Source organism: Streptomyces sp. A 4/2 (genome assembly GCF_940670765.1).
GTDB lineage: Bacteria > Actinomycetota > Actinomycetes > Streptomycetales > Streptomycetaceae > Streptomyces.
In genome coordinates, this window is the sequence record NZ_CALNVW010000037.1 from 1 (window position 1) to 56,422 (window position 56,422).

Consider the following 56,422-nt stretch of genomic DNA (forward strand, 5'->3'; position numbering starts at 1 on the left):
CACAGGCCCTAATACCCGTGCAAGGCCCTTGCGTACCGGGGGTAGCACTCATAAGACTGCACAGAGAACTAGAACGCGTATCAGTTCTTTCGTGCGGGCGCCGGGACGCCCGCACGGACGTGGAGGAGAGGACGAGCTCATGGCCGCGGAACCCGTCATCGTCGAAGCCGTACGTACCCCGATCGGCAGGCGCGGAGGCGCGCTCGCCAATCTCCACCCCGCCTATCTGCTGGGCGAGACCTACCGCGAACTCCTCGGCCGCACCGGCATCCACGCCGACTGCGTCGAGCAGATCGTCGGCGGTACGGTCACCCACGCCGGCGAGCAGTCCATGAACCCGGCGCGCAACGCCTGGCTGGCCATGGGGCTGCCGTACGAGACCGCCGCGACCACCGTGGACTGCCAGTGCGGATCCTCGCAGCAGGCCAGCCACATGGTCGCCAACATGATCGCGGGCGGGGTCGTGGACATCGGCATCAGCTGCGGTGTCGAGGCGATGTCACGCGTGCCGCTGGGCAGCGGATCCAAGCACGGTCCGGGCAAGCCGTTCCCCGACGAGTGGAACGTCGACCTGCCGAACCAGTTCGAGGCGGCCGAGCGCATCGCCCGCAACCGGGGGCTGACCCGGGAGAACGTCGACTCGCTCGGGCTGATCTCGCAGGAGCGGGCGGCCACCGCCTGGGCCGAGGAGCGCTTCAAACGGGAGACGTTCGCCGTCCAGGTGCCCACCACGGAGGAGGAGCAGTCCGCCGGGCAGGGCATGTGGCGGCTCGTCGACCGGGACGAGGGGCTGCGCGACACCACGATGGAGGGCCTCGCCCGGCTCAAGCCGGTCATGCCGGTGGCCGTGCACACGGCGGGCAACTCCTCGCAGATCTCCGACGGCGCCTGCGCGATCATGTGGGCGTCCAAGCGGATGGCGCGGGCGCTCAAGCTCAGGCCGCGCGCCCGGATCGTCGCCCAGGCGCTGGTCGGCTCGGACCCGAAGTTCCACCTGGACGGACCGATCGACGCGACGCGTGCGGTGCTGGGGAAGGCCGGCATGTCGCTCAAGGACATCGACCTCGTCGAGATCAACGAGGCCTTCGCCTCGGTGGTGCTGAGCTGGTCCCAGGTGTTCGAGCAGGACCTGGAGAAGGTCAACGTGAACGGCGGGGCGATCGCGCTGGGGCACCCGGTGGGGGCGACCGGGGCGCGGCTGATCACCACCGCGTTGCACGAACTGGAGCGCCGGGACAAGGAATTCGCCCTGATCACCATGTGCGCGGGCGGGGCGCTGGCCACCGGGACGATCATCCAGCGGCTGTGACCCGGCGCCGCCGCCCGCGCGCTCGGGGCGGCGGTCCGTGGTCAGCCGGTTCCACCGGGCGGTACGTCGGAGGGGACGCCCGGACCGGGGACACCTGGACCGGGGACGCCTGGACCGGGGACGCCTGGACCGGGGACGCCTGGACCGGGGACACCTGGACCGGGGACACCTGGACCGGGGACGCCCGGACCGGGAGCAGCCGCCGTACCGGTGACGGTACCGGTACCGGAAGCGGCCACCGGGCCGACGGCGGCCCCGGCGGCCTCAGGGGCGAAGGCGGCCTCCGCGTCGAAGGCGGCCCGCCGGGTCGCCCGGCGCAGTGCCTTGAGGACGGTGGACCCGACGGTGAGGGTCAGCGCCACCGTGACGACCGCTCGCCCCAGGTCCCAGCCGAGCGAGGTCGCCGCGCAGTACGCGAAGAAGCGGGCCAGGTTGTCGCCGACCGCGTCCCCCGGGCGGAAGGAGATCCCGGTGGAGAGCCCGCCGATGTACGTCCAGCCCTGGAGGTTCATCACCGTGCCGTACGCGAAGGCCGCCAGGCATCCGTAACCGGCGAGCATCAGCAGTTCGGCCCGCCCGCGCAGCCTCCGGGCGCCGGGCAGCAGCCCCGCGCCCATCGTGAACCAGCCCATCGCGAGCATCTGGAACGGCATCCAGGGCCCGACCCCGCCGGTCAGCAGCGCCGAGGCGAACATCGTCACCGAGCCCAGGACGAAACCGAAGCCGGGACCGAGCACCCGCCCGCTCAGCACCATCAGGAAGAACATCGGCTCCAGGCCCGCCGTGCCCGCGCCGAGCGGGCGCAGCGCGGCGCCCACCGCAGCCAGCACACCCAGCATCGCCACCGCCTTGGCGTCCAGACCGGCGTCCGCGATCGTCGCCACCACGACGGCCACCAGCAGCGGGAGCAGCGCGGCGAACAGCCACGGCGCGTCCTGCGAGTGGGCCAGCCCGGACGCCGGGTCCGCGAGCAGCGGCCAGCCGAAGGCGAACACCCCGAGCACGCTGATCAGGACCAGCGCGGCCACCGAGCGCGGGCCGAGGCCGATGGCCCTCACAGCGCCTCCCGTACCTGGGTCACGGTCAGCCAGTCCTGCGGCGCGAGGATCTTCGAGACCTGCGGGGCGAACGCGGGCGACGAGACCACCACATCGGGTGTCGGCCCGTCCGCGACGATCTCGCCGTCGGCCAGGACGACGACCCGGTGGGCGAGTTCGGCGGCCAGCTCGACGTCATGGGTGGCGAGCACCAGGGCGTGCCCCTCCCGGGCGAGGCCGCGCAACACCGTGACCAGACGGCTCTTCGCCGCGTAGTCGAGACCGCGGGTCGGCTCGTCGAGCAGCAGCAGCGGAGGCCGCCCGGTCAGGACGACCGCCAGCGCCAGGGCGAGCCGCTGGCCCTCCGAGAGATCGCGCGGATGGGTGGCGTCCGGGACGCCGGGAAGCAGCTCGGAGACCAGCGCCCGGCAACTGCCCGGCGCCGCGCCCGCGTCCGCGTCGGCCGCCGCGCACTCGGCGGCCACCGTGTCCGCGTACAGCAGATCGCGCGGCTCCTGCGGTACCAGCCCGACCCGGCGGATCATCTCGCGCGGCGAGGTCCGGTGCGGGGTCTTCCCGCCGACGCGCACCGACCCCGACGTCGGTTCGTGCATCCCGACGAGCGCGCCGAGCAGGGTGGACTTCCCGGCGCCGTTGCGGCCCATCAGGGCGACCGTCTCGCCGGGGCGCACCGACAGCGAGACCTCCCGCAGCGCCTCCACCCGCCCGCGCCGCAGCCCCAGCTTCGCGGTGACGGCGACCGGCTCCGCGGGCGGCGGCGGTGCCGGGGCCACCGGGGTACGGTCCGCCAGCCGCTCGCGCAGCGCGGCGGCCCGGCGGCGCGCGTCCCGTACGGACAGCGGCAGCGGGTCCCAGCCCGCCAGCCTGCCCAGCGCCACCACGGGCGGGAAGACCGGGGAGCGCGACATCACCGCGGCGGGCGCGCCCATCACCGGCGGCTCACCGGGACCGGGCAGCAGGATCACCTGGTCCGCGTACTGCACCACCCGCTCCAGCCGGTGCTCGGCCATCAGCACGGTCGTGCCGAGATCGTGCACCAGCCGCTGGAGCACGGCCAGCACCTCCTCGGCGGCGGCCGGGTCCAGCGCCGACGTCGGCTCGTCGAGCACCAGCACCTTGGGGTGCGGAGTCAGCACGGAGCCGATCGCGACGCGCTGCTGCTGACCGCCGGAGAGCGTCGCGATCGGCCGGTCGCGCAGCTCGGTGAGGCCCAGCAGGTCAAGGGTCTCCTCCACCCGCCTGCGCATCACGTCGGGCGCCACCCCCAGCGACTCCATGCCGTAGGCCAGTTCGTCCTCGACGGTGTCCGTCACGAAGTGGGCGAGCGGATCCTGCCCCACCGTCCCCACCAGGTCGGCGAGTTCACGCGGCTTGTGGGTACGGGTGTCGCGGCCGTCCACGGTGACCCGGCCGCCCAGCACCCCGCCGGTGAAGTGCGGGACCAGCCCGCAGACGGCACCGAGCAGCGTCGACTTGCCGACCCCCGAAGGGCCGACCAGCAGGACCAACTCGCCCTCGGGGACGGTCAGATCGACCCCGCGCAGGGTGGGTTCCGGCGCGTCGGCATAGGTCACCGACACCCGCTCGAACCGGATCACTTACACCGTCTCCTTCGGTACGGGAGCCACGAAGGCGGGAAGCAGCCCGATCAGCACGGAGGCCGCGGGCCAGAGCGGCAGCTGCGGCGCGACCAGCGGGACGACACCCGGGTGCAGGGCCTCGGCGTCGTAGCTGCCCGCCCAGATCATCAGCGCGGCGACGGCGATCCCCGAACCCGCGACGAGCCAGGCGCGCGGGCCCCAGCGGTCGGGCCGGTAGCGGGTACGGACCGAGCGCCGGCCACCCAGCCGCAGCCCGGCGAGCGCCGCCAGCAGCCCCACGGCCAGCACCGGGAGGCCGTACGAGGCGCCCTCGGCGGCGAGCAGCCCGTAGGTCCCCGCGCAGACACCGAGCAGCCCGCCGAGTGTCAGCACGGTCGTGGTGTGCCGGACGGCGGCCGGGACCCGGGCCGTACGGCCGTAGCCCCGCGCGTCCATCGACGCGGCGACCGCGACCGAGCGCTCCAGCGCCCCCTCCAGGACCGGCAGCCCGATCTGCAGGACGGCCCGGAACCCGCCGGTCGGACGGCCACGCAGCCTGCGGGCGGTGCGCAGCCGCACCACGTCGGCGACCATGTTCGGCGCGAAGGTCATCGCGACGACGACCGCCACGCCGACCTCGTACAGCGCGCCCGGCAGGGACTTGAGCAGCCGCGCCGGGTTGGCGAGCGCGTTCGCCGCGCCCACACAGATCAGCAGGGTGGCCAGCTTGGCACCGTCGTACAGCGCGAAGACCAGCTGCTCCGCGGTGACCCGGCCGCCGATCCGCACCCCCTGCGCCCAGTGCGGCAACGGGAGTTCGGGCAGCGTGAACAGCACGTGGGAGCCCGGGATCGGGGAGCCGAGCACGACGGAGAAGACCAGCCGGACGGCGACGACGAACAGCCCGAGCCGGACGAAGGTGCCGTACGAGCGGGCCCACGGCGCGTCGGTGTGCCGGACCGCCACCACGTAGCCCGCGACCCCGACGAGCAGTCCGAGCAGCAGCGGGTTGGTGGTGCGGGACGCGGCGGTGGCGAGCCCGAGGGCCCACAGCCACCACGCCCCGGCGTGCAGGGCGTTGCTGCGGCCGACAGCGGGGGCGCGGAGCTGGACAGTCATCCGCTGTTACGCCGGCGGCGCGCCTGCCACACACCTGCGGCGCCGAGCACGACCACCGCGGCCAGCCCGCCGACGAGCCCGGCGGAAGGACCGCCGCTGTCACTGCCGCCACCGTCGGCGGACGGCTTCTTCTGCGGATCCTGGTGGGCCGTCGAGACCTGTTCGCCGCACCCGGTCCTCGGATACCCGGCGATCGAGCAGAGCAGCGCCTCGCTGTTGTAACGCAGCGGCTTGGCCACCGCGGCCAGTGCTTCCGCGCTGGTCGCGTCGGTGCCGACCCGGGCGCACGCGGTGCGCACCACGGGCGGCTTCTCACCGCCGGGGGCGTCGGCCGCCGTACCGAAGTCGATGACCAGCGCGACCCGCTTGGCGCCGTCCTCGGCCGGGGTCTTCCCGCAGATGGTGTCGAAGCGGGCGGGGCCGCGCGGCTTGCTCGCGTCCTGCGAGTCCTCGCTCACCGCGAACCGGAAGCCCTGGACGTCGCCGTCGGAGGGCCGGGCGGTGGACGGGCCCTGGGTGGCGTACGTCCAGGAGCTGCCCGTACGGTCCCAGAACGACCAGTACCGGTACCCCGCGGCCTGCGCGCGCACGGCGCCGAGCAGCGCGAGGGCGAGAGCTGCCACGACGGTCAGCACGGCGGCCGGGGCAGCCGTACGGTGCCGGGCGGCGGACCGGTGGATCGGGCGCCGCATCAGGACGTTCGCTTCCTGCCGCGCATGCTGATCAGGAACCCGATGCCGATCCCGGCGACCAGACCGATGCCGACGATCCACCAGACGCTGACGCCGGAGCTGTCGCTGTCCTTCTTCTCCGCGTTCTCGGCGGACTTCGCCGCGACGGGCGCGGGGCCGGTCGCGTTGAGCTGCTCGACCAGGTCGAGGGAGCCGAAGGCGCGCGGGTCGGCGCCGTTGGCGTGCGCGGCGAAGATCAGCTGGGCGTACGCGGCGGGTCCGGCCTGCGCGGCCCACGGGCCCGCGTTCTGCTCCAGCCAGGCGAGGGACTGCTTGGCCTGCGCGGGGAGACCGTCGGCGCCGAGCGCGGTCACCGCGTCGGCGGTGTTGCCGAAGTCGGGCTGGTCCTCGGCGCCGGGCATCGCGGACTTCAGGTAGGCCTTGCCCGCGGTCGCTCCGGCGAGGTAGGTGGCGCCGTTGTGCGCGGCCTGCGTGGGCGTCGACGCGTTCAGACAGCCGGTGCCCCCGGCGTCCTTGCCCCCGGGGTCCGGGGCCAGTCCGAGGCCCAGCGCACCCAGGACGGCGGCCCCCGACGCGTCGGCGTTGGCGTACAGCTTCCCGGACTTCTTGTCGGGCTGGTACGCGAAGGCACCGCCCCCGTCCTTGGCGTCGCACGGGATCGACAGCGAGACCAGCATCTTCCTGGCCGCGGCCGTCGGCTCACCGGCGGCGGCGAGCGCGCCGATCACCACGGAGGTGGAGTTCGCGTCACTGGCCCCGCCCGGGTTGTAGCTCCAGCCGCCGTCCTTGCCCGCCACGGACTTCAGCCAGCCGGCACCCTTCTTCACCGCGTCGTCGTGACCGCCGAGCGCGGACAGCGCCTGGACGGCCGCCGCGGTGGCGTTGGTGTCCAGCAGCACCTTGCCGTCGCAGGGCTTCGTCACATCGGCGCGGAAGGAGGCGAACCCGCCGTCGGCGCACTGCTGCCCGGTGAGCCAGTCGACGGCCTTCGCCGCGGGCCGCACGCCGACCGTGTGCTGCGCGAGCAGCGCCAGCGACTGCCGCCAGACGCCGTCGTACGTGGGGTCCGTCTTGCCGTACAGCCCCGACGGGATCACCACGGACGGCGAGGCGGACGGCGAGGCGTCATCGGCGAATGCCGTCGGAGCAGCGACCGCGCAGAGTACGGCGGACGCGGCGAGCGCGGTGGCGCTGCGGCGAAAAGTCATGACGGGCGGGGGCCTCTCCTGCGGGGAAGCCGGGGCACGGTCCCGCTCAGGCACCGGGGCTCCGGCTCCGTGTACCTCGACGGTGCCGGCCACCGGAGGTTTCCGGTGACGCGAGCCGGTCACATCCGCGTACCGGGCGTTCCGGCTCGCCGCCGGGGACGGTTCGGATGCGCTCCGTGCCGGGCCTGCGCGGGTGTGATGACGACCTGCCCACTGTACCGGCCGTCGAACAGACGTCCCCGGGCGCGGGGGGCCCGCGGGAACGTGACAGCGGCCCGCCCCGTTCCACCGGGCGGGCCGCTGTCACGTTCCCGCCGCGCAGCGTTCCCGCGCCGGGTCCGTCACCTGCTCACTTGCCTACTTGATGTCGATCGGACCGTTGTCGCTGTCGTCACCGGGCTTCGCCGTGCTGCTCAGATAGCGCTGGATCTCCGCACCCCGGCCGCCCTGGTGGTGCCCCTCGCCGTCCTGCGCGCCCAGGTTCTTCCGTACCGAGTCGAGGATCGTCAGACCCTGGCCCACCAGACCGGCGGCGATCTCGCCCAGGCCGTCGGCGCCGTTGAGCACGTTGACATTGGCGCCCGCGAGGCCGGACGCGGCCTCCTTGACGATCTGCGGGAGCTGGTCGATCAGCATCCGGTCCAGCGCGACCCGGTCGTACGAGGCGGCAGCCGCGGCCTGGATCTTCATCCGCTCGGCCTCCGCGACCGCCAGGACCCGGATCCGCTCGGCGTCCGCCTCGGCGGGCTTCACGATCTCGGCGACCAGCTGCTGCTGGCGCAACTGGGCCGCGCGCTCGGCCAGTTCGGTCTGCGCGGCGAGCACCTCCTGCTGGGCGTGCGCCTGCGCGAGCGGACCCGCCTGCGCGGCCTGGGCCTGCGCGCGGTCCACCTCGGCCGAGTACTGCGCCTGCACGACGGCGGTCTGCCGCGCGTACTCGGCCTGGTTACGGGTGGCTTCCTGCTGCGCCTCGACGGACGCCTGGGTGGCCTGCGCCTGGGCGATCTGCGCCTGCCGCTGGATGGCCGCCGTGTGCGGGGCCGACATCGCCGCGATGTAGCCCGTCTCGCCGTCGTCGATCGACTGGATCTGGAGCGAGTCCACGATCAGGCCGATCTTCGCCATCTCGGTCTTCGAGGTCTCCAGGACCTCGGTGGCGAGCTTCTGCCGCTCGGTGACGATCTCCTCGACGGTCATCGAGCCGATGATCGAGCGCAGGTGACCGGAGAAGATCCGGCCGGTCAGCACCGACATCTGGTCCTGGTCGGAGAGGAAGCGCTGGCCCGCGTTGACGATGCTCTCGGTGTCGTTCCCGACCTTGAACGCGATCACGGCACGCACGGTCAGCACGATGCCCTGCCGCGTCACACAGGTCTCGGCGACCTCCGCCTCGCACATCGCCAGCGTCAGGAAGCGGGTCTTGCGGAATATCGGCAGTACGAACTTGCCGTGTCCGGTCACCACCCGGAAGGGCGCACCTCCCAGGCCGCGCCGTCCTCCCGAGATGAGCATGGCCTCGTCCGGCGCCGGAACGCGATAACCCAACATCCTTGGTCTCCTTAGTCGGTGTCGCCGGGGTCCTGGGTCAGCGCATCCAGCGGATCCACGGGATCGGTCCACTCGATGACGTCCACCTGGCGCGTACCGCGGGATTCGATCACGAGCACTGTCGCCCCGTACGACAACGGCTCGTCGGACCAGGCGAGAAAGGCTTCCCAGCCGCCCCTGACCTGGACCAGGACTTCACCGGGACCGGCGGACCCGCGCGTGGCCACGATCAGCTTCCCCGTGCAGCCGACCACAGCCTCGTCCGGCGCCATCGGTAGCCGCCCCCCTCGTGATGTGCGGTACTGGATCACGACCATAACGCTACTCCGACCTGCGGACTATCCTCCGCCGGTGCTGAGTTCACCGGCCCTCCGTGCGCCGCTCGGTGGGCGGATCAGGGCTTGTCACGCGGGGGTTGGCCGCAGCCGGGCGCACGCTCCGGGTCATACCGCCGTATAGGTGACCGGATCGCTTCCGGTGACGGTTTCCACCTGACCCAGTTTCATCAGGCGGCGCAGATGTGCCTCGGCCTCCGAGACCGCGATGTTGCGCGATCCGTACGGAATCCGCTCCCAGGGGCGGTTCCACTCCATCCGTTCGGCGATCTGCCAGAGGGTGAGCGGCCGGGCCAGCAGGGTGCGCAGGTCCCGCAGCCGGTCCTCGTGGTGGGCCAGCAACTCACGGACGCGCCCCGGCGCGTCGGTGAAGGCGTGCTGATGCGCGGGGAGCACCTCGGCGGGGGCCAGCCGGCCGATCCGTTCCAGGGAGTCGAGGTAGTCGCCGAGGGGGTCGGTGACCGTGGCGTCGTCGGGGTCCTCGTACAGCCCGATGTGCGGGGTGATGCCGGGCAGCAGGTGGTCACCGGAGAAGAGCCTGCCGTTGCCCGCGAGTTGTGCGGGGTGCTCCTCGTCCAGGTGCAGGCAGACATGGCCGGGGGTGTGTCCCGGTGTCCAGACGGCGCGCAGCCTGCGCCCGGCCAGCGGGAGCAGGTCGCCGGGGACGATCTCGCGGTCGGGGACGGCCGCCCGTACGCCGGGCAGGGTGGAGGTCCGGCCCGAGGCGCGGGCCTGGCGCAGCGGTGCGATGTGGTCCTCCGGCGCCCCCGCGGCGGCGAGCTTCCTGGTGAGGTAGTCGAGCCAGACACCGGGTTCGGAGCTGCGGGAGCGTTTGACGATCTCGGTGTCCGCGGCGTGCATCGCCAGCCAGGCGCCGGAGGCCTCGCGCACCTGGCCGGACAGGCCGTGGTGGTCGGGGTGGTGGTGGGTGATGAGCACCCCGTGGATGTCCGTGACCGCGAGGGAGAGGGCTTCCAGGCCCGAGGTCAGCGCGTCCCAGGAGGCGGGGTCGTCCCAGCCGGTGTCGATGAGCACCGGGCCGCGGTCGGTGTCGACGACATGGACCAGGGTGTGGCCCAGGGGATTGTCCGGAATGGGGACCTTCAGGGACCAGACGCCTCCACCGTGCTCGGTCACCTGCGTCATGGCGTCCTCAACTTTCGTCCGTGGAGCGGCCCTTGCCCAGCGCTCACTATAACTAGAACCGGTTTCAACGGGAGGTCGGGCGCGAACCCGCGCCGATCGCCGGAGGGATCGGGGGATCCGGGGGTGACCGGGGCTTCCGGATGCGAAGTAGAACTGGTATCAGTTTCTGATACAGCGATGTCTGATACAGCGTCAGGTAGCGTCCCCCGGGAGGCAGTCAGTCATGACCGAGCTTGTGGAACACGGACAGCTCTTCATCGGTGGGGAGTGGGTGGAACCTCTCGGTACCGAAGTCATCGAAGTCGTCTCGCCCCACACCGAGCAGGTCATCGGGCGCGTGCCGCACGCCTGCGAGGCCGATGTGGACCGCGCGGTCGCCGTGGCGCGGCAGGCGTTCGACGAGGGGCCCTGGCCCCGGATGTCGCTGGACGAGCGGATCGAGGTGATCACCCGGATCAAGGACGCGTTCGCCGTGCGGTACGAGGAGATCGCCCGGGTCATCAGCTCCCAGAACGGCACCCCGTACACCTCCAGCGTGATGGTGCAGGCGCTCGCCTCGATGATGGTGTGGGACGCGGCGATCACGACCGCGCGCGCCTTCCCGTACGAGGAGCAGCGGGACGGCGTCCTCGGCAAACTGCTCGTCCGGCGCGAGCCGGTCGGGGTGGTGGCCGCGGTCGTCCCCTGGAACGTCCCGCAGTTCACGGCGGCGGCCAAACTCGCGCCCGCGCTCCTCGCGGGCTGCCCGGCCATCCTCAAGGTCTCGCCGGAGACGCCCCTGGACGCGTACGTCCTGGCCGACATCGTCCGCGAGGCCGGGCTGCCGCAGGGGGTGCTGTCGATCCTCCCGGCCGACCGCGAGGTGAGCGAGTACCTGGTGGGGCACCCCGGTATCGACAAGGTGTCGTTCACCGGGTCGGTCGCCGCGGGCAAGCGCGTGATGGAGGTCGCCGCCCGCAATCTGACCCGGGTGACGCTGGAACTGGGTGGCAAGTCGGCGGCGATCATCCTCCCGGACGCGGACCTGGAGTCGACCGTCGCGGGCATCGTGCCGTTCGCCTGGATGATCAACGGGCAGGCGTGCGTGGCGCAGACCCGGATCCTGGTGCCGCGCAGCCGGTACGACGAGATCGCCGAGGCGTTCGCGGCGGCGGCGGGTGCGCTGAAGGTCGGCGACCCGATGGACCCGGCGACCGAGCTCGGCCCGCTGGTCGCCCAGCGGCAGCAGCAGCGCTCGCTGGACTACATCCGGATCGGCCAGGAGGAAGGCGCCAAGATCCTCACCGGCGGCGGCCGTCCGGCCGGTATGGAGCAGGGGTGGTACGTCGAGGCGACGCTCTTCGGGGACGTCGACAACTCGATGCGCATCGCCCGCGAGGAGATCTTCGGCCCGGTGATCTGCCTGCTGCCGTACGGCGACGAGGACGAGGCGGTGAAGATCGCCAACGACTCGGAGTACGGCCTCAGCGGCAGCGTCTGGACCGCGGACGTCGAGCACGGCATCGAGATCGCCCGCCGGGTCAGGACGGGCACCTACAGCCTGAACACCTTCAGCCTCGACATGCTCGGGCCGTTCGGCGGCTACAAGAACTCCGGTGTGGGACGGGAGTTCGGCCCCGAGGGCTACGGCGAGTACTTCGAGCACAAGATGATCCACCTCCCGGCCGGGTACGAACCGGCGGCGGGCGGGGCCGGGTGATGGGCGACCGCTGGCACGTGGAGGTCGACCGGTCCGTCTGCATCGGCTCGGGGATGTGCGTGAACCACGCCCCCGACGGGTTCGCGCTCGACTCGGCGCGGCAGTCCCATCCGCGGTCACCGGACACCGACGCGCACGAGAAGGTGCTGGCCGCGGCCGAGGGCTGTCCGGTCGAGGCCATCACGATCACGCTGCTCGGCAGCGGGGAGGCGGTCTTCCCGCCCGACGAGTGACCCGACGAGTGCTCGTCGAGTGACCCGTCGAGTGATCCGTTGAGTGACCCGGCGAGTGAGGCGGGCGCGTGGCACGTGCGCCGTACGACCGCGTGCGCCGTACGACCGCGCGCCGCGTGCCCGCCCCACCCGTGCGCCGTACGACCGCGTGCCCGACCCACCCCTGCCCGGCACGGTTCAGCGCGAACCGCTGTCCGGGGCGGTCAGGTCGATCAACCGGCAGACCGTCTCGATGTCGATCTTCACCTGGGCGATCGAGGCCCGCCCCGACAGCCAGGTGATCAGCGCGGAGTGCCAGGTGTGCTCGATGACCCGGACCGCCGAGAGCTGCTCGGGCGTCGGGCGCTCCAGGCCCATCGCGTCCAGGATGATCGCCGTCGTCTGGCGGGACACCGTGTCCACCTCGGGGCTGACGCTCCGGTCGGCGAAGGTCAGCGCCCGGACCATCGCGTCCGCCAGATGCGGCTCCCGCTGGAGCGCGCGGAAGGCGCCCATCAGGGTCGACGCCACACGCTCGGCGGGGGTTTCCCCCGTGGGGGGCCGTTTGCGGAGGGCGGTGTGCAGGTGCTGGAGCTGGTCCTGCATGGTGGCGACCAGCAGATGGATCTTGGAGGGGAAGTACCGGTAGAGCGTGCCGAGCGCGACCGACGAGTCCTCGGCGACCTCGCGCATCTGTACCGCGTCGAAGCCGCCCCGGATGGCCAGCTGGGCGCTCGCGTGCAGAATCCGGCGGCGGCGGGCCTCCTGGCGTTCCGTCAGGGGCGGCGACGCCGGCTTGGCTTCCACTGTCATCTGTCCCATCCGCTCCCGCCGTGGCGCGAATCACCTGATCCGGCTGTTACGACGGTGCTACCTGCCGGTAGATTCGAAGCTCGTCGATCGATCAAGACTGGCCGAGTTCTCCCGGAGCGCGCCTTCGGAGCTCAGGCCTGCGAGAACTTGTTCTAGATTAGCGTGAGCGGCTACGCTCCGCCGAGAGTGCTGTGAGAAGGGGGCCGAGTGTGACCGCTGAGGCCATAGAGTCGGGCCCCCTCGCCGGAGGCTCCAGCTCCGGTACGGAGGGCCCGCTGCGCATCGCGTTCCTCACGTACAAGGGAAATCCTTTCTGCGGAGGCCAGGGCGTCTACGCCCGGCACCTCTCGCGGGAGCTCGCCCGGCTCGGGCACAGTGTCGAGGTGATCGGCGCCCAGCCCTTCCCGGTCCTCGACGAGGGCGTACCGCTCACCGAGTTGCCCAGCCTCGACCTCTACCGCAGCCCCGACCCCTTCCGCACCCCCGCCCGTGACGAGTACCGCGACTGGATCGACGCCGTCGAGGTCGGAACCATGTGGACCGGCGGTTTCCCCGAACCGCTGACCTTCTCGCTGCGCGCCAGGCGTCATCTCACCGCCAGGCGCGGCGAGTTCGACGTCATCCACGACAACCAGACCCTCGGTTACGGGCTTCTCGGCGACCTCGGCGCGCCCCTCGTCACCACGGTCCACCACCCCATCACCGTCGACCGCAGACTCGACCTGGCAGCGGCCGGGGACTGGCGCCGCCGGGCCTCCGTACGCCGCTGGTACGGCTTCACCCGGATGCAGAAGCGGGTCGCCCGCCGGCTGCCCTCCGTCCTCACCGTCTCCGGCTCCTCCCAGCAGGAGATCATCGACGACCTCGGGGTGCGCCGGGACCGGATCCACGTCGTGCACATAGGCGCCGACACCGGACTGTGGTCGCCCGACCCCGCCGTCGCGGAGGTGCCCGGCCGGATCGTGACGACCTCCAGCGCCGACGTACCGCTCAAGGGGCTCGTCCATCTCGTCGAGGCCCTCGCGAAGATCCGCACCGAGCACCCGGACGCCCACCTCGTCGTCGTCGGCAAGCGTGCCGAGGACGGACCGGTCGCGCAGGCCATCGAGCGGTACGGGCTCGACGGAGCCGTCAGGTTCGTCAAGGGCATCAGCGACGAGGAACTCGTCGACCTGGTGCGCGGCGCGCAGGTCGCCTGCGTGCCCTCGCTGTACGAGGGGTTCTCGCTGCCCGCCGCCGAGGCGATGGCCACCGGCACCCCGCTGGTGGCGACCACCGGCGGAGCGATCCCCGAAGTCGCCGGACCCGACGGCGAGACCTGCCTGGCGGTGCCGCCCGCGGACGCGGGCGCGCTGGCCGCCGCACTGTCCCGGCTGCTCGCCGACCCCGTGCTCCGTACCCGGCTGGGCGCGGCGGGCCGGGAGCGCGTCCTGGCCCGCTTCACCTGGAAACAGGCCGCCATCGGCACCGTGGAGCGCTACCGCGAGGCCATCGCGGCCCGGCGCCCGAGCGCCTGACACCAGCCAGCCCGTACCCCCACCCTCCCAGCGAAGAAGGCAGACCCGTGCTGACCGTGGACTTCTCCCGCTTCCCGCTCGCTCCGGGCGACCGTGTGCTCGACCTCGGCTGCGGCGCCGGCCGGCACGCCTTCGAGTGCTACCGGCGCGGCGCACAGGTCGTGGCCCTCGACCAGAACGGTGACGAGATCCGCGAGGTGGCCAAGTGGTTCGCCGCCATGCGGCAGGAGGGGGAGGCCCCGGCGGGCGCCACCGCCACCGCCATGCAGGGCGACGCGCTCAACCTGCCGTTCCCCGACGCCTCGTTCGACGTCGTGATCATCTCCGAGGTCATGGAGCACATCCCGGACGACAAGGGGGTGCTCGCCGAGATGGTGCGCGTACTGAAACCCGGCGGCCGGATCGCGATCACGGTGCCGCGCTACGGGCCCGAGAAGGTCTGCTGGGCGCTGTCGGACGCGTACCACGAGGTCGAGGGCGGCCACATCCGCATCTACAAGGCGGACGAACTGCTGGGCAAGATCCGCGAGGCGGGTCTGCGCCCGTACGGCAGCCACCACGCGCACGCCCTGCACTCCCCGTACTGGTGGCTCAAGTGCGCCTTCGGCGTGGACAACGACCAGGCCCTGCCGGTCCGCGCCTACCACCAGCTGCTGGTCTGGGACATCATGAAGAAGCCGCTGGCCACCCGGCTCGCCGAGCGGGCGCTGAACCCGGTCGTCGGCAAGAGCTTCGTGGCGTACGCGACCAAGCCGCACACCCCCCGGGTGGGCGCGTGACCTCACCGGGCCGCACCGAACACCTCGTTCTGCCCGGAGTGCTCACCGCCGAGCAGGCCGACCTGACCGTCGCCGGAATCCTCGCCGAACAGCGGGAGGACGGCGCGATCCCGTGGTTCCGCGGCCACCACCTCGACCCGTGGGACCACACCGAGGCGGCCATGGCGCTGGACGCCGCGGGCCAGCACGAGGCGGCGGAGCGGGCGTACCAGTGGCTCGCCGCGCACCAGAACGACGACGGCTCCTGGTACGCCGCCTACCAGGACGGGGACGCGGCGCGGGTCACCGACCGGGGCCGGGAGTCCAACTTCTGCGCGTACGTGGCCGTCGGCGTCTGGCACCACTACCTGGCCACCGGCGACGACGGTTTCGCCGACCGGATGTGGCCCGTCGTGTACGCGGCGGTCGAATTCGTCCTCCGGCTCCAGCAGCCCGGCGGTGAGATCGGCTGGAAGCGGGAGCCCGCCGAAGAGGGCGGGGCGGTCGTCCGGGACGCGCTGCTGACCGGTTCCTCGTCCGTCTACCAGGCGCTGCGCTGCGCCCTCGCGCTCGCCGAGGCGCGCGAAGAGCCGCAGCCCGACTGGGAGTTGGCGGCCGGAGCGCTGGGCCACGCCATCCGCAGCCACCCCGAGCGCTTCCTGGACAAGAGCCGGTACTCGATGGACTGGTACTACCCGGTGCTCGGGGGCGCGATCAGGGGCACGGCCGCCAAGGAGCGTATCGAGGAGGGCTGGGACCGCTTCGTCGTACCGGAGTGGGGGGTGCGCTGTGTGCTGCCCAACAACTGGGTGACCGGCGGCGAGAGCTGTGAACTCGCCCTGACGCTCTGGGCGATGGGGGAGTCGGACCGCGCCCTGGAGATCCTCCGTTCCATCCGGCACCTGCGCGCCGAGGACGGCCTGTACTGGACGGGGTACGTCTTCGACGACCGGGCGCTGTGGCCCGAGGAGCGCACCAGCTGGACGGCGGGCTCCCTGCTGCTCGCGGTGGCCGCGCTCGGCGGTGACGAGGCGACCACCGAGGTCTTCGGCGGCACCCGTCTGCCGACCGGGCTCGCCCCGGACTGCTGCCGCTGACCGGCCGTCACCCGGGCCGCCGCCGTATCAGCGGCGCACCCGGCCCTCTCAGCGGCGTACCCGGCCCGCCACCAGGTGGCCGATGCCGAGGTACACGACCGCGGCGAGACCGTAGCCCGCGACGACCCGGGCCCACGCCTCGTCGAAGGTGAACATGTCGCGCGACCAGCCGGCCAGCCAGTCGGCCGCGTGGTGGACGAAGCGCACCAGGTCGTTGGCCCGGTTCGCGTCCAGCAGGTACATCACGATCCACAGGGCCAGGATGAAGGCCACGACATCGGCGATGACCATGATGATGTTCGCCGCCGGATTACTTGCGTTCGAATAGCGAGACATGCTCGAACGTGTTGCCGCTTGTGCGTGCGTGAAACCCGTACGGACCGTCCGGGCTGGCGGCCCCCGGCGGGGCGGGTGAGGCTGCGCAGTACGCCGTACGTGCTCCCGTACGTGCCGCCGTACGCGCTCCTGAACGTGCTCCCGAACCCAGGCTTCCGGAGGTCCGCCGTGGTCAGCACCGCCCCGTTCCGCCGTTCCGCCGTCGCCCTTGCCCTGTCCGGAGCCCTGCTGGCCGGGGCCACCGGCTGCGGGAGCGACGACAGCGCGCAGGCCGCGGCGACCCACGCGGCGGCCCCGTCGGCGACCAGTTCCGCCGAGCAGCAGAAGCTCGCGAAGACCCGCTTCGTCGCCAACGCGGGGCTCGCGGCCGGGGCGGCGTACCAGTGGATCGTGAAGCCGTTCAGGAACGGCAAGTTCAAGAAGGGCGCGAACGGACGGACGGTCGCGGTCGTCAAGGCGGGGCTGGCCGGGACGTTCGCGTACAACCGCCTCAAGGCCGCCCTGAACAACGCCAAGGGCGACCCGCACCTCGCGAAGGCGGTCGCGCCGCTCACGGCCGGTGTCGCCTCGCTGAAGAGCCTGCCGAGCAAGCTGCGCAAGGGGGACGGCAGTGCGGCGGGGACCTTCGACGACGTGATCAACTCGGTGAAGGACGCGGGGAAGAGCGCGGGCGTCGACGTCAAGGACAAGGTGCCTTCGACGGGGCAGCTGTCCGGGAGCTGAGCTGAGCTGGGTTCGGGGATACTGGCCGCACCAACTGCGCCGTATCGAGGGCATCAAGCCATGCGCACAATTCGATGCATTCCGCTGGAGCAAGACAAGGCCTTTGTGCCAAGGAGCGGCACATCGACACTTATCTGCACCTGGCCACGCCGACTTGGGACGTACCAGGAGGATGGTGGGCCCTACGACGTGTCTTGGTAGTACAAGTGATCAAAAAGGGACCGGCCGTGAAGCTCCGGTTGATGTGAGCTGATGACTGTGAACCCAAGCGCAGTGCACCGGCCCCACAAACATGTGGTGCGAGGGCGGATCGATCATGTGCCGATGAGTTGGGCGGTCATGTCGTTGTGATGCAGGAATTGCCGGGCGCCGCGCAGTGTGGTGTGCAGTTTTCGTTGGGTTGCCTGGCTTTCGAGGCGTACGTCGCGGGCTCCGGGAAGGGGGCTGTCGGCGCGTAGAGCGGTGGGCAGGCGGGATGCGTCGAGACCGTCACGCCTGGCGATGAGGGTGCCGAGTTCGTGGCGATTCAGGGCGTCGGGCCCTGCGAGGTGGTGGATGCCGGCCGCGTCGCTCGACGCCAGTTCCAGGAGGGCGGCGGCCAGATCGGAGACGTGCACCGGGCAGCGGATGTCGTCGCTGAACAGGGCACCATCGCAGGTGCCGGAGGCGAGTTCGTGCACGAGGTGCTCGTGTACGGAACGCCCGTGGCCAATGATCAGCGACGTGCGGGCGACGACGGCCTGCGGATACACGGCGAGGATCCCGGTCTCCGCCGCGGCCTTCGCTGCTCCGTAAGGGGTGAGGGGGTCAGGAAGGCAGGACTCGTTGTAGTGGACTCGGGCGCCGGAGAACACCGCGTCGCTGGACACGTGGACCAGGCGGCTTCCGGACTTCGCCGCGGCCATCGCGATCCGGATGGGGCCCTGCGCCGTGACCGCCCAGTCCGCTTTGCTGCTTGACGCGTTGACGACGAGGTGCGGACGTACCTCGGCCATGACGCTGTCTAGGCGGCCTGCGTCCCGAAGATCAAGGGGATGCCACACGGCCTGGGAGGAGTCGCCGGGTTTGGTCGTGTACGTCGCTGCTGTTGTGTGCCCGGCCGCTGCTGCCTGCCGGATCAGCTCGGCCCCCAGGAAGCCGCTGCCGCCGATGATCAGAGCTGTCATGTGCGACACGGTAGACCGGACCTGGCGGACGCCGGCGGCGGTCCGGCCTTCCTCCTGGGGTGTTCGAGCCGGTCGGTGGGTCCAGCCCGGGCGGCGGGCCGGGGCTCGACGGCGAGGTACTCGCTCCGAGTTCGGGTTACCACCTTCGCAGCCCAGGGCTATCTCTGGGGCTGCCAGACGTAGCGGACGTCCGGCTCTCGCTCATCGTTGCGCAGCCCGTCCGTCCGCTCGGCCGCGATAAAGCCGTGGCGTTCATAGAACCGCTGCGCCGATTCGTTGACCTGAAACGTCCACAGCGTCAGTCCGTCAGGTTGCCGCTGCTTGGCCAGGGACATGTACCGATCGCCGAGGCCCCGCCCGCGCCATGCCGGATCGAGGTAGAGCTGTTTCAGTTCCCCGCCTTTGAGTGCGAGGAGTCCCACCACATTGTTCGCTGTGACCGCTACCCAGGTTTCGTACTGCGGTACGAGCACGCGTGAGAACCAGTCGCGCACTTCAGTGTCGTCGTGCGCACAGCGCACGGTCGGCAGCGCGGCGGCGAAGGAGCGCAGCCACACGTCGGCAGCGCCGAGTGCGTCGGCGTCGCCGGCACGACGGAGAAGTATGTCGCCACCGTTCATCGTGAGCCCTCCGGCCTTTCAGGGGGTGATGGCGTCTTACGGGCCCTGTAGTTCCGGCGGACCGGTTCTACTTCCCGGGTCGTCCGAGCTGATGGATGGTCCAGCCTGCCGTGCGCCAGGAGTCGGGATCGAGGGTGGTGCGGCAGTCGACGAGCAGGGGGTTGGCCGGGCGGTTCACCAGGGCTTGGGGATTGGCTTGCCGGTATTCCGGCCATTCGGTGGCCAGGACGACGAGTTCGGCACTGTCGAGGGAGATGGCCAGGTCGTCGGTGTAGTCCAGTTCTGGGTTGCGGATCACCGCCGTGGTCACGGCCTGTGGGTCGTGAACGGTGACGATGCCGCCGGCCTCTTGGATGGCGTGGGCGAGGGCGAGGGCTGGGCTTTCGCGGACGTCGTTTGTGCCCGGCTTGAACGCGGCTCCCCACACGGTGATCCGGGTGCCCTTGATGGTGCGGTTGCCCAGGGCGCGGATGATGAGGCCCATGGCGACGTCGGTGCGGGCTTCGTTGATGTTCTCGGCGGCTCGCAGGAGGGCAGCGGCCAGTTCGGCGCCGAGCTGGCCGGCGGAGGCGGTGAAGGCCCGGATGTCCTTGGGGAGGCAGCCGCCGCCGTAGCCGATGCCGGCTTTCATGCCGCCGCTGCCGATTCGGGGGTCGATACCGAGGATGTCCACGATCTGGGAGATGTCGCCGCCCGCGGCCTCGCACATGTCGGCGACGGCGTTGATGTAGCTGATCTTCAGGCCGAGGAAGGTGTTGGCGGCGCCCTTGGCCAGCTCGGCGGTCTGCGGGTCGGTGACGAAGATCGGGACACCGGCGTCCAGGATGGGGGCGTAGACGGCGCGGATCGCCTTCTCGGCCTCGATGGTGGTGAGGCCGGCGATGAGGCGGTCCGGGCGGAGGGTGTCCTCGACGGCGTGGCCTTCGCGGAGGAATTCCGGGTTCCATACGACGTCCACCTGCTCGCCGGCGGGGGCCAGGCGCTGGGCGAGTGCGGTGACCTGGCTGGTGGTGCCGACGGTGACGGTGGACTTCCCGACGATCGTGCACGGTCGGTCGAGGTGGGGGGCGAGCTGACGGATCGCGCCGTAGACCTGCCCGGTGTCGTAGGAGCGGCCGTCGGCGTCGATGGGGGTGCCGACGCCGATGAAGTGCAGCTCGGCGAAATTGGCGGCCTCGCTGATGTCGGTGGTGAACCGCAGGCGCCCGCTTGACGTGTGGCGGGCGAGCAGCTCCGGAAGGCCGATCTCGTAGATGGGGCATTCGCCGGCGTTGAGTCGATCGACCTTGACCTGGTCGACATCTACGCCGATGACCTCGTGGCCGAGTTCGGCCATCGCCGCCGCGTGCGGGATGCCGAGGTGGCCACAGCCGATGACGGAGATGCGCATGGGAGGTCCTTTTCTGGTGGTGGGGGCACACCGTGCTCGTGTACCCCCGAAGCTATCGGTGCGGGAACGGAGTTGGGCACGGGCTGAATTCGCTCAGACGTTCACCTGGTTGTTCCGGCCTAGGATGGTCACCGCCTCGGAGACCGCCGCCGCCAGGAAATCGATGTCCGCGTCCGTCGAGTTCAACGGCGGGGTGACGACCAGGCCCTCACTCGTCGGGCAGCCGACTCCGGTGAATGGGTAGAAGAACACCCCGCGATCCTCAACCGCCTTCATCAGGGGCCACAGAGCGCCCTGGGTGACCTTCACTCCGTACAGGAAGCCCAGGCCGCGTACATCCCGCACCGGGCCCACGCCGTTCAGAGCACGCAGGGCCGCGCTGAGGCGTTCCCCACGTGCGATGAAGGCGGCCATGTCCATCGCCTCCAACTCGTCGAGCACGCCGAGGCACGCGGCAGCCATGAGCGGATGCGTGGCCATCGTGCCCATCGCGGGCAGAGGGTCGGCGTCCTCGTGCCGGATCAGTGGGGCGATCTTTGGCGACACCAACACTGCGCCCACACCCGTGTATCCGGCCCCGAGTCCCTTGGACAGGACCATCATGTCGGGCTCGCAGCTCTGCCAGTGGTGGCTGGCAAGCGGCGTTCCGGTGCGCCACATCCCGGTCAGCACCTCGTCGTGGATGACGAGGACACCGCGTTGCCGGCAGATCTCCGACAAGCGCCGCAGGTAGCCGTCCGGCGGCACGTACGCGCCGCCCGTAGTTCCGTTGACGGGCTCGATAGGACAGCGGCCACGTTTTGCGCACCGCGGCTGTCGATCTCCTTTGCGACCTCATCGGCGCACGAGGCATCGCACCGGCCGCATTCGTGGCCGTGTGTCGGCTGGTAGGGCGCGGGAAAGCCAGGGCCGAGGCCGAGTGCGTCTTCCGGGCGCGGTCGGCGGGCGTGGTTGCCGGCGAGAGCGAGAGTGAGCGCGCTGTTGCCGTGATAGCTCAAGGACGAGGTGAGGATGTCACCGCGCTGCTTCCCGCCACGGACACGGGTGATGTTCCGCGCCGGCCCCACCGCGACCTCGACGCCGAGCGTCCCGCACGTGGTGAACGCGACGGAGTCGTCCGGCCGGCCCACGGCACGGCACAGGCGGTCCATCAACTCCATCTGGATGTGTGGTTGGACGACAGCGGCACCGCCGAACGTGTAGCGGGGGAACTGCTCCTCGATCCTGGCGCGGACCTTGGGGCTGTTCTGTCCGACGTTCACGCAGAGCAGACCGCTCGACCCGTCGAAGATGCGGCTGCCGTCCGCGCGGTGGAGCCAGGGCCCGTCCGCTCCCACGACGTTGAAGTCCGGCATGGGCCGCGCCGATGCCAGCAATCGTGCGCGGCGGGTCTCGTACTGATCCATGGAAGGTGCCTCCTCGGATGTGTGCTCTCAGGCGTGGGGCCGCGCACGGCCGACGTGCGCGGCTCCGGGGTGTCGCGTTGGTCAGCTCGTGACCGCCGCCGTCCACCGGGCGCGCTCGTCGATCAGCTCCTTGAAGCGGGTCAGCCCTTCGATCGCCCCGGCGTGCACGACGACGTCACCCTCGCGGGCACCCTCGATCGGGTAGGACTTCCACTCGCCGTTCTCCATCAGTCCCTCGGGGTCGAGGAAGAACACCTTCATGCCGCGGGCACGGGCTCGCGCCTGCACCGCGCGGCGGTCGGCGTGCAGGCCGACGACGAGGATCGCCTTCGCACGCTTATCGAGCGGCACGGGCGGGATCTTCTGGTCGTAGCGGCGCACAAAGCACTCCGGCAACCCGGCACGCGCGGCGAGCAGGTCGAAGTTGTGCTGGATCACCGGGCCGACCAGGTGCCCGGCCTCGTGCAGATCCTTGAGGACGTGATGCGCCGGTGTCGGCCGGGCCTCGAACGCCACCTTGAACATCGCGGTCAACTGCTCGGCCTTCGCGCTCGGGTCGGTCAGCATCTCCTCGATGAGCGTGTCGTCCTGCGGCCGCATGGTGAACTGGTGGGACTGGGTGAGCGTGTTGTCCACCCGCTCGGTGACGCGGTACACCTCGTGCAGGAAGTGGAGCGGCGGCACCCCTGCCTCGATTGACGATCCACAGCCGATCTCGACCATGAACGGCATGTGTTCCAGCAGCTCGGACAGATCCTCAGCGATCGTCGGCTTGCTGCGCTGCTCTTTGACGCGCATCCCACCCGCCAGGACGGTCCAGGGAAGCTGCCGGACGTTGCGCGAGACCTCGAACTCGTCGCTGAGGATCGCGATGTCGACCGAGCGGAACCCGGGCGGGGTGTAGCGGTCGGCGCGCTCGTCCTGCGGGTGCTCGTCGTACGTGGTGACCGTGACGCGCAGGTCGCCCTTCGACCAGGTGGCGTCGTCCTTCTTCCGCCAGCGGCCCTGACCGAGCCACGTGTTGATCCGCGTCAGATACGCCTCGATCTCGGCGGCCGACGCGAGCACCGAGTGGTACAGGTACAGATCCGCGAGCACCAGGCGCGGTACCGGGAAGGTGTAGTCGAGGTCGTACCGGTAGCGGTAGTGCACGATCCGGCGGCGGCCGTGCTCGTCCTCGGTCCAGCCGGACTGCTCAGCGTTCGCCGGTTCCTGGGTCCTGCGCCAGATGCCCTCTTCGATCGCCCGGGGCCTCTCGTGCGCTGTGCTGGCGAAGTGCTTCTCCCAAGTTGCTACCTGGGCATTGTCAAGCTGTTCGATCACGGGATGAGGAAAGAACATCTCGTCCTCCTGCTGGGCGGTGGTGGAATAGCGCGTGCTTCCCGGCTAGGCACGGCTGCATTCCGCTTCAGCGCGGGGAGGCTGTCCGATGTGCGGTCGCGTGACCGCGTCCGGCAGGGAAGTTGGAGCCCGCCCCTCGTCCTGCGCCACATGGTGGGCAGTTCGTTCCCAGCAGCAGGCCGGGGGCGGGGGTCTCGGGAGAGTTGTGGCGGTGACGCTTTCGAGAACACCATGAGAGCGATGGCCATGGTGTTCGGCTAGCGAGACGTGCAAACGCCTTGCAGGATCTGCAAAGGCCCGATGCCCGTGCGGGGCGTCAGCGCGGGAGTCGCGGGCTGTCGCCATGCGGACGGCGCGAGGAGCGCATGTCGCCACCACGCGGTCGGAACGTCACGCCGGAGTCGGCCGGGCGCCGGTGGACGTAGCCGTACGACCATCCCGCCTCCTCCGGGAGGGCACGGATTTGACGCACCAGGCTCGTACTTCTTCCTTAACTCCGCCATGAGGCAGTCCGGTTGATTGGGATTGAGCCGCTTGCGGGCTTCCGGCCAAGCGAAGTCATCAGGCGAGGTGGCCGACTCCGCAGCGACCTTCGCGTGCTCAAGGCATAGGGGCGGCTGGGAGGTGTGGCCCCCCTCGACTCAGTCAGTCGACGTGGCATCGGGCAGGGGAGTAACCAGGAACAGGTTGCCCAGCGGTGTCCGGCTGGCAGGCCGGACACACATCTGGCGCAACAGGCCCTCCATGCAGCCCCGTTGACTAGAAGGATGTACGTCATGTCAGCGGGCACCAACCAGCCCGAGAGATCAGAGAGAAACGGCCCTCGACAAGTCGGATCTGGCCCCTGCCGCAGCCTGGTTCCCATCGCCGTATAGCGGCGCTGGGAACAATTGCGTCGAGGTTGCCGACCTGACTGCGGCGCCCCACGCCGACGTGGGGCGCCGGGACTCCAAGGACCCGAACGATCCTGCTCTGTTTCCTTGCCCCGTCTTCGTTCGAGAGATTCATCTCGGAGGTTCGAGACGGAAGGTTCGACGTCTGAGCCGTCAGACACCCACCGAGGCAGGCCTCCCCACCCTGTCTGGGAGAGACCGGTCCCGGTGTACTTCTGAATCCATCGGCAGCGTACCCGTGCGAGATCGCTCTTTTCCGTGAGTCGGAGGCACGCCGGAGCAGGCCCGATTGCACATCCTGCAAACTGTGGGCACACAGCGCTTCGAAGCCCCTACGTTGGGCGTGCATGCGTGTCGGGTCCTCGTGCGGGAGTAGCCGGATGAACGTGGGTCGCCTCTGGGCATCGGATGAGGCTCGCTCTCACATGGAGGAGCAGAGCCCAGGCGGCCTGATTCGCCTCGGCCGCGTACACCTCCGATGGCGTCTGGAGGACCTCGGCGCCCGCATCGGCTGCTCTGCCGCCACGGTGTCCCGGCTGGAGAGACGCGGCCGGAAGGCCGACTTCGATCTGATCTTGTCCGCCGCCAAGGCTGTGGGCGTGCCCACGCACGTGCTGGCTGCGTCTCTCGGGTTAACTGGCCTCTCAACCATTAGCGTTGTGCCGGATGGGCCACGCTGCGCCGAGGAGGATCCGATGCGTCGCCGAACGCTGCTTGCCGCCGCTGGCCTGGCGGCCCCAGCCTCGCTCTTGGTGGGGATGAACGACGCGCTCGCGAGCCTGCCCGACCCCACAGGTTCTTCTGCTTCCCTCGACGCGCGCCTCGCTCACGCTCGCGGTCTCTTCGACGCCGGTCAGAACACGAAGCTGTTGCGAGCTCTGCCCGGCCTTCTGGCCGACGCGAACGATGCCGCGCGTACGCGCGAGGAGATCGCGCTCGCTCGCCTGTCGGCGGCATACAGTCTCGCCAGCCGGGTCTTGACGAAGGTCGGCGACTACGGGACCTCGCGGCTCGCCGCGGACCGGGCGATGCTGTACGCGGAATGGTCCGGATCCCCGATTGCCTCCGCGGCTGCGGCCCGGGAACTGAGTATTGTGCTCCGCCACCAGGACCAACCGGCCGCCGCCGAGCGGCACATCCTCGACGCGGTCTCCAAGGTGGAGAACACCGGTCTGCGGACAGACGCGCAAGCCTCGGCGTACGCGCAGATGCTGTGCACGACCTCGTACACCGCGGCCCGTGCCGGGGACCGCGACCAGTCGCTCACGATGATCCGGGAAGCTGCGAGGGCCGCCCGAGGCCTGCCGTCCGCCCCTCCTGAGGGGCGTTGGTTCCCCGTCACTCCGGCGGCTGTCGACCTGTACGCCGTCGGGGTTCACTGGGCGTTGGGGGACGCGGGCGCCGCGTTGGAAGCCGGGCGGGACCTGCGCGAAAGCCAGTTCGCGACGGCCGAGCGTAAGGCGCGCATGCACACCGACCTCGGGCGTGCCTGGTGGCAGTGGGGCAAGGCGGAGCAGACAGCCGCCGAGTTGCTGGCCGCGATGCGCGTCTCGCCGGGCGAGATCCGCGACCGGCCCGCGATCCGGAAGATTGTGGACGACCTGCGGTCCCAGCACTCGCGGGTGACGGGCGTGCGCGAACTGGTGGCCGCCACGGGCATGGGAGCGTGAGCGGCAACGCACTGAGCAGGGCCCACGCCCGTGTGTACTGCGTAAGTTTGATCTTTATCTACTCCACGTCCGCCGGGACGGTGCCGGTCTTCGAGGGCCACAACAACCACACCGGGGGAACCTCAGCTGCAACGATGCCGAGAACTGGCAGAACTGCCGCGCAGGCGAGAGGTCGCGGCGCGTGGTGCGCGAGGCGAGGGCATGACGGACTGCCCGATCGGCAAGCACACGTTTCCCTTTGAGGACGACACCGGTGCCTACCGCGAAGTGCACGGAGTAGCCGTGCTGTTCCGGGGCGACCCGATCACGCCGGGCGACCTCGGCAGTAACAACTGCCCGACCTCGGACGTGCGCCCGGCTCGCGCGGGATTCGGCGACCGGCACCGAGAGGGGTAACTGTCCGGCCGAAACCGGGACTTCCGTCGCAAGGCGAGCTACGCTCAGCTACCAACGATGTACGTACAGGTGACCCCGGCGGTGTTCCTAGCACCCCGGGGCCCGACACCGAAGATGGGAACCTTCGATGCGCATTCACCTTAGCGCGCGCACGCGCGCCTTCACTGTGCTGGGCAATGAGGTCCTGCGGGACCGGCGGCTCAGCTTCACTGCTCGCGGCATTCTCGCCTACCTCCTCTCCTTGCCCGACGGGGCGCGGGAGGACGTGAGGACCCTCGCCGACAGGAATCCCGGACTGGGCCGCCGTGGCGTGGCCAACGCCCTCGATGAGCTGGTCGAGTTGGGGTACTACATCCGCCGTACGGTCAAGGACGCGGAGACCGGGCAGGTGCGTACCGAGACGTACCTCTTCGACGCTCCGCAGACTGCAGACGTGCCGCAGGCTGCGGATGCCCCGCTTCCCGCGCCGACGGGAACCGGCACGACGGGAACCGGCACGGCGGGAACCGGCGCGGCGGATGGCGGGAAGGCGGGAGCGTTCCCCTCGGGGGTCCAGAACTCAGGGGTCCAGAACTCAGTGGTTCAGAACCGGGAAGAAGAACCCTCCCTCCCCGCGCCCGTGGCGGCGAGCGCCGGTTCGCCCCCGGAGTCGGCGGAGGCCGTGGGGCGTGGGGCCGCCCTTCTGTCCCGACTGGCCCGTGTGGAGCCGAAGTTGGCGCTGAGCGCCGCTGACGTGGTCGCGCTGGCACCGCTTGTCGTGCCGTGGCTCGAACGTGGGGTCCCGGAGCTGGAGGCCCGTTCCTTGCTGACCGATGGGCTGCCGCCGGTCGTGTTCACCGCGCGCGGCATCCTCGCGGACCGGCTGGTGCGCAAACTGCCCGCGCCACGGGCCCACCGGGACGCCGCCGCACCTGCCCCCGCGCCGCTGGAGTGTGCCGACTGCCGGGATCCGCTGCCGCGTGGTCAACAGGGCGGGATCTGTGCCGGTTGCACCGGAGCCGTACGGTCCGCCGTCAGCCCTGCGCCGCCCGTTTCTGTGGCCGAGCGTGTAGCGGCTCTGCGGGCGACACTCCGCAGCAGGCCCGCTGCCGCTCGCGGGTGAGTCCCCGGGGGCGGAGGTTTCCGTACGACTGGCTTGCGCGGCTTGCGCGGCTTCCGCGCGGCCCGACGGGACGAGAGAATCCCGCCATGGTGATCACCGCACGCGCCCTCAACCGTTCCACGCTCGCCCGGCAGTTGTTGCTCGGCCGGGAGTCGCTCGACGTCGCCGACGGGGTGCGACGGGTGGTCGCCCTGCAGGCACAGCAGCCCGCCTCGCCGTACGTGGCGCTGTGGAACCGGCTCAGCGGCTTCGACCCGGCGGACCTCGACACCGCCGTGGCCGGACTCCAGGCGGTCAAGGCGACGCTGATGCGGATCACGCTGCACCTGGTCCACGCCGAGGACTACCGGGCCTTCCGCGAGGCCGTGGAGCCGACGCTGCGCGGCTCCAGGCTCGGCGACTCCCGGTTCACGGCGTCCGGACTCACCGCCGCCGACGCCGACGCGGTCGTCCCGGATCTGCTGAAGTACGCCGACGGGCCGCGTACCACCGCCGAGGTGCGGGACTGGCTCGCCGAGCGGCTGGGCGTGCCGATAGAGCCGGTGACCTGGCGGATGCTGCGGCAGTACGCACCGCTGTGGCACGCCCCGGTCGGCGGGCCCTGGTCGTTCGACAACCAGCAGTCGTACCTCGCGGCTGCCACCCGGCCGGTGCTGGCGGATCCCGACGCCGCCGCCGGGGGGCTGCAGACCCTGATCCGCCGCTACCTGGAGGGCTTCGGGCCCGCGTCGGTGGCGGACATGGCGCAGTTCGCGCTGGTCCAGAAGGCCCGGGTCAGGGCGGCGGTGCAGGCCCTCGACACCGACCTCGAACAACTGGAAGGTGCCGACGGCACGGTGCTGTACGACGTCCCCGGTGCGCCACGGCCGGCCGAGGACACCCCGGCCCCACCCCGGCTCATGGCGATGTGGGACAGCATCCTGCTCGCCTACGCCGACCGCAGCCGCGTCATCCCGCCCGAGTACCGCAAGCAGGTGACCCGCATCAACGGCGACGTGCTGCCCACCCTGCTGGTCGACGGCTACGTCGCCGGTGTCTGGCGTCCCGTGGAGGGAGGGATCGAGGCCAGTGCCTTCCACCCGCTCCCGGAGGAGGTCTGGCAGGGGCTGGCGGCAGAGGCCGAGTCGCTCACGGGGCTCCTCGCCGACCGTGACCCCAGGGCCTACGGCCGCTACGACCACTGGTGGAGGAAGGGGATGCCCGCCGCCGAAACCCGCCTGCTGCCCGGTGGTTGAGCCCGACGCTCTCCGTTGCGCCCGCGACCGAGCCGGGCGTCTTCGACTGAGCCGGGCGCCCTTGACCGGGCCGTTGCGCCCTTGACCGAGCCGTTGTGTCCTTCTCCGGGATCGGCCGGAAATTCGCCGGATTTCTCGGTACCTGTGTGTTTACAGTGCGGCCATGACGCTTCTGGATCACGACCGATACTGTGACGAACTCGTCCGGGAGACCGCCCTGTTGAGGGCCGTACTCACGGACGCCGACCTGACGGCGACGGTGCCGACCTGCCCCGAGTGGAGTCTGGGGGAACTGGTCCGCCATGTGGGCCGCGCGCATCGCTGGGCCGAGGTCATCGTACGGACGAAGGCCTCGGAGGTGGTCCCGGACGATCAGGTGCCGGACTCCGCGGGGCCGGGGGACACCGAACCGGCCGCCCTGGGCGCGTGGTTGGCCGCGGGGGCGGAGCGGCTCGTGGCGACCCTGCGTGCGGCGGGACCCGATGTCGAGGTGTGGAGCTGGGCCGGGGAGCAGCACTCAGGGTTCTGGGCGCGGCGGATGGTGCACGAGACGGTGATCCACCGGGCGGACGCGGCACTGGCGGCCGGGGTGGCGTTCGAGGTCGACGCAGAGGTGGCGGGGGACACCATCGAGGAGTGGCTGGAGATCGTCGCCTTTGCCGCGGCTTCCGGGGACCCGCACGCGGTGGAGCTGCGGGGCGCCGGGCGCTCCCTCCATCTGCATGCCACGGACGTGCCGGACGCGGAGTGGCTGATCGAACTGACCGAGGACGGATTCGAGTGGCGGCGGGCGCACGAGAAGGCGACGGTGGCGGTCCGGGGGCCGCTGGCGGACGTGCTGCTGGTCTTCTACCGGCGCCTTCCGGCCGACAGCGATCGGGTGGAGGTGCTGGGGGACACCGAGCTGCTGGACTTCTGGCTGGAGCGGGCGTCGTTCGGCTGAGGCCTTCGAGGCCCCTCAGGGCTCCGATGCCGCTGCGGTCTCTGGCGCCTTTGCGGCCTCGGAGGCCTCCGGCCGGTCCGGCGGGCGCGCCGTGGGATGATCCGGCAGGGCGGCAGCGAGCCGACCTGATCGAAGGGCAACATCACATGGCAGCGGGATTCTCGGCGTGGAAAGTCAACCGGCAGTACGCGGTGAACGACCGCGCGGCCTATCTGGGCAAGCAGTACCGCTGCCTGGTCGCCCACACCTCGAATTCCGCGAGCAATCCGAAGACCGCCGTGAAGATGTGGCGGAAGGACACCGACTGACCGGCCGAGCCCCGGTGTCCGTACGGCTGCCGGTGCGCCGGTGACATGATTCCCGGCGCACCGTGCGGCCTACGCGTTCAGCTCGGCCAGCACCCGCAGTGTCTGCGGATCAGGGGCCGTCACCAGCAGGTCGGTCACCGCGCCCGCCCGCCACAGCTCCAGCCGTTCCGCGATCCGCCCGCGCGGTCCCACCAGTGAGATCTCGTCCGCGAAGGCGTCCGGCACCGCCAGCACCGCCTCCTCCTTACGTCCGGCCAGGAACAGCTCCTGGATGCGGTGGGCCTCGGCCTCGTAGCCCATCCTCGCCATCAGGTCCGCGTGGAAGTTGCGCGCCGCGTGGCCCATGCCCCCGATGTAGAAGCCGAGCATCGCCTTCACCGGCAGCAGCCCCTGCGCCACGTCGTCGCAGACCTGGGCGCGGGCCATCGGCGCGATCATGAAGTTCTCGGGGAGCCCGGCGAGGGACGCCTCGTAGACGTCGGTGCGGGTCGGGGACCAGTACAGGGGGAGCCAGCCGTCCGCGATGCGGGTGGTCTGGGCGATGTTCTTGGGGCCCTCGGCGCCCAGCAGTACCGGGAGATCGGCCCGCAGCGGGTGGGTGATCGGCTTGAGCGGTTTGCCGATGCCCGTGCCGTCCTCGCCCCGGTACGGATGCGCGTGGAAGCGGCCGTCCAGCTCGACGGGGCCTTCGCGCCTGAGGACCTGGCGGATGACGTCGACGTACTCCCGGGTGGCCGTGAGCGGACTCCGGGGGAAGGGGCGGCCGTACCAGCCCTCCACCACCTGGGGGCCGGACAGGCCCAGGCCGAGCATCATCCGGCCGCCGGAGAGGTGGTCCAGGGTGAGGGCCTGCATCGCCGTCGCGGTCGGGGTACGGGCCGCCATCTGCGCGATGGCCGTGCCCAGCCGGATACGGGAGGTGTGCGCCGCGATCCAGGTCAGCGGGGTGAAGGCGTCAGAGCCCCAGGCCTCGGCCGTCCAGACCGAGTCGTAGCCCAACCGCTCGGCCTCCTGGGCCAGTTCGAGATGTCCGGGGGTGGGGCCGCGGCCCCAGTAGCCGAGAGTGAGCCCTAGGCGCATGGTGAAGTCCTCCCGGCTGTCACGATTCTGACGGAGCGTCAGGTCAATGTGTCAGGCGACTGTAAAGGCAACGGCCCCCCGCCCGGAAGGGGGCGGGGGGCCGTGGGACGACGGAGCGGGATCAGCCGCGCTGGATGCCCGTCGTGTCCTGCAGGACGCCACGACGGCCGTCCTGCGTCTGCGCGATCAGACCGGAACCGCGCTGCTCGACCGCGAGGTACCAGGTGCCCGGCGCCAGTTCGGCGATGGGCGTCGGCGAACCGTCCTCCGCGTACAGCGGGCGGGCGACCGGAACCGCGAACCAGAACGGTGCGAAGTCCCCGGCCGGGGTGGCACCGCCCGAAGCGGGCTGCGCCTGGGCCTGCTGGGTGGCCGGCGGCTGCGACGCCTGCGGCTGACCGGGCTGACCCGGCTGGCCGCCGAACGACTGCGGCTGCCCCGGCTGCGGCTGCCCCGGCTGCGGCTGGACACCGTACGGCTGGGCCTGCGGGCCGCCCGGGTAGCCGTAGCCCTGACCGGGCACACCGGCCTGCGCGCCGTACGGCGACGGCGCGACCGGCGGATGCGGAGTGCTCATCAGCGGGGACTTGAGCGCCGGGAGGAGCGGAGTGGCGACCGCGGCGGCTGCGAGCACCAGGGAGGCGATGAACCCGAGGACCAGGCCCGCCCCGCGGCTCGACGAGTCGACCAGGCCCCAGAAGCTCGTCCACGCGGCGAAGATGCTGAACGCGACGCCGAACTGGCCCATCTCCAGCCCGGCGACCTTACGGGGCTGCGGCAGCGCGCGCGCCACGATGATCAGCACCGCCCCGATGACTCCGGCCAGGTAGATGCTCATCAGTACCCCGAGCGAATCCCAGGCGCTGGGGTTGCTGAGGTTGGCGCAGTAAGTGCCACTGCACTGGCGGCCGTACGAGGTGAGGTCGAGGAACGAGGCGATGAACAGCACCACCGCTGCTCCGATCACCACGCCGTCGCCTCGACTGAGGGAGCGGATGTTCACGTAAAAATCCTTCGTAGGTGGGCTCGTCGGGGCGGCGCGGAGCTCGGGGGTGGCTCCCCATCGTAGGAGTGAATCTATCGTCTGTTCCGGCGGGTCGTGTGGCGGGTCTCGTCACTCCGCGTGGAGAAAGCTGCTGATGCCGTCCGCGATCCCCTGCGCGGCCTTCTGGCGCCAACTTCCGTTCGTGAGCAGAGTGGCATCCTTCGGGTCACGCATATTGCCGCATTCGATGAACACTTTGGGCACGGTTGACAGATTGAGTCCGCCGAGATCGCCTCGGGTGTCCAACCCGGTACCGCCACCGATGTAGTTGGAGGGCGCGCTTCCGGTGTCGCGCACGAAGTTCCCCGCGATACGGGTGCCGAGGTCACGGGACGGGGCGACGATCCCCTTGGTGTGCGCGGTACCGGACTGCACCAGCGCCGGGAGGATCACGTGGAAGCCGCGGTTGCCGACCGCCGAGCCGTCGGCATGCACGGAGACGGCGGCGTCGGCATGCGCCTTGTTGCCGATGTCGGCGCGCTCCGTCACGCAGGGGCCGAACGCGCGGTCGCCGTCCTGCGTGAACGTGACCCGTGCGCCCTGTTCTTCGAGCAGGGCGCGCAGCCGGTGCGAGACATCGAGGGTGAACTTGGCTTCGGCGTAACCGCCGTTGGTCGAGGTGCCCGTGGTGTCGCATTCCGTGGTGCCGTTACCGATGTTCACCCGGCGGTTGATCTCGGCCGAGTGCTGGTAGTTGTTCGGGTTGTGTCCGGGGTCGATCACGACGACCTTGCCGGCGAGCGGTCCGCTGCCCGCGGGCTTGTCGTCATCGGAGCCGGAGCCGGAGCCGGAGCCGGAGCCGGAGCCGGAGTTGGAGTGCGTGGGCTTCGGTGCTTTCGGGGTGCTTCCGGCCGTCCGGCCGGGGGAGGCACTCGGTGCGTGCGTGGCCTCCGCCGACGAACGGCTCGGCTGCGGCACGACCTTCGCCGCAGCTTCGTCCCCGGGGCCGTTCGTGGTGTGCCACACCAGCCATCCGGCCAGACAGGCCACGAGTGCGGTGCCCGCGATCACCCAGGGAGATTTATGGAGGCGGCGCGGGGCCGAGGACTGGAGGTCGTCATCGTCGTACAGCACGGCGCGAGCCTATCCGGCCTGTCCGTCGGGCCTGTCCGGATGCTCAGATCCCCGTACCCGTGCGGCGCAGCACCCGCAGGGAGTCGGTCGCCGAGACCTCGGTGAACGCGCCGGACGCGAGGGCCCTGAGGTACACGCGGTACGGAGCCTGGCCGCCGTCGGCCGGGTCGGGGAACACGTCGTGGATGAGCAGCAGGCCGCCGTCCGCGAGGTGCGGGGCCCAGCCCTCGTAGTCGCCGCTCGCATGGGCGTCGGTGTGGCCGCCGTCTATGAAGACCAGACCGAGCGGGCCGCCCCAGGCGCTCGCGACCTGCGGGGAGCGGCCGACGATCGCGATCACGTGGTCTTCGAGTCCGGCCCGGTGCAGGGTGCGGCGGAAGGTCGGGAGCGTGTCCATCACACCGACCTCGGGATCGACGACCGTCGGGTCGTGGTACTCCCAGCCGGGCTGCTGCTCCTCGCTGCCGCGGTGGTGGTCGACGGTGATCGCGGTCACCGATCCGGCGCGGGCCGCGTCGGCGAGGAGCAGGGTGGAACGTCCGCAGTAGGTGCCGACCTCCAGGAGGGGCAGGCCCAGCGAGGCGGCCTCGGCGGCTGCCTCGTACAGGGCGAGACCTTCGCGTACCGGCATGAATCCCTTGGCGGCCTCGAACGCGGCCAGGGTCTCTGGCGTGGGGGCGGCCATGGGGTCCTCCTGGAGGGGGCGGCGGGTCGGGTCGGCCCATGGTAGTGGGGCGTGGATTCCGGCTCTACGCGGGAACCCCTCCCCGTCGCCTACGGATCACACCTCACGCGTACCGATCACACCTCGCGCCTACGGATCACGCGTCCCGTACGGATCACGCTGTCAGTGCGTCACGCCCGCCGGGACCGTGGCCCCCAGTCGGAGGTCCACCGCCACCAGTTCGTCCACGCTCGTGTACGAGACCGGGGTGGCCAGCGGCGGAAGACCCGCCGCGGTGACGGCCAGGATGTACGTGCCCGCCGACCGCGCGGCCAGCGCGAAGTCGCCCGCCGTGTCCGCGACCGTGATGCCCGCCTGCCGCCCGCGGTGGTCGATCAGGGTGACCGTGGCACGCGGAACCGGAGCGCCTTCGGCGTCCAGGACCCGGCCGCGGAAGCCGCGGAAACCGGTGAAGTCGGTGGAGCCGGTGAGGCCCGCGGCGGTGGCCGGTGCGGCGGTCTCGTCGCCGACGGCGACCGGCCGGGACAGCGTGGCCGTCCGCTTGCGCGAGGGCAGGAACACCGCGAGCACCAGACCGATGAGCACCGCACCGGTGGCGATCATGAACGAGGTACGGAAGCCGTTCATGCTCGGTACCGAGACCGGGCCCATGGCCACCGAGGTGTGCGCGAGCACCATGCCGATCACCGCGCTCGACACCGAGGTGCCGATCGACCGCATCAGCGTGTTCAGGCCGTTGGCCGCGCCCGTCTCGGACGGGTCCACGGCGCCGATGATCAGGGCCGGGAGCGAGGAGTACGCGAGACCGATGCCCGCGCCGACGACGACCGAGACGATGATGGTCTGCCACGGCGCGCTCATCAGGGCGAGCCCCGCCCCGTAACCGATCGCGATGATCAGCATGCCGATCATCAGCGAGACCTTGGGGCCGTACTTCGCGGCGATCCTGGCGTAGAGCGGCGCGGTGAACATCATGGTGATGCCGAGCGGAGCCACGCACAGACCCGCGACGACCATCGACTGGCCCAGGCCGTAACCGGTGGACTTCGGCAGCTGGAGCAGCTGCGGCAGGACCAGCGAGATCGCGTAGAACGCGACACCGACCATGATCGAAGTCAGGTTGGTGAGCAGTACCTCGCGGCGGGCGGTGGTGCGCAGATCGACCAGCGGGGCGGCCATCCGCAGCTCCATCACACCCCACAGCAGCAGGATGGCGAGCGCTCCGGCGAAGAGCCCGAGGGTGGTGCCGGAGGTCCAGCCCCAGTCGGAGCCCTTGGTGATCGGCAGCAGCAGGCAGACCAGACCGGCGGAGAGGCCGAGTGCGCCGAGGAGGTCGAAGCTGCCCTCGGCGCGGGTCTCGGACTCCGGTACGAAGAGCACGGTGAGCAGCATCGAGACGACACCGAGACCGGCGGCGCCGAAGAACAGGGCGTGCCAGTCGGCGTGCTGGGCCACCAGGGAAGCGGCGGGCAGGGCGAGCCCGCCGCCGACGCCGATGGACGAGCTCATCAGTGCCATGGCCGAGCCGAGCTTCTCGCGGGGCAGTTCGTCGCGCATGATGCCGATGCCGAGCGGGATGGCTCCCATCGCGAAGCCCTGGAGCGCACGGCCGACGATCATGATCAGCAAGTTGTCGGTGAATCCGCAGATCAGCGAGCCGACGACCATGACGGCAAGGCTGGCGAGCAGCATCCGCCGCTTGCCGTTGAGGTCGCCGAGTCTGCCCATGATCGGGGTGGATATCGCGCCCGCGAGGAGCGTGGCCGTCAGGACCCAGGTGGCGTTCGACGGGGCCGTGCCGAGCAGGGTCGGCAGGTCCTTGATGACCGGGACGAGCAGCGTCTGCATGACCGCGACGACGATGCCCGCGAAGGCGAGGACGGGGACGATGCCGCCCCGGCCACGGGGGGTGCGCGCTTCCTCGGTGGTGATCCCGGGGATGGAATTCCCCGTGCTCGAACTGAGTTGAGTGCTATGGGCGGAATGTCCGGCCTGTGCCATTCGCGAAGCCTCCGGAGGCGTAAGTGGGTGCATCATGAAAGCTTCCGGAGGGGTCCGGGTATTCCGGTAAACGCCATATAAGTACGGCGTGATCTGTATCACCCGCCGCGGCCTCGGTATTCGACTCGTATCTGACCTTCCGTCAGATTGGAACGTGTTCTAGTCTGCCTGCGCATGGGCATCGGAATCACGCAGGAACAACGGGAGTTGGCCGACGCGGTACGGGGCCTGCTGGCCCGCGAGGCACCGGCCGAAGAGGTACGCAAACTGCTCGACGCGCCACCCGGCACCCCGGGGCGCCCCGCCTACTGGGACGCTCTCGCCGGGCAGGGCCTCCTCGGGGCGCATCTGCCCGAGGAGTACGGAGGTGGGGGCGGCGGGCTGCCGGACCTGGCCGTCGTCCTGGAGGAGGCGGGCCGGGCGGCGCTGCCCGGCCCGTATCTGCCCACCGTGCTGGCCTCCGCCGTACTGCACCGGGCGGGCCGCCCCGACCTCGCCGCGCCGCTCGCGGACGGCCGGTGGACCGGCGCGGTGGCGCCCGGCGCGGAGGGCGACCCCGTGCTCGGCGGCGCGGAGGCCGATCTGGTCGTGCTGCGGTACGGCGGCGGATGGGCCGCTGTCGACGCCGCCGCGCTGGACATACAGGTCCAGCAGGGCGTGGACCCCACCCGGCCGACCGCCGGGGTGCGGGTGCGCGACGCCGTACCCGCCGACCGGATGCTGGCGATCGACGACACCCTGGTGACGGACCTGGCGGCCGTACTGTTCGCCGCCGAAGCCTGCGGCACGGCGGCCTGGGCGCTGCACACCGCCACCGAACACGCCAAGGTGCGCGAGCAGTTCGGCCGCCCCATCGGGCAGTTCCAGGCGGTCAAGCACCTCTGCGCCGACATGCTGCTGCGCGTCGAACAGGCGAGGGCGCTCACCTGGGACGCGGCCCGCGCCGTCGACGACCGCCCCGAGGTGCGCGGCCTCGTCGCCGCGCTGGCCGCCGGGGCCGCGCTGGACGCCGCGTACAGCTGCGCCAAGGACTGCATCCAGATCCTCGGCGGAATCGGCTTCACCTGGGAGCACGACGCCCACATCCACCTCCGACGGGCCCTGGTGGCACGGCAGTTGCTGGGTGCCGGGGACGCGCACCGGGCGCGGGCCGTCCGGCTGGCGGCGGCCGGTGCACGCCGCGAACTGCGGCTGGAACTCCCGGCCGAGGCCGAGCCGTACCGCGAACAGGCCCGCACGGCCGTCGAGAGCGCCCGCGGCCTCGACCCGGCCGCCGCCCGCCGCGCCCTCGCACCCACCGGCTATGCGGCGCCGCACCTGGCCGAGCCGTACGGGCTGGGCGCCGGACCCGTACAACAGCTCGCCGTACAGCAGGAGTTGAAGGCGGCCGGGGTCAAGCTGAGTGACCTCGGCATCGCCACCTGGGTGGTGCCCTCGCTGCTCGCCCACGGGACACCGGAGCAGCAGGAGCGCTACCTCGCCCCGACCCTGCGCGGCGACCTGCTCTGGTGCCAGCTCTTCTCGGAGCCCGGCGCCGGGTCGGACCTGGCCTCGCTGCGGACCCGCGCGGAGCGGGTGGAGGGCGGCGGCTGGCGGATCAACGGCCAGAAGGTCTGGACCTCGGCGGCGCAGTGGGCCGACTACGGGATCCTGCTCGCCCGTACGAACCCGGAGGCGCCCAAGCACCGGGGGCTCACCTACTTCCTGGTCGACATGAAGCGGGCCTCCGGGATCGATATCCGGCCGCTCAGGGAGATCACCGGGGACGCGCTCTTCAACGAGGTGTACTTCGACGACGTCCTGCTGCCCGACGACGCGGTGGTCGGCGAGGTGGACGACGGGTGGAAGGTGGCCCGCAACACGCTCGGCAACGAACGCGTGCACATGGCCGACCAGTTGACCTTCAGTACGGGTGTCGAAGCACTGATCGCCCGGTCCGCCACGCTGGACGGCGCGACCGTCGCCCGCATCGGCCTGCTCGCCGCCGAGGCCCATGCCCTGGCCTGCATCGGCCTGCGGACCACTCTGCAACAGGTCTCCGGCCTGGAACCCGGCGCGGGCGCCTCGTTGCGGAAACTGGTGCAGACCCCGCACCAGCAGAAGGTCGCCGAACTCGCCCTGGAACTGCTGGGACCCGCGGGCGCGGTGGGCGAAGGACCGGCGGAGCGGGCCGTCCACGGCTTCCTGATGTCACGGTGCCTGACCATCGCGGGCGGGACCACGCAGGTACAGCTCAACGTGGTCGCGGAGCGGCTGCTCGGGCTGCCGCGCGATCCGTGAGACCGGGCGGGGGAGCGGCGCGCGGGGCAGAGGGTGCTGGGGGGTGCTGCCTCGCGCGGCGGGATGCGAAGTGGGTCGCGTACATCAGCGACGCCGAGGACTTCTCCCCCTTCCGTTGGCCGCCTCCCGCTGCCAGTATCGAAGTATCTGACGATCCGTCAGTTAACTGGATGGTGGCAGCGGACCGGGAGGCGGAACCATGAAGGCGTACATCGTCGGCGTCGGGATGACCAAGTTCGAGAAGCCGGAGAGCCGTGACTGGCAGTACTGGGACATGGCGAAGGAAGCGGGCACCCAGGCGCTCGCCGACGCGGGTGTCGACTACGGGCAGGTGGAGCAGGTCCCCGTCGGCTACTGCTTCCAGGCGTCCACCGCCGGGCAGCGGGCCGCGTACGAACTCGGGCTGACCGGGGTGCCCGTCTACAACGTCAACAACAACTGCGCCACCGGGTCCACCGCCCTCATGATGGCGCGGCAGTTCGTCGAGGGCGGTGTCAGCGACTGCGTGCTCGCCCTCGGCTTCGAGAAGATGAAGAAGGGGGCGCTGGGCGGCGGTTCCGACGGGGGCGACTTCAAGACCTCGCCCGTGGCCCGGCACTACGGGATCATGGCCGCCGGGCACGGCTTCGAGATGTCCCCGCCGACCGCGCAGATCTTCGGCAACGCGGCCCGGGAGCACATGGAGCGGTACGGGACCACGGCGGCCCAGCTCGCCGCCGTCGGCGCCAAGAACCACCGGCACTCGGCGGAGAACCCGCGCGCCCAGTTCCAGGACGTCTACACGGTCGACGAGATACTCGCCGCCAAGACCATCCACCGGCCGCTCACCAAACTCCAGTGCTCGCCGACCTCGGACGGGTCGGCCGCGGCCGTCGTCGTGTCGGAGCGGTTCGTCGTCGAACACGGGCTGCACGACAAGGCGGTGGAGATCGCGGGCCAGGCGATGACGACCGACACCGAGGAGAGCTTCGCCTCCGGGTCGTGCATCGATGCGGTGGGCAGGCCGATGTCGCGGGCGGCGGCGCGCCAGGTGTACGAGCGGTCCGGGCTCGGCATCGAGGACGTGGACGTCGTCGAACTGCACGACTGCTTCTCGGTCAACGAGCTGCTGACGTACGAGGCGCTGGGGATGTGCCCGGACGGCGAGTCCGGCAAGCTCGTGGAGAGCGGGGCGACGACGTACGGCGGCCGGTGGGTGGTCAACCCCTCGGGCGGTCTGATCTCCAAGGGCCACCCGCTGGGCGCGACCGGCCTCGCACAGGCCGCGGAGCTGGTGTGGCAGCTGCGCGGGGAGGCGGGCGCCCGGCAGGTCTCCGGGGCGCGGGTGGGCCTCGCGCACAACATCGGGCTGGGCGGGGCGGCCGTGGTGACGATGCTGCGGCGGGGGTGACCGGGCGGCGGGCACCGAGGGTCCCTGGCCATGATCCGTCGGTCAGGCCCTACGGCTGTCCGCCGGGCTGTCCACCGGGCCGTTCCCCTGGCCGCTTGCCCGGCCGTTCGCTCCGACTGCCCTCCGACCGACCCCGGTTGCGGGCCACCGCGCCCGCCCGTTTGAGGGTGCGGATCACCGGGGCGGTCTCGACCGTGTCGACGCCCGGAAGCGCCCCGATGCGGTCGGAGAGGTACGCGTAGAGGTGCTCGTCGTCCGGGCATAGGACGTTGACGAGCAGGTTGGTCCGCCCGGTGGTGGCCGCCGCGTACGCCACCTCGGGGTGACCGGCCAGCGCGGCGCCCGCGGCGGCGAGCTGCGCCGGGCGTACCGCCATCCACATCGCGGTGGCCGCCGGGCTGCCCAGCGCGCTCTCGTCGATGTCCAGGTCGAAGAAGAGCGCCCCGGCCGTGCGCAGTTGGGCGATGCGGCGGCGCACCGTCGACTCGTGGCAGCCGGCCTCGGCGGCCAGCTGGGCGTGCGGCGTACGGCCGTCCCGGGTCAGCGCGGTGAGCAGGATCTGGTCCAGATCCGTGAGCTCCACCGGAGGCGCCTGGGCTTCGGGCGGCGGGTACGCGGGGGCGAGGGCGTCCCGCTGCTGCCGGCTCAGTGCGGAGGTGGGGCCGTCCCAGGTGGTCGGGCCGCCCTTGAACAGCCTCAGCATGCGGTGCGCCGTGATCGAGGTGACCCGGCGGCTCGCCGGGATCCGGTCCATCAGCAGCGCGTCCCGGTCCCGGTCGCCGTGCACCGCGAGGTGACAGATGATCTCGGTCCCGCCGGAGGCGAGCTGGACCCACCGGGTGTCGTCCCGCTCGGCCAGCGCACGGGCCAGACCGAGCGAGGCGCTGGGGACGCACTGGAGGCGCAGCGCCCACACCGTCTGCCCGACGGGCCGGGGGTTGAGCCGCCCCACCACCCGGAGCCCGGCCGTCTCGCGGAGCCGGGCGTAGCGGCGGGCGACCAGTTGGTCGGAGACCTCCAGTACCGAGGCGATCCGGCGCAGCGGTGCGCGTCCGTCGATTCTGAGTGCGTGAATGAGCTGCAGATCGATGGATTCCATGCATCCCGACTCTATCTCGCGTGAAAACCGGCATTCGCTTCCCGACTCGTTGCCCCCGGCCGGGGCCGGTCCGGATCCTCGCGGTGGAAGAGGAGGACGGGAGCACCCGGGTACACCGCCCGGCTCCCGACGGCACATGAGCGCATTCCGCGATCTCCGGCACTACATCGACCACATGACCGAGACCCTGGGGAAGGACGAGGTCCTCCGGATCGACGGCGCGGACCGGGATCTGGACATCGGCGGCATCACCGAACTGATGGCGGAGAAGGAAGGCCCCGCCCTGATGTTCGACAACATCCCCGGCTTCCCGGCGGGGCACCGGGTGTTCACCAACTTCATGGGGACGGCGGCCCGCACCGCGGTGGCCCTGGGGCTTCCGCCCACCACCGGGAAGCTGGACATCGTGCGGGCCTGGAAGGACCTGAGCAAGCGGCTCGAACCGGTCCCGCCGGTGGAGGTCGCCACCGGTCCGGTCCTGGAGAACGTCCTGGTCGGCGACGACGTGGACCTCGGGGTCTTCCCCGCGCCGCAGTGGCACGACGGGGACGGCGGGCGCTACATCGGCACCGCCTGCATGGTCATCACCCGCGACCCCGACAGCGGCTGGGTCAACGTCGGTACGTACCGGGCCTGTGTCCAGGGCCCGGACCGGCTCTCGCTCTGGATGCTCGGCAACCGGCACGCCAAGGCCATCGCCGAGAAGTACTGGCAGCGCGGCCGGGCCTGCCCGATCGCCGTGGTGGTCGGCCAGGACCCGATCCTCTCGACGGCGGCGGCCATCGCCGCGCCGTCCGGGATGTCGGAGTACGACCTGGCGGGCGGGCTCCGCGGGGAAGGCGTCGAGGTGCTGTACGCGCCGGGCAGCGACCTCCCGGTCCCGGCGTACGCGGAGATCGTCATCGAGGGGGAGATGCCGCCGGTCGAGGAGGAGTCCGTCCTGGAAGGCCCGTTCGGGGAGTGGACCGGCTACTACACCCACTCGGGCCAGGAGACCGTGGTCCGGGTCACCCGGATCATGCACCGCGACGACCCGATCATCCTGGGCGCCCCGCCCATGCTCCCGACCGTCCCGGCCGGTGACCAGGCCGTCCCGTTGTACTCGGCCTCGGTGACCTGGGACCACCTGGAAGCCTCCGGAGTGCAGAACATCAAGGGCGTGTGGGCCTACGCCCGGCAGCTCATGATGGTCGTCTCCATCGAGCAGACCGGCGCGGGCGACGCGATGCACGCGCTGCTCGCGGCGGCGGGGCGCAAGCGGACCGGCGGGATGGAGCGGTACTTCGTGGTGGTCGACGAGGACATCGACATCACCGACATCAACCACGTCCTGTGGGCGATGTTCACCCGCGTCGACCCGTCCGAGTCCCTCCAGGTGCTGCGGGCGCCCACCACGGCCATCGACCCGCGACTGTCGCCCGACAAGCGCGCCGCCGGTGACCTGGGGATGGGCATCGTGCTGATCGACGCGACCAAGCCGTTCGCGTGGAAGGACCAGTACCCGGCGGCCAACCGCGTCGACGACGCGACCCGCGAGGACCTGCGCAGGCGCTGGGCGGGCGTCCTGCCGCTGTAGGCCCGCGCCACAGGGGAGGGGAGGCCGCAGTGGCTCTCCCCTCCCCGGCCGGTCCGGCCGGTCCGTCCGTCCCCTATCCGCAGGGTGGTCCGGCCGGTCCGGTTCCCCTCCCCGGCCGGTCCGTCCCACCCCCTCCGCCCGATGCCCGCACCAGGAGCACGCTGTGACCCTCCCCACTCCCACCCCCACCCACGTACCCATCAGGCTCGTTGTCGGAGTCACCGGCGCCACCGGGGCCCCGATCGCTCTCCGGCTGCTGGAGGTCCTTCGGGAGGTGCCGGAGGTGGAGACCCATCTCGTCCTGAGCACCTGGGCCCGCTCCACCATCGAGGTGGAGACCTCCCGCACCAGCAGGCAGTTCGCCGAACTCGCCGATGTGACACATAAGTTCGGCGAGATGGGGGCCACGATCTCCTCCGGCTCCTATCCGGTCGCCGGCATGGTCATCGTCCCGTGCAGCATGAAGACCCTCGCGGCGGTACGGCACGGCTTCGCCGACAACCTCATCTCCCGCGCGGCCGATGTCACGCTCAAGGAGCGCCGCCCGCTGGTCCTCGTGCCCCGGGAGACACCGCTGAGCGAGATCCATCTGGAGAACATGCTCGCCCTCTCCCGGATGGGGGCCCGCATCGTTCCGCCGATGCCCGCCTTCTACGACATCCCGCGCGGGATCAGCGACATCGTGGACCACATCGTGATGCGGATCCTCGACCAGTTCGAGCTCCCCGCACCCACCGCGGACATCGCGGAGCGGTGGCAGGGCCTGGCCGACGCCCGCAGCGGGCAGTGACCGGCGGGTCGTCCGGTGCGTGACGGGACGGGGGCGGCTGCGCGGAAGAAGGTACTAGGCCGGATGGACCAGAGCGCTTGCGCTGATATGCGGATGCACGGGCCACCGGTCGGCTGCGAACATGGCATTCATGTCGCGAACCTCCTCGGACGGCCACATATCCGCCCCCCGCCCCCGGTCTTCCCGCACCCGGCCATCTACCTGGCTGGTGATCCTCGCCGCCTGTGCCGGTCAGTTCCTCGTCGTGCTCGACGTGTCCGTCGTCAACGTCGCCCTGCCCTCCATGCGCAGCAGCCTCGGACTCAGTTCCACCGGGCTGCAGTGGGTCGTCAACGCGTACGCCATCGCCTTCGCCGGATTCATGCTGCTGGGCGGCCGGGCCGGGGACCTCTTCGGGCGCAAGCGGATGTTCCTCGTCGGGCTCGGGCTCTTCACCCTCGCCTCGCTCGCGGGCGGACTCGCCCAGGAGGGCTGGCAGTTGCTCGCCGCGCGGGCCGTGCAGGGGCTCGGCGCCGCGGTACTGGCACCGTCGACGCTCACGATCCTCACCTCGGCCGTACCCGAGGGCGCGGCCCGCGCACGGGCCATCGCCACCTGGACGGCTGTCGGCGCGGGCGGTGGCGCCGCGGGCGGACTCGTCGGCGGCGCGCTGACCGACGCGCTGTCCTGGCGCTGGGTCCTGCTGATCAACGTGCCGGTCGGCGCGCTCGTCCTGGTCGGTGCGGCCCGCTGGATCAGCGAGAGCCGCGCCGGTGGCGCCCGGCGGCTCGACCTGCCCGGGGCGGTGCTGGTGACGGCGGGCACGGCCGTACTCGCGTACGGCATCGTGCAGACCGAGGCCGAGGGCTGGACCGCCGCCGCGACGCTGGTGCCGCTGCTCGCCGGAGTGGTGCTGATCGGGCTGTTCCTGACCGTCGAGGCGCGCACCCGGGTGCCGCTGATGCCGCTGAAACTGTTCAAGGTGCGTTCGGTGGCCGCGGCCAACGCGGCGATGTTCATCTGCGGTGCGGGCAGTTTCGGCATGTGGTACTTCATGACGCTCTACGCCCAGAACGTGCTCCACTACTCGCCGTTCGTCGCCGGGCTGGCGCTCATCCCCAGTTCGCTGAGCGTCGTCGCGGGCTCCAAGCTCGCGCCGCGGGTGATGGCGCGCGTCGGGGCCAAGCACGTGGCGGTCGTCGGCACGCTGATCACCGCCGTCGGGTTCGGCTGGCAGTCGACGATGACCGCGCACGGGACGTACGTCGTCTCGATCATGCTGCCCGGCATGCTGATGATGCTCGGCGCCGGACTGGCCATGACACCGCTCGCCTCGCTCGCCACCTCCGGCGCGGCACCCGGCGACGCGGGTCTGGTCTCCGGGCTGGTCAACACCGCCCGCACGCTGGGTGGTGCGCTCGGCCTCTCCGTACTCTCCACGGTCGCCGCGTCCGGCAGCCGGGGCGGCACCGGGGCCGAGGCACTGACCGCGGGGTACGGGCTGGCGTTCCGGTGGGGCGGGTTCATCCTGCTGGGGGCGGTGGTGCTGATGCTGCTGTGGATGCCGCGGGCCTCGGGCCCGATCCTCCGGCGCCCGGCGGCGTCGGGCCCGGCCGACGAGCGACGGGACCCGGCCGCACCGAGCCCGGCGGCAGCGAGCCCGTCCGACGACTGACCGCGGGGGCCGCCGGGCCCCCAGGGCTGTTGGACACCCTGGGCTGTTGGGCTAACTGGGCTGTAGCCGGGAAGGCTTTCCGGCTACAGCCAGCCCCGCTGCCGGGCCGACCGCACCGCCTCCATGCGGTTACGGGTCCCCGTCTTGCCGATGGCCGACGAGAGGTAGTTGCGGACCGTCGACTCCGAGAGGTGCAGCTTGCCCGCGATGTCCGAGACGGTCGCCCCGTCCACCGAGGCGTTCAGCACCTCGCACTCGCGGGCGGTCAGCGGACTGGGTCCCGCGCTGAGCGCCGCCGCGGCCAGGGCCGGGTCGATGACCGTCTCCCCGGCCAGCACCCGGCGGATCGCGGCGGCCAGCTCCTCCACCGGCCCGTCCTTGACCAGGAATCCCGCGGCCCCCGCCTCCATCGCACGGCGCAGATAGCCGGGCCGGCCGAAGGTGGTGAGGATCAGCACCCGGCAGCCGGGGGCCTCCGTACGCAGGTCGGCGGCGGCGTCCAGCCCGCTGCGGCCCGGCAGTTCGATGTCCAGGAGCGCCACATCGGGGGACGAGGCAAGGACCTCCGGCACGATCTGGTCACCGGTGGCCACCTGGGCGACCACCTCGATGTCCTCCTCAAGTCCGAGGAGCAGGGCGAGCGCACCCCGCATCATTCCCTGGTCTTCGGCGAGGAGGACTCGGATCATTCGCTGCTCTCCCTGTTCCACTTCCACCGGCTCACCCGGCCGGTTCTTCCCGGTCCGGCGCCGCGTCGGCCGGGAGTTCGGCCACCAGCCGGAAACCGGACCGCTGGCCGGGGCCCGCCTCCAGGGATCCGCCGGCCGCCGCGAGGCGTTCGGTCAGACCCTTCAGCCCGCTGCCGGGTGGCGTAGAGCCTACGCCGCGACCGTTGTCCTTGATCACCAGGCGGACGCGTTCGGGTGCTCCGCCGTCCACGGTGATCTGGCAGCGGGTGGCACCGCTGTGCCGTACGGCGTTGGTGACGGACTCCCGGACGACCCAGCCGAGCAGCGCGGCGTTCTCCGGCGCCAGCGGCGGGCCCGACTGCCGTACGACGGGCTCGATCCCGGCCGCGGTGAGCGCCGAACGGGCCCGGTCGAGTTCGCTGGCCAGGCTCGCGTCGCGATACCCGGTGACCGCCTCGCGGATCTCGGTGAGGGCCTGTCTGCCGACGGTCTCGATGTCGGAGATCTGACCGAGCGCCGCCTCCATGTCGCGCGGGGCGATCCGGCGGGCGGCCTCCGACTTCACGACGATCACGGAGAGCGTGTGGCCGAGCAGGTCGTGCAGATCGCGGGAGAAACGCAGCCGCTCCTGCTCCACCGCCGAACGGGCCAACTCCTGCCGGGTGGAGCGGAGTTCCATGACCGTCTCGGAGAGCGTCAGGACCGCGGCGGTCACCGCGCCGGAGATGAACGTGCCGTAGCCGAGCGTCCAGGGGTCCCAGGGGCTGTGCCCCTCCTGCCCCGAGATGTAACCCGCGGAGCCCGCGACCACCACCAGTGCCAGCCCGAGTTGCCGGTCGCGCAGGGTGGTGCCGATGGCCAGCGAGAGCAGCGGGAAGAACAGCAGCCAGTTGTCCCCGTAGCCGAGGGCCAGGCCGTAGGTGATGGCCGCCATCAGACCCAGCAGGTACAGCGTGACGTGGCTCTTCCGCTTCTCCGGGTCGAAGGCGCGGAACGCCACCGAGACGTAGAGGGAGTTGAAGGCCAGCAGCCCGGCCCCGCCGATCCACGGGTTGGGGGCGTCGCCGCCGATCAGGTTGGAGAAGCTGCCCAGGCCGAGCAGCAGCCACGGCAGCAGGGCGAAGGCGTTCGGCGGGCCGGGACGTTTCTGCTCCTCGGCCTCCTTCAGCCGCTCCTTGTGCCGCTTCCACCCCTCGCGCAGCCCGTGCGGTCGACGTGGCCCACGCGGCCCGTTCAGCTTCTCGCCCATCGCCTCTCCCGTCACACGGTCCTCGCGGACCGACGGTACGAGATCACCGCGTACGTGCCGAACACCAGGAGCCAGGCCACCAGCACCGCGACCGTACCGGGACCGGGCGCGCTGCCGTGGGTGGTGGACCAGCCCAGCTCGGCGAACCGGTTGGTCGGTGTGTACCGGGCGACCGAGCGCAGCCAGCCGGGGAAGGCGTCGACGGGGAACCACAGGCCGCCGACGATCGCGAGCCCCATCAGACAGGCCACGTTCACCACGCCCGTCGTCTGGGCGGTCAGCCGGTAGCCGTTGCCGATGCCCAGCAGCGTGAAGGGCAGTGCGCCGATCCAGAGCAGCAGGGCGAGCACCACCCACTGCCAGGCGTCCATCCGTACGCCGTTGACCAGTACCCCGGACAGCAGCACCGCCAGAATGCCCGGCAGTACGGTCGCCGAACCCGCGATCGCCCGGCCCAGCACCACCTGGGAGGGCGGCAGCGGAGTCACCCGCAACTGCCGCAGCCAGCCCAGGGACTTGTCCGAGGCGACGCCGGTACCGACGCCGAGCGCGGCGCCCAGCGCTCCGTACGCGGCCATACCGACCATCGAGGTGACCCGCCAGGCGGCCGACGCCGAGTCGGTGGGGCCGATGTTGGTGAACAGCAGATACATCATCACCGGCATCCCCACGCCGAAGACGACGAATCCGGTGTCGCGCAGGGTGCGCCGCACTTCGAGCTTGATGTACTCCAGCATCAGACGTCCGCCTTCTGGGGTCGGGGCGCGGTTCCGTGCCCGCTCTCGTTCGTGGGTTCGCCGGGTACGTGGGCGGGTTCGTGCGAGGTGAGTTCGTGCGAGGCGGGTTCGTGCGAGGCGGGTTCGTGCGAGGTGAGGCGGAGGAAGGCGTCCTCCAGGGTGGCCGGGGCGACCGCGAGTCCGCGGATCGCGCCCAGCTCCGCGAGGGCGACGACGGTGGCGTCGGAGTCGTCCGTACGCAGCGACGCCCGGTCCCCGCGGATCTCCACGGCGGTGACGCCGGGCAGCAGCGGAAGCCCTTCCGTTCCCCGGCCCGCCAGGTCGAAGGAGACCAGGCTGCCGCCCGCCGAGCGCTTGATCAGCTCGGCGCTGCCGTCCGCGACGATCCGGCCCCGGTCGATGACCACGATGCGGTCGGCGTTGCCGTCGGCCTCCTCCAGGTAGTGCGTGGAGAAGAGCACGGTGTTCCCTCGTCGCGCGTACGCCCGCATGGAGTCCCAGAACGCCCGCCTGGCCTCCACGTCGAGCGCGGCGGTCGGCTCGTCGAGGACGATCAGCTCCGGGTTCCCGGCGAGCGCCACGGCGAACCGGACCCGTTGTGTCTGGCCGCCGGAGAGCTTGTCGACCCGGCGGCCCGCGAACTCGGCGAGGCCCGCCATGTCCAGCGCCTCGGACACCGGGAGGGGGCGCGGGTACGTACTGGCGACGAAGGCGACCAGTTCCCGCACCGTCACCCGGGGGATCGGCTGCCCGGTCTGCAGCATCGCCCCCACCAGCCCGGCCCGTACCGCCTGTTCGGGCGTCCGGCCGAAGAGCCGCACCTGCCCGCTGTCGGGCTGGTCGAGCCCGAGTAGCAGTCCGATCGTGGTGGACTTCCCGGCCCCGTTGCGCCCCAGGAGCGCGACGGTCTCCCCGCGGTGGATCTCCAGATCGGCGCCGTCCACGGCCCGTACCGCGCCGAAGGTCTTGACCGCGCCGGTGAAGCTCACCGCGGGGCCGGTGTCTGCTGTCTGCGTCATGACCCCCACGCTACGGAGCGGGCCGGGCCGCGCGGCAGATGCGCATGTACGGACCCGGCCGGGACAAATGTCACGGCCGACCGGAGGTCCGACAGAGATCTGACGTGGCGTCAGGAGTCTTCACAAGTGCTGAGGGGTGCGTTATACATGGGGTCATCGGCCTAGAACGCGTTCTACAAAGGGCGCCGGAGGTCGGTCCCGTACGACCTCGGTGCGCCTGACGGTGCGGACGGTCGCACCGAGGTCTTTCCCTCGTCAAGGAGCCCTCGCCCCATGCCCATTGATGCCGCAGAGGCCGTTGCCGCCGAACCTCGCTCCAGCGAGATCACCTGGGGCCACAAGGACGTCCAGCTCTACCACCTCGGGGTCGGCGCCGGTCTGCCCGCCACCGACGCCGACGAGCTGCGCTACACCCTGGAGTCCAGGCTGCACGTCCTGCCCAGCTTCGCCACGGTCGCCGGCGCGGGCACGGCCCTGGCGGGCGGCCTCACCGCACCCGGGATCGAGGTGGACCTCGCCGCCGTCCTGCACGGCGGGCAGACCGTCGTCCTGCACCGGCCGATCCCCGTCGAGGGCACGGCCGTCTCCGCGTCCCGCGTCCAGGCGGTGTACGACAAGGGGAAGGCCGCCGTCATCGTGCTGCGCTCCGAAGTGAGTGACGCCGAGGGCCCGTTGTGGACCAGCGACTCCCAGATCTTCGTACGGGGCGAGGGCGGGTTCGGCGGCGAACGCGGCCCCTCGGCCCGGCTCGAACTCCCCGACCGGGCGCCCGACCGCACCGAGGAGCGCCCGATCCGCCCGGACCAGGCCCTGCTCTACCGGCTCTCCGGCGACTGGAACCCGCTGCACGCCGACCCGGAGTTCGCCAAGCTCGCCGGGTTCGACCGGCCGATCCTGCACGGGCTCTGCTCGTACGGAATGACGCTCAAGGCCGTCGTCGACACCGTGCTCGGCGGCGATGTCGCCCGGGTCGACTCGTACACCACCCGCTTCGCCGGTGTCGTCTTCCCCGGCGAGACCCTCCGGCTCCGGATGTGGGAGTCGCCGGGCCGTGTCCAGGTGGTCGTCTCGGCCGTCGAACGGGACGACGCGCCGGTCCTCGCCGACACCGTCGTCACGCACCACTGACCGGCACCGTCGTCACGCACCACTGACCGGCACCGTCGTCACACACCACTGACCCACCAGAAGTAGCCGTATGTGAGGAGCCGCACCATGCGCGCAGCCGTACTGCACGAGATAGGCCAGGAGAAGCTCGAGGTCCACGACGACGTCGAGGCGGTGGGCTTCGGCCCCGGCAAGGTCAAGATCAGGGTCCGGGCCACCGGGCTCTGCCACTCGGACGTCTCCGCGATGAACGGGGTGCTTCCGCAGCCCGCGCCGTTCGTCCCCGGCCACGAGGGCGCGGGCGAGATCCTGGACGTCGGCGACGGGGTCACGGGTCTCAGCCAGGGCGACCGGGTGGTGCTCTGCTGGCTGCCCGCCTGCGGGATCTGCCCGGCCTGCAAGCGCGGCCAGACCGAGCTGTGCCTCGCCGGGTTCATGAACGCGGGCACCCCCAACTTCAAGCGCCCCGGCGGCGATGTCTTCGGATTCGCCGGGACCGGCACCTTCACCGAGGAGGTCGTCGTGGGCGCGGGGTGCGCGGTGCCCATCCCCGACGACGTGCCGTTCGAGATCGCCGCGCTCATCGGCTGCGGCGTCACGACCGGGCTCGGCGCCGCCATCAACACCGCTGATGTGCAGGCCGGTTCGTCGGTCGCGGTCATCGGCTGCGGCGGCGTCGGCATCTCCGCGATCCAGGGCGCGCGGCTCAGGGGCGCCTCCCAGATCATCGCCGTCGACCCGGTCGCCTCCCGCCGGGAGGCCGCGCTGAAGTTCGGCGCGACGGAGGCCATCGCCCCGGACGCGCTGACCGACGCCAAGCAGCGCATCACGGCGGGGGAGGGCTTCGACTACGTCTTCGAGGTCGTCGGCAAGTCGGCCACGGCCCGGACGGCGTACGAGACGACCCGGCGCGGCGGCACCCTGTGCGTGGTCGGCGCGGGCGCCATGGACGACTTCCTCCAGCTCAACATGTTCGAGCTGTTCTTCGACGAGAAGCGGATCCTGCCCTCCATGTACGGCGGCGGGGACGTCGTCCGCTCCTACGAGCGGGCCATCTCGCTCTGGCGGGCCGGACGCATCGACCTCGAAGGGCTGATCACGCACCGGGTGCCGCTCGCCGGGATCAACGACGCGCTGGTGCAGATGCGTACGGGCGAGGCGCTGCGCACCTGCATCGAGATCTGAGGGATCCGAGGGATCCGAGGGATCTGGGAGGAGGCCTGAGGGATCTGTGAAATCCGAGGGATCCGTGAGATCCGTGAGATCCGAGGGATCCGAGGGATCCGTGAGATCCGAGCCGCGCCGGTCCTCAGAGCCGGTAGCGCTGTAACGGAGACGCCGTAACGGAGACGCCGTAACCGGAGACCTGTGGCTCCGGAGACCCGTAAGGAGAGCTGGTCCATGTCTTTGCCACTCGATGGCCTGTCCGCGATCGTCACCGGGGCCGGCCGCGGCCTCGGCCGTGCCGAGGCGCTGGAACTCGCCCGGCTCGGCGCGAGTGTCGTCGTCAACGACTTCGGCCAGCCGGGCCGCGACGGTTCCGGCGAGGCGTCCGCCGCGCCCGCCGAGGAGGTGGCCGCCGAGATCCGCGCGGCGGGCGGGCAGGCGGTCGCCCACCTCGGCGACGTCGCGGACCACGAACAGGCCCGCGCCCTGGTGCAGTTGGCGGTCGACACCTACGGGAAGCTCGACATCCTGGTCAACAACGCGGGCATCCTGCGGGACCGCATGGTGTTCTCGATGAGCGAGAGCGAGTGGGACTCGGTGATCCGGGTCCACCTCAAGGGCCACTTCAACACCACCCACTTCGCCTCCGTCCACTGGCGGGAGCGTTCCAAGGCCGCGGGCGGACCGGTCTACGGCCGGATCGTCAACACCTCCTCGGAGGCGTACCTGGCAGGCTCGGCGGGCCAGCCGAACTACGCGGCGGCCAAGGGCGGTGTCGTCGGGCTGACCACGTCGACGGCGCTGGCCCTCGGCAAGTACGGGGTGACCGCCAACGCGATCTGCCCGCGCGCCAGGACCCGGATGACCGAGGACGTCTTCGCCGGATTCCAGGAGCCGGGCGCGGGCGAGCTGGATCCGCTGGCCCCCGAGCACGTCTCCCCGCTCGTCGGCTACCTCGCGTCCCCGGCCGCGGCCCAGGTCAACGGGCAACTGCTCGTGGTGCACGGCGGGATGGTCGCCGTCGTGGAACGGCCCAGGGTGGCCGCGAAGTTCGACACCGCGAAGACCGTGTTCTCGTACGAGGAGCTGGACGAGGTGCTCTCCCCGTACTACGCGGACCGGCCGCCGAACGAGACCTTCGCGGCCTCGGAGGTCCTGGGACTCAAGCACAGCGGCTGACGGGCCGCTGCCACCGGCGCACAGGGAAGGGACCGGCCCCCGAGGGGACGGTCCCTTCCCTGTGCGCGTACGCGTGATCGGTCAGGCAGCACCGGTGCGTTGCTCCGCCGCGCGGCGGTGGCGGCCGTTGGTCTCGGCCTCCGACGCCTCGGTGGGCGCCGCACTCCCTCGGTGCTTTCCGGAGCCTCCGGCTTCGCCCCGGCCCGCGGTCGCAGGCTGCGGCCTCGTCCGGGCGGTGTCGGTCCTGGCTTCAGACATGATGAGACGTCTCCCCCGTCAAATCGCTCGCTTACTTCAGTTACTGCAGCGCTGCTCGTGTGGGCAGGCCCGAGATTCTAACCAGCCTGCGGGCGCCCGTTGAGAGGCGCCTGCTGCAACGGTACGGGCTTGCACACAACAGGAGTGTCAGGGGGGCCGCACGGTTCCTGACCAGGGACTTCCACTTGTGCGGGTTCTGTGCCCACCCCCATGGACAGCTCGATGGAGAGGTCGCAGGGCACCTCGCCGAGCGGCGCGATGTCCACCACTGAGACCGGTACCGGGCCCGTGGAGCACGGCAGCCTGAGCACCCCTTCCGCGGTCCACAGCCCGGCCCCCGCCAACCACCCCTCGGGCGCGGCCCGTTGCAGCAGCCGCCGGGCCGCGGGCCGCCACACCCCCAGCCAGCTGCCCGCCGCGCCGTCGATCCGCAGCGCGACCCCGCAGGTCTCCGGCATCAGCACCTGCCCCGGCTGCACGGCGAACGGCGAGACCACCGCGTCGTCCAGCCGCAGACACTCCGGGAAGCGCACCGGCCGCCGGCTCCCCAGGACGCCCCAGCCCAGCCGGTCGTACCCGGGCGCGTTCGACCGTACGAGCAGCAGGCCGCTGTCCGCGTCGGCCAGCAGCAGGCGGTCGTCGCTGTCGTCGGTGATCTGGAGCAGCGGGGTGACTTCGCCGCCCCGTTCCAGGTCGACCGCCACCGCCTTGGTGACCCCGTCCGTCTCCCGGTCCAGGGCCAGCATCCGGCCCGTACGGTCCAGCCACACCCCGCCGGTGCAGCGCCCCGGCACCTCCGTGACGTACTCGGGCCCGAAGGCCCCGCCCGCCACCAGCCAGACCGTGGTCGCGTGCTCGCCCGGCGCCAGGGCGTAGGCGCAGGCGCTGCCCGGCGCGGGCGGCAGCAGGGTCAGCCGCTCGCACTCGACGCCCCCCAGGGGCACCTCGCCGGTGCCCGGACCGGTCGGATAGAGCAGGGAGAAGGTGTGCCGCCCCTCGATGAACCGGCGGATCAGCACCCGCCCGTCGGCCAGCGGCAGCACGTCGGAGTCCGGCTCCTCGGGCTGGTGGCCGGGCAGTTCCACCGCGTACGGCTCGGGTCCGTCCAGCGTCCAGCGCTCGGGGAACCAGGCGTCCCCGCTGCGGCGGGCCAGCCGGGCGGCGTAGGACCCGTCGTGGGCAAGGGTGAAGTCCGTCCGCCGTACCGCGTCGAGACCGTCCGCGGTGTTCGCGAGGGTCGTGGCGGTCGTGTGGGGCTGCGTCGCGGTCATCGTCGCGGTTGTCGTGGCCGGGGCTGTCATCGTTCGGTCACCTCCGGACACCGAAGCTAGTTTTCGTACGTCCTGCCGAACCAGCCGGGTCGGACGAAGTCCCTCGTAAGGGTGGCCACCGCGGGGTTCGGCTGAGAAGGAGGGGGTGGGTGTGCTCGGCGGGAGAGGGGTGGTTAAGGTTAGGCACACCTAAGTAACCCTTGTCAGGAGCTTTGCCATGTCCGTACGTCGCCGCAGCGCAGCTGTCGCCGCCCTCGCGCTCACCGGCGCGCTCACCCTCGCCGCCTGCGGAAGCAGTGACAGCGGGGACGGCGCCGCGAGCTCCGACAAGGCCAACTCGGCGGCCAAGAAGGACGTCGCGACCGGGGGCAAGGACTTCGGGGACGCCGCGAAGAAGACCGCCGCGTTCGGTACGGACGCCAAGCCCGGCCAGTTCCCGCGCACCATCACCCAGGCCATGGGCAAGACCGTGCTCAAGGCGAAGCCCCAGCGGGTCGTCGTCCTCGACGTCGGCGAGCTGGACAACGTCGTCTCCCTCGGCATCAAGCCGGTCGGCTACGCGCCCACCGAGGGCAGCGAGGGCATTCCCAGCTACCTCAAGAAGAACGCCGGGAACCCGAAGAACGTCGGCACGATCAACAACCTCAACCTGGAGGCCATCGCCAACCTCCACCCGGACCTGATCCTCGGCAGCCAGCTGCGCGCGGCGGACAAGTACGACGCACTCAAGAAGATCGCGCCGACCGTCTTCTCCATCCGTCCGGGCTTCACCTGGAAGCAGAACTACCTGCTGAACGCGGCGGCGCTCGACCGGACCGCCCAGGCCAAGGCCGAACTCGGCTCGTACGAGAAGCGCGCCAAGCAGCTCGGCGCCGACGTCGGCCCGCACAAGCCGACCATCTCGATGGTCCGGTACATGCCGGACCGGATCCGCCTCTACGCGCAGCAGTCCTTCATCGGCACGATCCTCCAGGACGCCGGGCTGCCGCGGCCCAAGAGCCAGCAGGTGAACGACCTCGCCGTGGAGATCAGCCCCGAGAAGATCGACTCCGCGGACGCCGACTGGATCTTCACCGGCGTGTACGGCGACCCCAAGGCCACCAAGCGCGACACCGTCCAGTCCAACCCGCTCTGGAAGAACCTCAAGGCGGTCAAGGACGGGCAGGCGAAGAACGTTCCCGACGAGACCTGGTACCTGGGTCTGGGCGTGACCGCGGCCGACAAGGTCCTCGACGACCTCCAGCACTACCTCGTCAAGTAACACCGGCTCGTCAAGTGACACCGGCTCGTCAAGTGACACCGGCTGGTCAAGTGACACCGGCTGGTCAAGTGAGGCCGGCTGGTTCACCGACCAGGCCCGACCGGCAGCCGGGGCACGGAGCGCAGGTAACCTGTAGCCGTGCCCCGTCTGTCTGAAGTCATCGCCGCACTCGACGCCCTCTGGCCTCCCGAGCGGGCCGAATCCTGGGACGCCGTCGGTACGGTGTGCGGCGATCCGCAGGCCCCCGAAGGTGTCGACCGGGTCCTCTTCGCCGTCGACCCCGTCCAGGAGATCGCCGACGAGGCGGTGGAGCTCGGCGCCCAGCTGATCGTCACCCACCACCCGCTCTATCTGCGCGGGACGACGACGGTCGCTGCCGACACCTTCAAGGGCCGTGTCGTGCACACCCTGATCCAGCACGGCATCGCCCTGCACGTCGCACACACCAACGCCGACACCGCCGACCCCGGGGTCTCCGACGCGCTCGCCGGGGCGCTGGACCTGCGGGTCGTGGGCCCCCTCGTACCCGACCCGGCCGACCCGCACGGGCGGCGGGGCCTCGGCCGGGTGTGTGAGCTCGACCACCCGGTGACCCTGCGGGAGTTCGCCGCACGGGCCGCCGCACGGCTCCCCGCCACCGCGCAGGGCATCCGCGTCGCGGGCGACCCCGACGCCCTCGTCCACACCGTCGCGGTCAGCGGCGGCTCCGGCGACAGCCTCTTCGACCAGGTACGCGCCAGTGGCGTCGATGCCTTCCTCACCGCCGACCTGCGCCACCACCCGGTGTCCGAGGCGGTGCAGCAGTCACCGCTCGGGCTGCTCGACGCGGCGCACTGGGCCACCGAGTGGCCCTGGTGCACGCAGGCCGCGGCGCAGCTCGACGCGATTTCCGACCGGAACGGATGGGGTCTGCGTACCCACGTCTCCCGTACGGTCACAGACCCCTGGACCGCCCACGCGGCGTCCACCGCAACCGATCCTTCTGGAGCCCCCAACTGAACGCCGCGCACGCCGACCAGATCCGACTCCTCGACGTCCAGTCCCTCGACGTACGGCTGTCGCAGCTCGCGCACAAGCGCAAGTCGCTTCCCGAGCACGCCGAGATCGACTCCCTGACCAAGGACCTCACCCAGCTCCGCGACCTGCTCGTCGCCGTGCGGACGGAGGAGAGCGACACCGCCCGCGAGCAGACCAAGGCCGAGCAGGACGTCGACCAGGTCCGCCAGCGCTCGGCGCGCGACCAGCAGCGGCTCGACTCCGGTGCGGTCAGCTCGCCCAAGGACCTGGAGAACCTCCAGCGCGAGATCACCTCGCTCGCCAAGCGCCAGGGCGACCTGGAGGACGTCGTCCTCGAAGTGATGGAGCGCCGCGAGTCCGCGCAGGAGCGCGCCACCGAACTCACCGAGCGGGTCGGGTCCGTCGAGGGCAAGGTCGCCGACGCCACCGCGCGCCGCGACGCCGCCGCCGGGGAGATCGACCGCGAGGTCGCCACCCTCACCAAGGAGCGTGAGGTGGTGGCCGCCTCGGTCCCCGCCGACCTGATGAAGCTGTACGAGAAGCTGCGGGTGCAGCAGGGCGGCGTCGGCGCGGCCCGTCTCTACCAGCGCCGCTGCGAGGGCTGCCGCCTGGAGCTCAACATCACCGAGGTCAACGAGGTGAAGGCGGCTCCCGCCGACTCGGTGCTGCGGTGCGAGAACTGCCACCGCATCCTGGTGCGTACGGCCGACTCGGGTATCTGATGCGGGAGTTCGTCGTCGAGGCGGACGGCGGTTCCCGGGGCAACCCGGGGCCCGCCGGCTACGGCGCGGTCGTGCTCGACCCGGCCACCGGGGAGACCCTGACCGAGGCCGCGGAGTTCATCGGTTTCGCCACGAACAACGTGGCCGAGTACCGGGGCCTCATCGCCGGGCTCCGGGCCGCCGCGGCGCTGGACCCCGCCGCTCGGGTCCGGGTCCGGATGGACTCCAAACTCGTCGTCGAGCAGATGTCGGGGCGCTGGCAGATCAAGCACCCGGACATGAAGCCGCTGGCGGCGGAGGCCGCCACCGTGCTGCCCCGGTCACAGGTGACGTACGAGTGGATCCCGCGCGAGCGGAACAAGCACGCGGACCGGCTCGCCAACGAGGCGATGGACGCGGGCAGGGACGGCAGGCAGTGGGAGCCGTCGGACTCGACGGCGGACCTGGGCGCG

The 56,422-nt window shown here is 71.2% G+C and carries 53 protein-coding genes and 1 pseudogene (1 of these 54 cut by a window edge); 26 read left to right on the forward strand and 28 right to left on the reverse strand.

From position 1 onward, the window contains the following. Positions 1–139 precede the first annotated feature (139 nt). Positions 140–1,309, forward strand: coding sequence for a steroid 3-ketoacyl-CoA thiolase (locus NBY69_RS26935; RefSeq protein ID WP_250304257.1), 1,170 nt, complete (start codon positions 140–142; stop codon positions 1,307–1,309). A gap of 41 nt (positions 1,310–1,350) precedes the next feature. Here NBY69_RS26935 and NBY69_RS26940 read toward each other — a convergent pair whose 3' ends face one another. From NBY69_RS26940 to NBY69_RS26975, 8 genes are all read right to left on the reverse strand, one after another. Continuing rightward, on the reverse strand, positions 1,351–2,400 hold the full coding sequence (locus tag NBY69_RS26940) for an ECF transporter S component (protein WP_374211350.1): 1,050 nt from the start codon (positions 2,398–2,400) through the stop codon (positions 1,351–1,353). Continuing rightward, positions 2,364–3,965 (reverse strand): ABC transporter ATP-binding protein, encoded by a 1,602-nt coding sequence (locus NBY69_RS26945; protein WP_250304259.1) that lies wholly within the window; start codon positions 3,963–3,965, stop codon positions 2,364–2,366. Before NBY69_RS26945 ends, NBY69_RS26940 begins: the two co-directional genes overlap by 37 nt. Next, on the reverse strand, positions 3,966–5,066 hold the full coding sequence (locus tag NBY69_RS26950) for an energy-coupling factor transporter transmembrane component T (protein ID WP_250304261.1): 1,101 nt from the start codon (positions 5,064–5,066) through the stop codon (positions 3,966–3,968). After that, the gene (locus NBY69_RS26955) at positions 5,063–5,758 is read right to left on the reverse strand and encodes an SCO2322 family protein (RefSeq protein ID WP_250304263.1); all 696 of its coding nucleotides are present in this window, start codon (positions 5,756–5,758) and stop codon (positions 5,063–5,065) included. Before NBY69_RS26955 ends, NBY69_RS26950 begins: the two co-directional genes overlap by 4 nt. After that, positions 5,758–6,966 carry a prenyltransferase/squalene oxidase repeat-containing protein gene (locus NBY69_RS26960; protein WP_250304265.1) on the reverse strand — a complete coding sequence of 403 codons (1,209 nt, stop codon included), beginning with the start codon at positions 6,964–6,966 and terminating at the stop codon, positions 5,758–5,760. Before NBY69_RS26960 ends, NBY69_RS26955 begins: the two co-directional genes overlap by 1 nt. Positions 6,967–7,323: 357 nt before the next feature. After that, positions 7,324–8,514: a flotillin family protein gene (locus NBY69_RS26965; protein ID WP_250304267.1), complete on the reverse strand. Its 1,191-nt coding sequence runs from the start codon at positions 8,512–8,514 to the stop codon at positions 7,324–7,326. Between the two features lie 11 nt (positions 8,515–8,525). After that, entirely contained in the window at positions 8,526–8,786 is a 261-nt protein-coding gene (locus tag NBY69_RS26970) for a hypothetical protein (protein ID WP_250304268.1), read from the reverse strand. A gap of 171 nt (positions 8,787–8,957) precedes the next feature. After that, positions 8,958–9,995: an MBL fold metallo-hydrolase gene (locus NBY69_RS26975; RefSeq protein WP_250304270.1), complete on the reverse strand. Its 1,038-nt coding sequence runs from the start codon at positions 9,993–9,995 to the stop codon at positions 8,958–8,960. Positions 9,996–10,218: 223 nt separating this feature from the next. Between NBY69_RS26975 and NBY69_RS26980 the strand changes: the two genes are divergently transcribed. Together NBY69_RS26980 and NBY69_RS26985 are read left to right on the forward strand one after the other, a co-directional pair. Continuing rightward, positions 10,219–11,694: an aldehyde dehydrogenase gene (locus tag NBY69_RS26980; protein ID WP_250304272.1), complete on the forward strand. Its 1,476-nt coding sequence runs from the start codon at positions 10,219–10,221 to the stop codon at positions 11,692–11,694. Then, on the forward strand, positions 11,694–11,927 hold the full coding sequence (locus NBY69_RS26985) for a ferredoxin (RefSeq protein ID WP_250304275.1): 234 nt from the start codon (positions 11,694–11,696) through the stop codon (positions 11,925–11,927). The genes NBY69_RS26980 and NBY69_RS26985 overlap by 1 nt, the downstream gene beginning before the upstream one ends. A 177-nt stretch (positions 11,928–12,104) precedes the next feature. Here NBY69_RS26985 and NBY69_RS26990 read toward each other — a convergent pair whose 3' ends face one another. After that, on the reverse strand, positions 12,105–12,719 hold the full coding sequence (locus NBY69_RS26990; RefSeq protein WP_250304277.1) for a TetR family transcriptional regulator: 615 nt from the start codon (positions 12,717–12,719) through the stop codon (positions 12,105–12,107). Between the two features lie 209 nt (positions 12,720–12,928). Here NBY69_RS26990 and NBY69_RS26995 point away from each other — a divergent pair, with 209 nt between their 5' ends. Genes NBY69_RS26995 through NBY69_RS27005 form a run of 3 tightly spaced genes read left to right on the forward strand, consistent with a single transcriptional unit; the run spans position 12,929 to position 16,091 of the window. Further along, positions 12,929–14,236 carry a glycosyltransferase family 4 protein gene (locus tag NBY69_RS26995; protein WP_250304280.1) on the forward strand — a complete coding sequence of 436 codons (1,308 nt, stop codon included), beginning with the start codon at positions 12,929–12,931 and terminating at the stop codon, positions 14,234–14,236. Between the two features lie 47 nt (positions 14,237–14,283). Next, positions 14,284–15,015 (forward strand): class I SAM-dependent methyltransferase, encoded by a 732-nt coding sequence (locus NBY69_RS27000; protein WP_250304282.1) that lies wholly within the window; start codon positions 14,284–14,286, stop codon positions 15,013–15,015. Further along, positions 15,012–16,091 carry a prenyltransferase/squalene oxidase repeat-containing protein gene (locus NBY69_RS27005; protein WP_250304284.1) on the forward strand — a complete coding sequence of 360 codons (1,080 nt, stop codon included), beginning with the start codon at positions 15,012–15,014 and terminating at the stop codon, positions 16,089–16,091. The genes NBY69_RS27000 and NBY69_RS27005 overlap by 4 nt, the downstream gene beginning before the upstream one ends. 48 nt (positions 16,092–16,139) lie before the next feature. Here the strand turns inward: NBY69_RS27005 and NBY69_RS27010 are convergent, their stop codons facing one another. After that, positions 16,140–16,427, reverse strand: a complete 288-nt coding sequence (locus NBY69_RS27010) for a hypothetical protein (protein WP_250304286.1) — start codon at positions 16,425–16,427, stop codon at positions 16,140–16,142. 168 nt (positions 16,428–16,595) lie between these two features. On the opposite strand from NBY69_RS27010, the gene NBY69_RS27015 reads away from it, so the two are divergent. Then, positions 16,596–17,150 carry a hypothetical protein gene (locus NBY69_RS27015; RefSeq protein ID WP_250304288.1) on the forward strand — a complete coding sequence of 185 codons (555 nt, stop codon included), beginning with the start codon at positions 16,596–16,598 and terminating at the stop codon, positions 17,148–17,150. Between the two features lie 314 nt (positions 17,151–17,464). Here NBY69_RS27015 and NBY69_RS27020 read toward each other — a convergent pair whose 3' ends face one another. The 6 genes and pseudogenes from NBY69_RS27020 to NBY69_RS27050 all read right to left on the reverse strand — a co-directional run bounded on the left by NBY69_RS27020 (position 17,465) and on the right by NBY69_RS27050 (position 23,545). Further along, entirely contained in the window at positions 17,465–18,316 is an 852-nt protein-coding gene (locus tag NBY69_RS27020; protein WP_250304290.1) for a sugar nucleotide-binding protein, read from the reverse strand. Between the two features lie 158 nt (positions 18,317–18,474). Further along, positions 18,475–18,936 carry a GNAT family N-acetyltransferase gene (locus NBY69_RS27025; protein ID WP_250304291.1) on the reverse strand — a complete coding sequence of 154 codons (462 nt, stop codon included), beginning with the start codon at positions 18,934–18,936 and terminating at the stop codon, positions 18,475–18,477. A gap of 67 nt (positions 18,937–19,003) precedes the next feature. Continuing rightward, positions 19,004–20,326, reverse strand: a complete 1,323-nt coding sequence (locus NBY69_RS27030; protein WP_250304293.1) for a UDP-glucose/GDP-mannose dehydrogenase family protein — start codon at positions 20,324–20,326, stop codon at positions 19,004–19,006. A gap of 93 nt (positions 20,327–20,419) precedes the next feature. Then, positions 20,420–21,732: pseudogene (locus NBY69_RS37690) on the reverse strand (aminotransferase class III-fold pyridoxal phosphate-dependent enzyme). Between the two features lie 81 nt (positions 21,733–21,813). After that, positions 21,814–23,055 carry a hypothetical protein gene (locus NBY69_RS27045; RefSeq protein WP_250304297.1) on the reverse strand — a complete coding sequence of 414 codons (1,242 nt, stop codon included), beginning with the start codon at positions 23,053–23,055 and terminating at the stop codon, positions 21,814–21,816. A 334-nt stretch (positions 23,056–23,389) separates the two neighbouring features. After that, positions 23,390–23,545, reverse strand: coding sequence for a helix-turn-helix domain-containing protein (locus NBY69_RS27050; protein WP_374211346.1), 156 nt, complete (start codon positions 23,543–23,545; stop codon positions 23,390–23,392). 365 nt (positions 23,546–23,910) lie between these two features. Between NBY69_RS27050 and NBY69_RS37550 the strand changes: the two genes are divergently transcribed. The 7 genes from NBY69_RS37550 to NBY69_RS27085 all read left to right on the forward strand — a co-directional run bounded on the left by NBY69_RS37550 (position 23,911) and on the right by NBY69_RS27085 (position 29,620). Further along, positions 23,911–24,228: a DUF397 domain-containing protein gene (locus tag NBY69_RS37550; RefSeq protein WP_308409506.1), complete on the forward strand. Its 318-nt coding sequence runs from the start codon at positions 23,911–23,913 to the stop codon at positions 24,226–24,228. Between the two features lie 118 nt (positions 24,229–24,346). Further along, on the forward strand, positions 24,347–25,636 hold the full coding sequence (locus NBY69_RS27060) for a helix-turn-helix domain-containing protein (protein WP_250304298.1): 1,290 nt from the start codon (positions 24,347–24,349) through the stop codon (positions 25,634–25,636). A 201-nt stretch (positions 25,637–25,837) separates the two neighbouring features. After that, a complete protein-coding gene (locus NBY69_RS27065; protein WP_250304300.1) occupies positions 25,838–26,032 on the forward strand; it encodes a hypothetical protein in 195 nt (64 codons plus the stop codon). Between the two features lie 127 nt (positions 26,033–26,159). Next, positions 26,160–27,134, forward strand: coding sequence for a helix-turn-helix domain-containing protein (locus NBY69_RS27070; RefSeq protein WP_250304302.1), 975 nt, complete (start codon positions 26,160–26,162; stop codon positions 27,132–27,134). A gap of 86 nt (positions 27,135–27,220) precedes the next feature. Further along, positions 27,221–28,369, forward strand: a complete 1,149-nt coding sequence (locus tag NBY69_RS27075; protein WP_250304304.1) for a winged helix DNA-binding domain-containing protein — start codon at positions 27,221–27,223, stop codon at positions 28,367–28,369. Between the two features lie 163 nt (positions 28,370–28,532). Beyond that, positions 28,533–29,312 carry a maleylpyruvate isomerase N-terminal domain-containing protein gene (locus NBY69_RS27080; protein ID WP_250304306.1) on the forward strand — a complete coding sequence of 260 codons (780 nt, stop codon included), beginning with the start codon at positions 28,533–28,535 and terminating at the stop codon, positions 29,310–29,312. A 146-nt stretch (positions 29,313–29,458) separates the two neighbouring features. Then, on the forward strand, positions 29,459–29,620 hold the full coding sequence (locus NBY69_RS27085) for a carbohydrate-binding protein (RefSeq protein ID WP_250304307.1): 162 nt from the start codon (positions 29,459–29,461) through the stop codon (positions 29,618–29,620). 69 nt (positions 29,621–29,689) lie between these two features. On the opposite strand, the gene NBY69_RS27090 is transcribed toward NBY69_RS27085, so the two are convergent. From NBY69_RS27090 to NBY69_RS27110, 5 genes are all read right to left on the reverse strand, one after another. Beyond that, positions 29,690–30,700: an LLM class F420-dependent oxidoreductase gene (locus tag NBY69_RS27090; protein WP_250304309.1), complete on the reverse strand. Its 1,011-nt coding sequence runs from the start codon at positions 30,698–30,700 to the stop codon at positions 29,690–29,692. Between the two features lie 121 nt (positions 30,701–30,821). Further along, positions 30,822–31,703, reverse strand: coding sequence for a hypothetical protein (locus tag NBY69_RS27095; protein WP_250304312.1), 882 nt, complete (start codon positions 31,701–31,703; stop codon positions 30,822–30,824). A gap of 111 nt (positions 31,704–31,814) precedes the next feature. After that, positions 31,815–32,819 carry an N-acetylmuramoyl-L-alanine amidase gene (locus NBY69_RS27100; protein ID WP_250304314.1) on the reverse strand — a complete coding sequence of 335 codons (1,005 nt, stop codon included), beginning with the start codon at positions 32,817–32,819 and terminating at the stop codon, positions 31,815–31,817. A gap of 43 nt (positions 32,820–32,862) precedes the next feature. Then, positions 32,863–33,504, reverse strand: coding sequence for a class I SAM-dependent methyltransferase (locus NBY69_RS27105; RefSeq protein ID WP_250304316.1), 642 nt, complete (start codon positions 33,502–33,504; stop codon positions 32,863–32,865). Positions 33,505–33,666: 162 nt separating this feature from the next. Next, entirely contained in the window at positions 33,667–35,505 is a 1,839-nt protein-coding gene (locus NBY69_RS27110) for an MFS transporter (protein WP_250304318.1), read from the reverse strand. A 174-nt stretch (positions 35,506–35,679) separates the two neighbouring features. On the opposite strand from NBY69_RS27110, the gene NBY69_RS27115 reads away from it, so the two are divergent. Together NBY69_RS27115 and NBY69_RS27120 are read left to right on the forward strand one after the other, a co-directional pair. Next, positions 35,680–37,785 carry an acyl-CoA dehydrogenase gene (locus NBY69_RS27115; protein ID WP_250304320.1) on the forward strand — a complete coding sequence of 702 codons (2,106 nt, stop codon included), beginning with the start codon at positions 35,680–35,682 and terminating at the stop codon, positions 37,783–37,785. Positions 37,786–37,984: 199 nt separating this feature from the next. Then, on the forward strand, positions 37,985–39,175 hold the full coding sequence (locus NBY69_RS27120) for a lipid-transfer protein (RefSeq protein ID WP_250304323.1): 1,191 nt from the start codon (positions 37,985–37,987) through the stop codon (positions 39,173–39,175). 49 nt (positions 39,176–39,224) lie between these two features. Here NBY69_RS27120 and NBY69_RS27125 read toward each other — a convergent pair whose 3' ends face one another. Next, a complete protein-coding gene (locus NBY69_RS27125; RefSeq protein ID WP_250304324.1) occupies positions 39,225–40,274 on the reverse strand; it encodes an Lrp/AsnC family transcriptional regulator in 1,050 nt (349 codons plus the stop codon). Between the two features lie 136 nt (positions 40,275–40,410). Between NBY69_RS27125 and NBY69_RS27130 the strand changes: the two genes are divergently transcribed. The 3 genes from NBY69_RS27130 (at position 40,411) to NBY69_RS27140 (ending at position 44,294) form a co-directional block, all read left to right on the forward strand. Next, the gene (locus NBY69_RS27130) at positions 40,411–41,850 is read left to right on the forward strand and encodes a UbiD family decarboxylase (RefSeq protein ID WP_250304326.1); all 1,440 of its coding nucleotides are present in this window, start codon (positions 40,411–40,413) and stop codon (positions 41,848–41,850) included. Between the two features lie 199 nt (positions 41,851–42,049). Beyond that, complete coding sequence (locus NBY69_RS27135) at positions 42,050–42,640, forward strand: UbiX family flavin prenyltransferase (protein ID WP_250304623.1); 591 nt, start codon at positions 42,050–42,052, stop codon at positions 42,638–42,640. Positions 42,641–42,770: 130 nt separating this feature from the next. Continuing rightward, entirely contained in the window at positions 42,771–44,294 is a 1,524-nt protein-coding gene (locus NBY69_RS27140) for an MFS transporter (RefSeq protein ID WP_250304329.1), read from the forward strand. A gap of 83 nt (positions 44,295–44,377) precedes the next feature. Here the strand turns inward: NBY69_RS27140 and NBY69_RS27145 are convergent, their stop codons facing one another. From NBY69_RS27145 to NBY69_RS27160, 4 genes are read right to left on the reverse strand one after another with little or no spacing between them, the layout of a single operon-like run. Continuing rightward, positions 44,378–44,983, reverse strand: a complete 606-nt coding sequence (locus NBY69_RS27145; RefSeq protein WP_250304330.1) for a response regulator transcription factor — start codon at positions 44,981–44,983, stop codon at positions 44,378–44,380. Positions 44,984–45,014: 31 nt separating this feature from the next. Then, a complete protein-coding gene (locus NBY69_RS27150) occupies positions 45,015–46,232 on the reverse strand; it encodes a sensor histidine kinase (protein WP_250304331.1) in 1,218 nt (405 codons plus the stop codon). An 11-nt stretch (positions 46,233–46,243) separates the two neighbouring features. Beyond that, the gene (locus NBY69_RS27155; RefSeq protein WP_250304332.1) at positions 46,244–46,969 is read right to left on the reverse strand and encodes an ABC transporter permease; all 726 of its coding nucleotides are present in this window, start codon (positions 46,967–46,969) and stop codon (positions 46,244–46,246) included. After that, the gene (locus NBY69_RS27160; protein ID WP_250304334.1) at positions 46,969–47,988 is read right to left on the reverse strand and encodes an ABC transporter ATP-binding protein; all 1,020 of its coding nucleotides are present in this window, start codon (positions 47,986–47,988) and stop codon (positions 46,969–46,971) included. The genes NBY69_RS27155 and NBY69_RS27160 overlap by 1 nt, the downstream gene beginning before the upstream one ends. A 273-nt stretch (positions 47,989–48,261) precedes the next feature. On the opposite strand from NBY69_RS27160, the gene NBY69_RS27165 reads away from it, so the two are divergent. From NBY69_RS27165 to NBY69_RS27175, 3 genes are all read left to right on the forward strand, one after another. Beyond that, the gene (locus NBY69_RS27165) at positions 48,262–49,116 is read left to right on the forward strand and encodes a MaoC/PaaZ C-terminal domain-containing protein (protein ID WP_250304336.1); all 855 of its coding nucleotides are present in this window, start codon (positions 48,262–48,264) and stop codon (positions 49,114–49,116) included. An 87-nt stretch (positions 49,117–49,203) separates the two neighbouring features. Next, positions 49,204–50,280: a Zn-dependent alcohol dehydrogenase gene (locus NBY69_RS27170; protein ID WP_250304339.1), complete on the forward strand. Its 1,077-nt coding sequence runs from the start codon at positions 49,204–49,206 to the stop codon at positions 50,278–50,280. Positions 50,281–50,496: 216 nt separating this feature from the next. Continuing rightward, positions 50,497–51,441, forward strand: coding sequence for a 3-oxoacyl-ACP reductase (locus tag NBY69_RS27175; protein WP_250304341.1), 945 nt, complete (start codon positions 50,497–50,499; stop codon positions 51,439–51,441). Between the two features lie 81 nt (positions 51,442–51,522). On the opposite strand, the gene NBY69_RS27180 is transcribed toward NBY69_RS27175, so the two are convergent. Next, positions 51,523–51,699, reverse strand: a complete 177-nt coding sequence (locus tag NBY69_RS27180) for a hypothetical protein (RefSeq protein WP_250304342.1) — start codon at positions 51,697–51,699, stop codon at positions 51,523–51,525. Positions 51,700–51,776: 77 nt separating this feature from the next. Beyond that, entirely contained in the window at positions 51,777–53,000 is a 1,224-nt protein-coding gene (locus NBY69_RS27185) for a hypothetical protein (protein WP_250304344.1), read from the reverse strand. 187 nt (positions 53,001–53,187) lie between these two features. Here NBY69_RS27185 and NBY69_RS27190 point away from each other — a divergent pair, with 187 nt between their 5' ends. The 4 genes from NBY69_RS27190 to NBY69_RS27205 form a co-directional block, all read left to right on the forward strand. Continuing rightward, positions 53,188–54,231 (forward strand): ABC transporter substrate-binding protein, encoded by a 1,044-nt coding sequence (locus NBY69_RS27190; protein ID WP_250304346.1) that lies wholly within the window; start codon positions 53,188–53,190, stop codon positions 54,229–54,231. 138 nt (positions 54,232–54,369) lie between these two features. Next, positions 54,370–55,230 carry a Nif3-like dinuclear metal center hexameric protein gene (locus NBY69_RS27195; protein WP_250304348.1) on the forward strand — a complete coding sequence of 287 codons (861 nt, stop codon included), beginning with the start codon at positions 54,370–54,372 and terminating at the stop codon, positions 55,228–55,230. Further along, positions 55,227–55,970: a zinc ribbon domain-containing protein gene (locus tag NBY69_RS27200; protein ID WP_250304625.1), complete on the forward strand. Its 744-nt coding sequence runs from the start codon at positions 55,227–55,229 to the stop codon at positions 55,968–55,970. The genes NBY69_RS27195 and NBY69_RS27200 overlap by 4 nt, the downstream gene beginning before the upstream one ends. Then, positions 55,970–56,422 carry the start of a bifunctional RNase H/acid phosphatase gene (locus NBY69_RS27205; protein ID WP_250304627.1) on the forward strand. It continues 693 nt past the right edge of the window, so only the first 453 of its 1,146 coding nucleotides appear in the window; it begins with the start codon at positions 55,970–55,972; the stop codon falls past the right edge of the window. The genes NBY69_RS27200 and NBY69_RS27205 overlap by 1 nt, the downstream gene beginning before the upstream one ends.

Bases quoted from the DNA above. Each gene is read 5' to 3' on its own strand.
- NBY69_RS26935 (WP_250304257.1), top strand. From the start codon at position 140: ATGGCCGCGGAACCCGTCATCGTCGAAGCCGTACGTACCCCGATCGGC.
- NBY69_RS26950 (WP_250304261.1), bottom strand. From the start codon at position 5,066: ATGACTGTCCAGCTCCGCGCCCCCGCTGTCGGCCGCAGCAACGCCCTG.
- NBY69_RS26955 (WP_250304263.1), bottom strand. From the start codon at position 5,758: ATGCGGCGCCCGATCCACCGGTCCGCCGCCCGGCACCGTACGGCTGCC.
- NBY69_RS26960 (WP_250304265.1), bottom strand. From the start codon at position 6,966: ATGACTTTTCGCCGCAGCGCCACCGCGCTCGCCGCGTCCGCCGTACTC.
- NBY69_RS26965 (WP_250304267.1), bottom strand. From the start codon at position 8,514: ATGTTGGGTTATCGCGTTCCGGCGCCGGACGAGGCCATGCTCATCTCG.
- NBY69_RS26970 (WP_250304268.1), bottom strand. From the start codon at position 8,786: ATGGCGCCGGACGAGGCTGTGGTCGGCTGCACGGGGAAGCTGATCGTG.
- NBY69_RS26975 (WP_250304270.1), bottom strand. From the start codon at position 9,995: ATGACGCAGGTGACCGAGCACGGTGGAGGCGTCTGGTCCCTGAAGGTC.
- NBY69_RS26980 (WP_250304272.1), top strand. From the start codon at position 10,219: ATGACCGAGCTTGTGGAACACGGACAGCTCTTCATCGGTGGGGAGTGG.
- NBY69_RS26985 (WP_250304275.1), top strand. From the start codon at position 11,694: ATGGGCGACCGCTGGCACGTGGAGGTCGACCGGTCCGTCTGCATCGGC.
- NBY69_RS26990 (WP_250304277.1), bottom strand. From the start codon at position 12,719: ATGACAGTGGAAGCCAAGCCGGCGTCGCCGCCCCTGACGGAACGCCAG.
- NBY69_RS27010 (WP_250304286.1), bottom strand. From the start codon at position 16,427: ATGTCTCGCTATTCGAACGCAAGTAATCCGGCGGCGAACATCATCATG.
- NBY69_RS27020 (WP_250304290.1), bottom strand. From the start codon at position 18,316: ATGACAGCTCTGATCATCGGCGGCAGCGGCTTCCTGGGGGCCGAGCTG.
- NBY69_RS27025 (WP_250304291.1), bottom strand. From the start codon at position 18,936: ATGAACGGTGGCGACATACTTCTCCGTCGTGCCGGCGACGCCGACGCA.
- NBY69_RS27030 (WP_250304293.1), bottom strand. From the start codon at position 20,326: ATGCGCATCTCCGTCATCGGCTGTGGCCACCTCGGCATCCCGCACGCG.
- NBY69_RS27060 (WP_250304298.1), top strand. From the start codon at position 24,347: ATGAACGTGGGTCGCCTCTGGGCATCGGATGAGGCTCGCTCTCACATG.
- NBY69_RS27065 (WP_250304300.1), top strand. From the start codon at position 25,838: ATGACGGACTGCCCGATCGGCAAGCACACGTTTCCCTTTGAGGACGAC.
- NBY69_RS27070 (WP_250304302.1), top strand. From the start codon at position 26,160: ATGCGCATTCACCTTAGCGCGCGCACGCGCGCCTTCACTGTGCTGGGC.
- NBY69_RS27075 (WP_250304304.1), top strand. From the start codon at position 27,221: ATGGTGATCACCGCACGCGCCCTCAACCGTTCCACGCTCGCCCGGCAG.
- NBY69_RS27080 (WP_250304306.1), top strand. From the start codon at position 28,533: ATGACGCTTCTGGATCACGACCGATACTGTGACGAACTCGTCCGGGAG.
- NBY69_RS27085 (WP_250304307.1), top strand. From the start codon at position 29,459: ATGGCAGCGGGATTCTCGGCGTGGAAAGTCAACCGGCAGTACGCGGTG.
- NBY69_RS27090 (WP_250304309.1), bottom strand. From the start codon at position 30,700: ATGCGCCTAGGGCTCACTCTCGGCTACTGGGGCCGCGGCCCCACCCCC.
- NBY69_RS27105 (WP_250304316.1), bottom strand. From the start codon at position 33,504: ATGGCCGCCCCCACGCCAGAGACCCTGGCCGCGTTCGAGGCCGCCAAG.
- NBY69_RS27110 (WP_250304318.1), bottom strand. From the start codon at position 35,505: ATGGCACAGGCCGGACATTCCGCCCATAGCACTCAACTCAGTTCGAGC.
- NBY69_RS27115 (WP_250304320.1), top strand. From the start codon at position 35,680: ATGGGCATCGGAATCACGCAGGAACAACGGGAGTTGGCCGACGCGGTA.
- NBY69_RS27120 (WP_250304323.1), top strand. From the start codon at position 37,985: ATGAAGGCGTACATCGTCGGCGTCGGGATGACCAAGTTCGAGAAGCCG.
- NBY69_RS27125 (WP_250304324.1), bottom strand. From the start codon at position 40,274: ATGGAATCCATCGATCTGCAGCTCATTCACGCACTCAGAATCGACGGA.
- NBY69_RS27130 (WP_250304326.1), top strand. From the start codon at position 40,411: ATGAGCGCATTCCGCGATCTCCGGCACTACATCGACCACATGACCGAG.
- NBY69_RS27140 (WP_250304329.1), top strand. From the start codon at position 42,771: ATGTCGCGAACCTCCTCGGACGGCCACATATCCGCCCCCCGCCCCCGG.
- NBY69_RS27145 (WP_250304330.1), bottom strand. From the start codon at position 44,983: ATGATCCGAGTCCTCCTCGCCGAAGACCAGGGAATGATGCGGGGTGCG.
- NBY69_RS27150 (WP_250304331.1), bottom strand. From the start codon at position 46,232: ATGGGCGAGAAGCTGAACGGGCCGCGTGGGCCACGTCGACCGCACGGG.
- NBY69_RS27155 (WP_250304332.1), bottom strand. From the start codon at position 46,969: ATGCTGGAGTACATCAAGCTCGAAGTGCGGCGCACCCTGCGCGACACC.
- NBY69_RS27160 (WP_250304334.1), bottom strand. From the start codon at position 47,988: ATGACGCAGACAGCAGACACCGGCCCCGCGGTGAGCTTCACCGGCGCG.
- NBY69_RS27165 (WP_250304336.1), top strand. From the start codon at position 48,262: ATGCCCATTGATGCCGCAGAGGCCGTTGCCGCCGAACCTCGCTCCAGC.
- NBY69_RS27170 (WP_250304339.1), top strand. From the start codon at position 49,204: ATGCGCGCAGCCGTACTGCACGAGATAGGCCAGGAGAAGCTCGAGGTC.
- NBY69_RS27175 (WP_250304341.1), top strand. From the start codon at position 50,497: ATGTCTTTGCCACTCGATGGCCTGTCCGCGATCGTCACCGGGGCCGGC.
- NBY69_RS27180 (WP_250304342.1), bottom strand. From the start codon at position 51,699: ATGTCTGAAGCCAGGACCGACACCGCCCGGACGAGGCCGCAGCCTGCG.
- NBY69_RS27185 (WP_250304344.1), bottom strand. From the start codon at position 53,000: ATGACAGCCCCGGCCACGACAACCGCGACGATGACCGCGACGCAGCCC.
- NBY69_RS27190 (WP_250304346.1), top strand. From the start codon at position 53,188: ATGTCCGTACGTCGCCGCAGCGCAGCTGTCGCCGCCCTCGCGCTCACC.